This is a genomic window from Pseudomonas sp. CVAP#3 (assembly GCF_018986375.1).
GTDB classification, from domain to species: Bacteria; Pseudomonadota; Gammaproteobacteria; order Pseudomonadales; family Pseudomonadaceae; genus Aquipseudomonas; species Aquipseudomonas helvetica.
In genome coordinates this window covers 167,135-224,805 of sequence record NZ_JAHMSC010000010.1, presented here as the reverse complement: position 1 = coordinate 224,805, position 57,671 = coordinate 167,135, and the positions used below count along the sequence as shown (strand labels likewise).

42 protein-coding genes (2 of these 42 running past the window's edge) are annotated in these 57,671 nt (G+C 58.5%); 20 read left to right on the top strand and 22 right to left on the bottom strand.

What is annotated here, in order from left to right:
• From KRR23_RS18805 to KRR23_RS18795, 3 genes are all read right to left on the bottom strand, one after another.
• A protein-coding gene (locus KRR23_RS18805; RefSeq protein WP_216743718.1) for a filamentous hemagglutinin N-terminal domain-containing protein crosses the window boundary here: on the bottom strand, positions 1-9,320 show its 5' portion. 2,539 nt of this gene lie to the left of the window's left edge; the window shows 9,320 of its 11,859 coding nt (coding positions 1-9,320); the start codon lies at positions 9,318-9,320; the stop codon falls past the left edge of the window.
• 25 nt (positions 9,321-9,345) lie between these two features.
• Positions 9,346-11,064 (bottom strand): ShlB/FhaC/HecB family hemolysin secretion/activation protein, encoded by a 1,719-nt coding sequence (locus tag KRR23_RS18800; RefSeq protein ID WP_216743717.1) that lies wholly within the window; start codon positions 11,062-11,064, stop codon positions 9,346-9,348.
• Positions 11,065-11,292: 228 nt separating this feature from the next.
• Positions 11,293-12,639: a DEAD/DEAH box helicase gene (locus tag KRR23_RS18795; RefSeq protein WP_019692457.1), complete on the bottom strand. Its 1,347-nt coding sequence runs from the start codon at positions 12,637-12,639 to the stop codon at positions 11,293-11,295.
• A 193-nt stretch (positions 12,640-12,832) separates the two neighbouring features.
• Between KRR23_RS18795 and KRR23_RS18790 the strand changes: the two genes are divergently transcribed.
• Positions 12,833-14,131 carry a mechanosensitive ion channel family protein gene (locus KRR23_RS18790; RefSeq protein WP_216743716.1) on the top strand — a complete coding sequence of 433 codons (1,299 nt, stop codon included), beginning with the start codon at positions 12,833-12,835 and terminating at the stop codon, positions 14,129-14,131.
• A gap of 81 nt (positions 14,132-14,212) precedes the next feature.
• Here KRR23_RS18790 and KRR23_RS18785 read toward each other — a convergent pair whose 3' ends face one another.
• The 3 genes from KRR23_RS18785 to KRR23_RS18775 all read right to left on the bottom strand — a co-directional run bounded on the left by KRR23_RS18785 (position 14,213) and on the right by KRR23_RS18775 (position 16,373).
• Positions 14,213-15,079 (bottom strand): carboxylate/amino acid/amine transporter, encoded by an 867-nt coding sequence (locus KRR23_RS18785; protein ID WP_216743715.1) that lies wholly within the window; start codon positions 15,077-15,079, stop codon positions 14,213-14,215.
• A 230-nt stretch (positions 15,080-15,309) separates the two neighbouring features.
• The gene (locus tag KRR23_RS18780) at positions 15,310-15,909 is read right to left on the bottom strand and encodes an FMN-dependent NADH-azoreductase (protein ID WP_216743714.1); all 600 of its coding nucleotides are present in this window, start codon (positions 15,907-15,909) and stop codon (positions 15,310-15,312) included.
• 149 nt (positions 15,910-16,058) lie between these two features.
• Positions 16,059-16,373 (bottom strand): 3-phosphoglycerate kinase, encoded by a 315-nt coding sequence (locus tag KRR23_RS18775; RefSeq protein ID WP_145014948.1) that lies wholly within the window; start codon positions 16,371-16,373, stop codon positions 16,059-16,061.
• A gap of 49 nt (positions 16,374-16,422) precedes the next feature.
• Here KRR23_RS18775 and KRR23_RS18770 point away from each other — a divergent pair, with 49 nt between their 5' ends.
• The 4 genes from KRR23_RS18770 to KRR23_RS18755 all read left to right on the top strand — a co-directional run bounded on the left by KRR23_RS18770 (position 16,423) and on the right by KRR23_RS18755 (position 20,642).
• Entirely contained in the window at positions 16,423-17,346 is a 924-nt protein-coding gene (locus KRR23_RS18770) for a LysR family transcriptional regulator (RefSeq protein ID WP_123427910.1), read from the top strand.
• Positions 17,347-17,360: 14 nt separating this feature from the next.
• A complete protein-coding gene (locus KRR23_RS18765; protein ID WP_216743713.1) occupies positions 17,361-18,164 on the top strand; it encodes an alpha/beta fold hydrolase in 804 nt (267 codons plus the stop codon).
• A 3-nt stretch (positions 18,165-18,167) separates the two neighbouring features.
• Positions 18,168-18,722 carry a peptidylprolyl isomerase gene (locus tag KRR23_RS18760; RefSeq protein WP_216743712.1) on the top strand — a complete coding sequence of 185 codons (555 nt, stop codon included), beginning with the start codon at positions 18,168-18,170 and terminating at the stop codon, positions 18,720-18,722.
• Between the two features lie 87 nt (positions 18,723-18,809).
• On the top strand, positions 18,810-20,642 hold the full coding sequence (locus KRR23_RS18755; protein WP_216743711.1) for an ABC transporter ATP-binding protein: 1,833 nt from the start codon (positions 18,810-18,812) through the stop codon (positions 20,640-20,642).
• Positions 20,643-20,828: 186 nt separating this feature from the next.
• Here KRR23_RS18755 and KRR23_RS18750 read toward each other — a convergent pair whose 3' ends face one another.
• From KRR23_RS18750 to aceK, 6 genes are all read right to left on the bottom strand, one after another.
• Entirely contained in the window at positions 20,829-21,953 is a 1,125-nt protein-coding gene (locus KRR23_RS18750) for a GNAT family N-acetyltransferase (RefSeq protein WP_216743710.1), read from the bottom strand.
• Between the two features lie 122 nt (positions 21,954-22,075).
• Entirely contained in the window at positions 22,076-22,312 is a 237-nt protein-coding gene (locus tag KRR23_RS18745; protein WP_216743709.1) for an anti-sigma factor, read from the bottom strand.
• Positions 22,306-22,914 (bottom strand): RNA polymerase sigma factor, encoded by a 609-nt coding sequence (locus tag KRR23_RS18740; RefSeq protein ID WP_216743708.1) that lies wholly within the window; start codon positions 22,912-22,914, stop codon positions 22,306-22,308. The genes KRR23_RS18745 and KRR23_RS18740 overlap by 7 nt, the downstream gene beginning before the upstream one ends.
• Before the next feature lie 202 nt (positions 22,915-23,116).
• Positions 23,117-24,238: a beta-ketoacyl-ACP synthase III gene (locus KRR23_RS18735; RefSeq protein WP_216743707.1), complete on the bottom strand. Its 1,122-nt coding sequence runs from the start codon at positions 24,236-24,238 to the stop codon at positions 23,117-23,119.
• A 217-nt stretch (positions 24,239-24,455) separates the two neighbouring features.
• On the bottom strand, positions 24,456-28,367 hold the full coding sequence (gene hrpA, locus KRR23_RS18730; RefSeq protein WP_216743706.1) for an ATP-dependent RNA helicase HrpA: 3,912 nt from the start codon (positions 28,365-28,367) through the stop codon (positions 24,456-24,458).
• A gap of 191 nt (positions 28,368-28,558) precedes the next feature.
• On the bottom strand, positions 28,559-30,280 hold the full coding sequence (gene aceK / locus KRR23_RS18725; RefSeq protein ID WP_216743705.1) for a bifunctional isocitrate dehydrogenase kinase/phosphatase: 1,722 nt from the start codon (positions 30,278-30,280) through the stop codon (positions 28,559-28,561).
• A gap of 129 nt (positions 30,281-30,409) precedes the next feature.
• Between aceK and KRR23_RS18720 the strand changes: the two genes are divergently transcribed.
• On the top strand, positions 30,410-31,318 hold the full coding sequence (locus KRR23_RS18720) for a DMT family transporter (protein WP_216743704.1): 909 nt from the start codon (positions 30,410-30,412) through the stop codon (positions 31,316-31,318).
• Positions 31,319-31,442: 124 nt separating this feature from the next.
• Here KRR23_RS18720 and KRR23_RS18715 read toward each other — a convergent pair whose 3' ends face one another.
• On the bottom strand, positions 31,443-31,874 hold the full coding sequence (locus KRR23_RS18715) for a chemotaxis protein CheY (protein ID WP_216743703.1): 432 nt from the start codon (positions 31,872-31,874) through the stop codon (positions 31,443-31,445).
• Between the two features lie 213 nt (positions 31,875-32,087).
• Entirely contained in the window at positions 32,088-32,465 is a 378-nt protein-coding gene (locus KRR23_RS18710; RefSeq protein WP_216743702.1) for a type 1 fimbrial protein, read from the bottom strand.
• A 259-nt stretch (positions 32,466-32,724) separates the two neighbouring features.
• Between KRR23_RS18710 and KRR23_RS18705 the strand changes: the two genes are divergently transcribed.
• The 9 genes from KRR23_RS18705 to KRR23_RS18665 all read left to right on the top strand — a co-directional run bounded on the left by KRR23_RS18705 (position 32,725) and on the right by KRR23_RS18665 (position 46,916).
• Positions 32,725-33,462, top strand: a complete 738-nt coding sequence (locus KRR23_RS18705; protein ID WP_216743701.1) for a molecular chaperone — start codon at positions 32,725-32,727, stop codon at positions 33,460-33,462.
• Between the two features lie 38 nt (positions 33,463-33,500).
• Positions 33,501-34,487 (top strand): fimbrial protein, encoded by a 987-nt coding sequence (locus tag KRR23_RS18700; RefSeq protein WP_216743700.1) that lies wholly within the window; start codon positions 33,501-33,503, stop codon positions 34,485-34,487.
• Between the two features lie 69 nt (positions 34,488-34,556).
• Entirely contained in the window at positions 34,557-37,388 is a 2,832-nt protein-coding gene (locus tag KRR23_RS18695; protein ID WP_216743699.1) for an ATP-binding protein, read from the top strand.
• On the top strand, positions 37,375-38,568 hold the full coding sequence (locus KRR23_RS18690) for an EAL domain-containing protein (protein WP_216743698.1): 1,194 nt from the start codon (positions 37,375-37,377) through the stop codon (positions 38,566-38,568). The genes KRR23_RS18695 and KRR23_RS18690 overlap by 14 nt, the downstream gene beginning before the upstream one ends.
• Positions 38,569-38,652: 84 nt before the next feature.
• The gene (locus KRR23_RS18685; protein WP_216743697.1) at positions 38,653-41,877 is read left to right on the top strand and encodes a hybrid sensor histidine kinase/response regulator; all 3,225 of its coding nucleotides are present in this window, start codon (positions 38,653-38,655) and stop codon (positions 41,875-41,877) included.
• 72 nt (positions 41,878-41,949) lie between these two features.
• Positions 41,950-42,597, top strand: a complete 648-nt coding sequence (locus KRR23_RS18680; RefSeq protein ID WP_216743696.1) for a response regulator — start codon at positions 41,950-41,952, stop codon at positions 42,595-42,597.
• A gap of 208 nt (positions 42,598-42,805) precedes the next feature.
• On the top strand, positions 42,806-43,420 hold the full coding sequence (locus KRR23_RS18675) for a fimbrial protein (protein ID WP_216743695.1): 615 nt from the start codon (positions 42,806-42,808) through the stop codon (positions 43,418-43,420).
• 73 nt (positions 43,421-43,493) lie between these two features.
• Positions 43,494-44,246, top strand: a complete 753-nt coding sequence (locus KRR23_RS18670; protein WP_216743694.1) for a molecular chaperone — start codon at positions 43,494-43,496, stop codon at positions 44,244-44,246.
• Positions 44,247-44,465: 219 nt separating this feature from the next.
• Entirely contained in the window at positions 44,466-46,916 is a 2,451-nt protein-coding gene (locus KRR23_RS18665) for a fimbria/pilus outer membrane usher protein (RefSeq protein ID WP_367880659.1), read from the top strand.
• 39 nt (positions 46,917-46,955) lie between these two features.
• Here KRR23_RS18665 and KRR23_RS18660 read toward each other — a convergent pair whose 3' ends face one another.
• Together KRR23_RS18660 and KRR23_RS18655 are read right to left on the bottom strand one after the other, a co-directional pair.
• Positions 46,956-47,819 carry a DMT family transporter gene (locus KRR23_RS18660; RefSeq protein ID WP_216743692.1) on the bottom strand — a complete coding sequence of 288 codons (864 nt, stop codon included), beginning with the start codon at positions 47,817-47,819 and terminating at the stop codon, positions 46,956-46,958.
• 96 nt (positions 47,820-47,915) lie between these two features.
• Positions 47,916-48,080: a hypothetical protein gene (locus KRR23_RS18655; RefSeq protein ID WP_167360482.1), complete on the bottom strand. Its 165-nt coding sequence runs from the start codon at positions 48,078-48,080 to the stop codon at positions 47,916-47,918.
• A 187-nt stretch (positions 48,081-48,267) separates the two neighbouring features.
• Between KRR23_RS18655 and KRR23_RS18650 the strand changes: the two genes are divergently transcribed.
• Positions 48,268-48,807, top strand: coding sequence for a hypothetical protein (locus tag KRR23_RS18650; RefSeq protein ID WP_216743691.1), 540 nt, complete (start codon positions 48,268-48,270; stop codon positions 48,805-48,807).
• 258 nt (positions 48,808-49,065) lie between these two features.
• On the opposite strand, the gene KRR23_RS18645 is transcribed toward KRR23_RS18650, so the two are convergent.
• Positions 49,066-50,004, bottom strand: a complete 939-nt coding sequence (locus KRR23_RS18645) for an aspartyl/asparaginyl beta-hydroxylase domain-containing protein (RefSeq protein ID WP_216743690.1) — start codon at positions 50,002-50,004, stop codon at positions 49,066-49,068.
• A 315-nt stretch (positions 50,005-50,319) separates the two neighbouring features.
• Complete coding sequence (gene cysK / locus KRR23_RS18640; protein ID WP_216743689.1) at positions 50,320-51,294, bottom strand: cysteine synthase A; 975 nt, start codon at positions 51,292-51,294, stop codon at positions 50,320-50,322.
• A 257-nt stretch (positions 51,295-51,551) separates the two neighbouring features.
• Here cysK and KRR23_RS18635 point away from each other — a divergent pair, with 257 nt between their 5' ends.
• Positions 51,552-52,397 (top strand): MoxR family ATPase, encoded by an 846-nt coding sequence (locus KRR23_RS18635; RefSeq protein WP_216743688.1) that lies wholly within the window; start codon positions 51,552-51,554, stop codon positions 52,395-52,397.
• 32 nt (positions 52,398-52,429) lie between these two features.
• A complete protein-coding gene (locus tag KRR23_RS18630) occupies positions 52,430-53,608 on the top strand; it encodes a VWA domain-containing protein (RefSeq protein ID WP_145014963.1) in 1,179 nt (392 codons plus the stop codon).
• 171 nt (positions 53,609-53,779) lie between these two features.
• Here KRR23_RS18630 and KRR23_RS18625 read toward each other — a convergent pair whose 3' ends face one another.
• The 4 genes from KRR23_RS18625 to KRR23_RS18610 all read right to left on the bottom strand — a co-directional run bounded on the left by KRR23_RS18625 (position 53,780) and on the right by KRR23_RS18610 (position 57,505).
• Positions 53,780-54,697 carry a biotin-dependent carboxyltransferase family protein gene (locus KRR23_RS18625; protein WP_216743687.1) on the bottom strand — a complete coding sequence of 306 codons (918 nt, stop codon included), beginning with the start codon at positions 54,695-54,697 and terminating at the stop codon, positions 53,780-53,782.
• Entirely contained in the window at positions 54,694-55,398 is a 705-nt protein-coding gene (locus KRR23_RS18620) for an allophanate hydrolase subunit 1 (RefSeq protein WP_216743686.1), read from the bottom strand. Before KRR23_RS18620 ends, KRR23_RS18625 begins: the two co-directional genes overlap by 4 nt.
• Positions 55,395-56,147 carry a 5-oxoprolinase subunit PxpA gene (locus tag KRR23_RS18615; protein ID WP_216743685.1) on the bottom strand — a complete coding sequence of 251 codons (753 nt, stop codon included), beginning with the start codon at positions 56,145-56,147 and terminating at the stop codon, positions 55,395-55,397. The genes KRR23_RS18620 and KRR23_RS18615 overlap by 4 nt, the downstream gene beginning before the upstream one ends.
• A 65-nt stretch (positions 56,148-56,212) precedes the next feature.
• Positions 56,213-57,505: an MFS transporter gene (locus tag KRR23_RS18610; RefSeq protein WP_216743684.1), complete on the bottom strand. Its 1,293-nt coding sequence runs from the start codon at positions 57,503-57,505 to the stop codon at positions 56,213-56,215.
• On the opposite strand from KRR23_RS18610, the gene KRR23_RS18605 reads away from it, so the two are divergent.
• Positions 57,504-57,650 carry a hypothetical protein gene (locus tag KRR23_RS18605; RefSeq protein WP_185019810.1) on the top strand — a complete coding sequence of 49 codons (147 nt, stop codon included), beginning with the start codon at positions 57,504-57,506 and terminating at the stop codon, positions 57,648-57,650. The genes KRR23_RS18610 and KRR23_RS18605 overlap by 2 nt on opposite strands.
• Positions 57,647-57,671, top strand: the beginning of a protein-coding gene (locus tag KRR23_RS18600; RefSeq protein WP_216743683.1) for a LysR family transcriptional regulator. Its footprint extends 893 nt past the window's final position; the window shows 25 of its 918 coding nt (coding positions 1-25); it begins with the start codon at positions 57,647-57,649; its stop codon lies beyond the right edge, outside the window. The genes KRR23_RS18605 and KRR23_RS18600 overlap by 4 nt, the downstream gene beginning before the upstream one ends.

The window sequence follows — 57,671 nt, the reverse complement described above, 5'->3', positions numbered from 1 at the left end:
TTGGCGGCTTCCACACGGGCGGCGCTGTCGACGAAGTCAGTCCGCTCTCCGCGGTAACCGCCGGCACTTTCATGGGTGGTGACGGTGCGTTCGTTGATCACATCGCCCCGGATCGCCGTCAGGCTGACGTCACGCCCGGCAATGATGCCGCCGGCCTTGTTGACGAGGTTGTTGCCCGCCAACAGGTCCAGACGGTTGCCGGCTTCCACCAGACCGCTGTTGACCAAATCATTGCCGGCAGCCGCCGACAGGTTGTTGCTGGCGCGCAAGGTGCCGGCGTTGTTCAGGTCCTTGCCGGCGATCAGGCTGACGTCTTTACCTTGGATCAGCGCGCCATTGGCGGCCAGCCGGTTGTTGGTGTTGGCCAGGTACAGCACCGGCACCAACACCTGCTCGCCGTTCACCTCGGCGTTTTCCATCCAGACAATATCGTGGGTCAGGGCCGCGACTTGTTCGGAGGTCAGGCTCACGCCCAGTGACAGGTTGAGTGCCTGCTTGCTGGTGAGGGCGTTGTTCATCAGGTACTTGAACAGTGCTTCGTCCGAGGTCTGGCCATCGATGAAGCGCTGGCCGGTGCGGGCGACCACGGCTTGTTGAATCAGCTTCTGTTCGTAAAGGCCATCGCCCAGACGCTTGGCGCTTTTGTCCGGGTCGTAGCCGAGGTTCGCCAACAAGTAGTCCGAACTCATGAACTGCTTGAGGTCGGTGAGCACCGGGTTGGTTTCGATCAGGTATTTCTGCGGGTTGGACGGAACGGTGCTGGCCGGTAAGCCCTGGACACGGTTGACCGTGAAGGCACCTGGCTGAGTCGATTGGCCGGCGACCGGAGCCGCTTGGCTGATGGCAACGCTGGTCGCAGAACGGCCTGGCAACACTGCCCCCGAGGCCGGGTTCGCGCCCGGAACCGCCGCGTTGATCGCGCTGGCGCTGGTATCGATATTGGCCGCCTGGCGGGCCGCCGCTATCAGGTCAACCGAGGTGGCGGAAGCCTGGGCGATGTTGCCAATCTGGATCTCCCGCGCCTGACTGGCCGGCAGCGCCTGTTGACGTTGTGCCGCGCCAAGGCTGGCGCCGCCCATGGTCCAGCTTTGCGGACCGCTGGCGGCCGGAGTGCTGGTGCCTTGTCCGCTCAGGCGGAACAGACCGTTCTGGCCGGTGGGCAGGCTGAAGCCGGGAAGTGCTATCGGGTTGACTTGTTGTTGGGCCAGATCAGGTCGGAGTTGCGCGTTGATGTATATCGGCGTCGAGTAGCCACCGCCCGCACCCGTGTCAGTCTTGGTACGACCCGCCGCAACATAGGCATAGTACGGGCGAACCACGCTGTTGTTGATGTTCTGAGCAGCATTGAGGGTGACATTTGCGCCAGCCTGGATAATGGCATCCAGAGACTCACCGTTAATGACGCGGGTGTTGGCAGGCAGTTTTTCTCCCATCCAGGCCAGAAAGTTGCTCATGTCCGCTTCGACCGTGGCCGAAGGTGTCGGGTTGTTTCGTTTGGTGAAGACGTCAGCCAATCTAATGGCCGTGGCGGTTTCGTTGACCCAGCTCACGTACCTTCGAGTGGATTCGATTTCCTGCTCTTGCAAACCTTTGTTGTTGATCGTCGAAGCAGTAGCAGTTAAATCGCCAGCAGCTGTAAGACTGCTGCTGATGTTATTCACTTCTCCTGCGTTGATCGTCAGGTTCGCGCCGCTGTTGATCGAGGCGGCTTCAGAATGAAGCGTTATCTTCAAACGATCGGTTTCTGCAATTTCCCAAAGGCCGTTTCTGCGGCCACCGCCACGGTAGTCACATGCAGGACCCGCGATCAATGCACACGGCAATTCAGTGATGGTCGCGACACTTTTCTCATGCTCGGTGTATTGCAACACATCCATGACGTTATTAACCGTCGTGGCTGCGATAGTCAGATTACCCGTGCTATCAATCCCTCCGGACCTGTTGTCCAGCAGATCCGCCTTGGTCCCATTTTTGTCCCTGGCAATGAGCGTGTTACCCAGGCTATAGACCTGTCCGTAGCTGTTGGTGAAGCTTGGGCTCAAGAGCTGCATGTCGCCGCCACTGAAGATCAGCCCGTGATCGTTGACCAATGCTCCGGTGGTGACGGTCAGTTGCTGTCCGCTGCCCAGCGTCCCGAGGTTATTGATCCCACCTGCGGTCAGGTTCAGATTGGTAGCGGAAGTCAGCCGCCCCGAGTTGGTCAGTGGTCCGCCCACGGAGATCGATGTATCGCCACCGCCAGCGATACTGGCGGAACTGCTCAGACCAATCTGCGCCGCACTCAACCCCAGTGTGCCCAACGTGCTGAGACGACCATTGCCCCAGTAAGTACCGCCCAGGCTGAGGCTCATGCTGCCGTCACTGGCAATCAGCCCATCGTTGAACCAAGTGCCGCCAGTCCCCACGAAGCTGTCAGAGGCCAGTAGTTGACCGCTGGCGGTCTGAGTGAAGTTGTTAACGTTGACATTCAGACGCCCGGCCTGGATGACGCTGCTGTTGGTCCAACTGTCGGCGTTGAGGGTCAGGCCGCCGCGGGTGACCAGGGTGCCACCGGCCCCCATGACGTTCGCGGTGGAAATGTCGAAGGTGCCGGTGCCGACGTGCAACAGGCTGCCGCCGGTGTTGAGGAAGCTGCCGGCGCCGAGGGTCAGGTCGGTGTTGGCGGTTTCCAGGGTGCCGTTGCGGTTGTCGAACAGGCCACCAATCTGGAAGTCGGTTTTGCCGCTGGTGCCCAATGCACGCAACTGGCCGGTCTGGTTGTCGAGGCTGGCGGCTTTGATCGCCAGGGTCGTGTCGCTCTCGATGATGCCCAAGCGGTTGTTCAGGGCGCCGTTGAGGTTCAGGGTGATCTGGTTGCCGGCGATCTGGCCGTCGTTGTCGCCGCTATTGTCGAAGTTGTTGCCAGTGACGTTGACCTGGCCCTTGGCATAGAGGCCGCCGTTGCGGTTGTCGAAGTTGCCCGCGCCCGTGGCGATGACCGCATCGCCGGTTTGCGCCGAGATGCGCCCGCCGTAGTTATCGATACCGCCCAAGGCCGTCAGGTTCAAACGCTGTGCCTGGGTGATGCCACCCTGACGGTTGTTGTTCAGGTCGTAGCCGTTTTTCAAGACCCCCGTCAGGTGCGCAGTGAAGGCACCTTGCAGGCTGGCAAGCACACCGCCGCGGTTGTCGAGGTTGCCGGCGCTGATGGACAGGTCACCGGTCTTGGCCAGAATCCGACCGCTCTGGTTGTCAATATCGCCGCCCACGGTGAGGTTCAGGGCGCCCTGGCTTTGCAGCGTGCCCTTGGCGTTGTCGAGGCTGGCAGCCTGTACTTGCAGGCCTCCGTTCTGGCTGTAGATCAGGCCGTCGGCGCTGTTCTGCAGCGCTCCGCCCGTGGTCAAGGTCAACTGATCGTTGGCCGCGACGGTCCCGCGATTGCGGTTGTCGAGGCCGCCGGTGAGCAGCGTCATCAAGCCTTGGCTGGCGAGTTGGCCGCCCTGGTTGTTGATTTGCGATGAGCGCTGAACCCGTAGCGGCCCGGCGCTGGCAATCTTGCCGTTGGTGTTGGTCAGGGCACCGAGCAGGTCCAGCGTCACTGCGCCATTACCCACCAGGCTGCCGCTGCTGTTGTCCAGCGCGGTACCGGTGAAACTCAGGGCTTGTTGCGCATTGACGGTGCCGCCGGCGTTCCCCAGGGTCATCGCCTGCATCGCCAGGGTTGTACCGCTGTCGATCAAACCGCCCTGGGCGTTGTTCAGCAGACCGCTGACGGTCAGGGTCTGGCCGCTGCCGCTGGAAAGGATCCCGCCGTTGCTGTTATCCAGGCTCGCCGCACTGACAGCCAAGGCTTTCTGGCTGACCAGCGCACCGGCACCGCTGTTGAGAATCGCGCCGCTGACGGTCACACCGACATCGCCGCTACGACTCGACAATGTGCCGTTGTTGCGGTTGTCCAGGCTTGACGCATTAAGGCTCAGCCCTTGCCAGCCGGATACCAGACCACCCTGGTTGAGTACGTTGGCTGCGTTGACCGTCAGCAGGTTGTTGCTGATCAGTTTGCCGGCGCTGTTGTCCAGCGCGCGGGCGCTGAGGTTGACGCTCTGGCTGCTGGAAATTTCACCGTTCTGGTTAGTCAGGTCCCGCAGGTGATTGATGCTCAACGTGCCGGCGGTGGTGATCAGGCCGGCGCTGTTGTTCAGGTCGCCGGTGGCCGCACCAAGGTCGATGGCAATGGCGCTACCCAGTAACGAACCGCCCTGGTTGTTCAGTCCGGTGCTAGTGATGTTCAGGTCGGTGGTAGCGTTGATCAGGCCCTGGTTCTGGTTAGTGAGCTGGCCATCGACGTTCAGATTGAGATCGGCGCGGCTGGTCAGGGTGCCGCCGCTATTGTCCAGGCTGGCAGCCCGCACATCGAGGGCCGCGGCAGCGATCATGCCTTTGACACTGGCCAGTGCCTGGTTGATACGCAGGGTCAGGCCCTGGTTGCTCAGCAGTTTGCCGTTGCTGTTATCGAGGCTGTCGGCGGCCACGGTAAACGCCTGGGCACTGGAGATCTCGCCCCCCTGGTTGCTGACATTCTTGAGATTCTTGAGCATCAGCAACGGTGCGTTGATCAAACCGTTCTGGTTGTTCAGTTGACCGTGGTTCAGGTCCAGATCCAGCGACGTATTGCTGAACAGTTGCCCCCCTTGCTGATCCAGACCGGTAACGTTGGCGGTCAGGGCGGCGGTACTGGCGATGCGACCGCCGTCCTGATTGGTCAGTTGAGTGGTGGTCAGCTTCAGGCTGTCGCCGCTGCTCAGACGCCCGGCGTGGCTGTTGTCGAATGCCCCGGTGTTGACGAGTACCGCGCCTTTGCCGCTGATGCTGCCTTTATTGCGGTTGTCGAGGCTGGCGCTATTGAGTGTGAGGCCGGCGTCGGTGACGATCTCGCCGCCCTGGTTGGTCACGGCGCCAGTGGTGGTGAGCTTCAGCGCCCCCGCGCTGGAAATGCTGCCCGAGGTGTTGGTCAGGTTGGCGGCCTTGACCCCAAGGGTGCCTTCGGCACTCAGCAAGCCCAGGCTGTTATCCAGATCGTCCGCAAGATTGACCGCGAGGTTCTGCTGAGTCGTCAGCGAACCACCGTTGCTGTCCAGGCTGTTGCCCGTCAGGTTCAGTCCGGCCTTGCCCGACAGCAGACCTTTGGCGCGGTTGATCACCCGATCGACCGTCAACGCCAGTGCACCGTCGGCGAGCACCTGACCGCCATCGCTGTTATCCAGTGTGCTGCCGGTCAAGCTCACATCCGCCTTGCTCGACAATTCACCGCCACGGTTGTCGACCGCACCCACCGTCAGTTGCAACGCGTTGGTCGCGCCAACCAGACCGCCCTGGCGATTGTCGAGGGTTGCGCCTGTCAGCTGGAGCCCGCCGGTGGCGATCAGTTGACCACCCTGGTTGTTCAGGGTGGCGATGTTGGCCGTGACCTGCGATTTACCGGCGATTTGACCGTTGGTGTTGTCGAGGTTGTCGGCGTTCAGTTGCATGTCACCGTCGGCAATCAGCGTTCCGCCCTGATTGACCCACTGGTTTTGCACCGTCATTCCCAGCGTGCCATGGCTGCTGATGATCCCGTTGCTGTTATCCAGGCTGGCGCTGTGGAGGTCGAGGGTCTGGGCGGAGATCAGGCCTTTGACGCTGGCCAGTGCCTGATCGATGCGCAAGGTCAGCCCTTGGTTGCTGATTAACTTGCCGCTGCTGTTGTCGAGGTTTTGCGCGGTCAGTGTGAAGGCCTGTGCGCTGGAGATTTCACCGCCCTGGTTGTTGACGTCCTTGAGGTTTTTCAACATCAGCAACGGCGCATTGATCAGGCCGTTTCGGTTGTTCAACTGGCCCTGATTCAGGTCCAGGCTCAATGAGGTCTTGCTGAACAGCTCACCGCCTTGCTGATCGAAACCGGTCACGCTGGCGGTCAGTGCCTTGTCGCTGGCGATGCGGCTGGCAACACCATTGCTGACCTGGGTTGCGGTCAGGTCGAGGGTGTCGCCGCTGATCAAGCGACCGCCCTGGGTGTTGTCGAAGGTACCGGTGGTGACACGGGTCGCGCTTTTGCCACTGAGCAAGCCACTCTGGCTGTTGTTCAGGCTCTGACTGCCGAGGGTCAGATCACCATCAGTGGTGATCGAGCCATTCTGGTTGATCAGCGCTCCGGTCGTCGTCACCGTCAGCGCCCCGGCGCTCGACAGGCTACCGTTGCTGCTGTCGAGGCTGGCCGCGCTGAGATTCAGGGTGCCTTCGCTGCTGATCAGGCCTTTGATGTTGCTCAAGGCCTGGTCCAGGCGGATGTCCAACCCTTGCTGAGTGACGAGGCTGCCACCGCTGTTATCCAGGCTCTTACCCACGACAGTGGTCGCGCCCTTGCTGAACAACAGGCCCTTGGTCTGGTTGATGATCTGCGCCACTTTCAGGCCCAGATCCGTCCCGGCCAGCACCTTGCCGTTGTCGCTGTTGTTCAGGCTCTGGCCTTCGATGCTCACGTCAACGGCACTGGAGATTTCCCCGCCGCGGTTATCGACCTCATCGACGCTGAGTTTCAGCGCTTTTGTCGCGCCAACCAAACCGCCGTTACGGTTATCGAGCCCCTTGCCAGTGAGCGTCAGAATCCCCTGGGCGACCAGTTCACCCTTCTGGTTAGTCAATTGCCCGATGTTGGCCGTCAGGTCGCTTTTGCTGGAAACGCGGCCACCGCTGTTGTCAACGCTGACCGCGTCCAGCCGTACCGGGCCGACCGCACTGAGCAAGCCGCCACGGTTATCCAGATGATTACCGTTGAAGTTGATCGCGGTCTGGCTGTTGAGCAGGCCTTGCTCGCGGTTATCGAGTTGCCCGACGTTGAGTTGCAGGTCCTTGTCGGCGCGCACTTTGCCCGTGCGGTTGTCCAGCGAGTCGCTTTGCAGGGTCAAGCGATCCTTGCCAATCAAGCTGCCATTGCGGTTGTCGAGGCTGCCTGTCTGCAGATCGACCACGCCTTTGGCGCTTAGGTTGCCGTTCTGGTTATCGAACAGCCCAGCGATGCGCGCGGTCAGGCTGTCATCACTGACCAGGCTACCGTCGTGGCTGTTGTCCAGGCTGGCGGCGCTGATGCTGACGGTTTTCCCGGAACCGAGTACGCCGTTCCGGTTGTTCAGCGCACCGATCAAACCAATGTTCAGCGCCACATCGCCCGTGACCTGACCGTCGCTGTTATCCAGACTCGCAGCTTTGAGCGTGGTGCTGGTGGTACTGGAGACTTCGCCACTGTGATTGTTAAGGGCTCCATCGAGAATCAGGCTCAGGCCGGTTTTACTGGTAAACACACCATCGGTGTTATCCAGACTTCCAGCCCGGGCATCGAGCCCGGTGGCGGAAGTCAGCCCCTTAATGTTGCTCAGCGCCTGGTCGACACGCAGGGTCAGTCCTTGGTTACTGATCAGTTTGCCGTTGCTGTTGTCCAGGTTTCGGGCGGCCAGGGTGAAGGCCTGCGCACTGGAGATTTCGCCGTTCTGGTTGCCGACGTCCTTGAGGTTGTTCAACACCAGTAGCGGCGCATTGATCAGCCCGCCCTGGTTGTTCAGTTGCCCTTGGTTCAGGTCCAGGGTCAGCCCGCTGCTGCTGGTGAGTTGGCCGCCGTTGTGTTGGTCCAGACTGGTGACACTGGCGGTCAGCATCTGGTTACTGACAATCCGCCCGGCATTGCTGTTATCGACCTGTCCCGCATGCAGGTTCAGCGCATCGAGACTGCTCAGCTTGCCACCCTGGTTATTCACCCCGGCGCTGGCGGTAATGCTCAAGGCCTTGCCGGCCGAGACCAGACCGGCCACGTTGTCCAGCGAAGCGATTTGCAGGGTCAGGGTGTCGAGACTGGAAAGCTCGCCGCTGTTGTTATTCAGATAGCCCGCATGAGTGTCCAGGCTGCCGGCGCTGTTGATCAGCCCACCTTGGGCGTTGAGCAGTTGATTCGCTGTAACGCTCAGGCTGCCGGAGCTCAGCACCCGCCCTTTGTTTTGGTTATCCAGTGTGCCGACCGTCACTTGAGCGCGATTTTGCGCGCTCAACGTCCCGCCCTGGTTAGTCAGGGTTTGCGCGGTGTTGACCGTCAGGTTGCGGCTGGCGATCACGCTTTTACCGCTGTTGTTGAGGTTCTGTGCGCTGAGGTTGACGTCGCCGCTGGCGTTGCGACTGGTGTCGGCGTTGACCCCGGCCTCGATCACGCCATTGTTGGTCAGTTGGCCGCCGGCACTCAGGTTGATGCTGTCGCGAGCGGCGAGGGATTGCTGGTTGCTCAGGTCGCCCTGGGTTTGCACGGTGAGGGTGCTGCCGGCGTAAATCGGTCCCTGGGCATTGAGGCTGGCGGCTTTGATGTTCACCGCGCCATTGGCCGCCGAGGTGTCGGCCAGGCTTAGCTGGCCGTTGGCATCGAGCTGGATATCCCCGCCACTGGCGATCAGTTTGCCGTCGAGTTTCACCCCGACCCCGGCTTCGGTGCCGACCAGTTTGATCGCGCCGGCGTACATGCCGCCGAGGGCCGAGGAGTCGATCGCCAGTTCCGGCTGGGCGCTGCCGTCATTGGCCCGCGCCGTGGCGTTGAGAGTGTCGGCGTTGACGTCGTTGCGGCCGGCAACGATGGTCAGGTTGTTCGCCTGGATCTGGGCGTTGATCTTCGCGCTGCGGGTGATGATTTCGAAACGGTCGACGTTGCTTGCATTGATCCCCGCACCGTCGATGGAGACGCTGCCCTGGTCGACCTGGAAGCGGTCCAGACGACCGTTGTCGAGCACCGGTTTGCCGGTGGTCAAGGTCACCCGTGGGGTGTTGATAAACCCGCAACCATTGCAGCTGATGCCGTAGGGGTTGGCGACGATCACCCGCGCCGACTGCCCCGCCACTTCGGTGTAACCGTTCAGCTGGCTTGGGCTGCCGCCGTTGACTTCGTTGAGGATGGTTTGTGCCGACCCGCTGTTCTTCAGGTTCGGGTTGCCGACGATGTACCCGCCCAGTTGGGTGGCCGAGGTCTGGGTGGCGGCGTTGTTGAGGATCAAGCCCTGCAGGGTGACGTTGTAGTCGTGGAACTGGTTGTGCGAGAGACCCGTGGCATTGGGCGTGGCGATGTTGACGATCGGTACGCCATTGCCGGCGCGATCCAGGCTGGTGCCCGGCGCGCTGACCACGATGCCGTCCGCCTGCGCCCACATCGGTTGCCAGAACATCACGTTGGCGAGGAGGAACGCCAGGCCGCGTTTCGGCATACCCATGAAACGTTCACGGGGAATCACGGCAGCAGAAGGCTGTCCGGCCAGAATGGCCAGTTGGCGAACGTCCATATTCAGGTCTCGACAAAGCGGAAAGTTAGAGGAAGAAATCCACGCGGAAATAGATCGGGGCTTCGCGCTCGGTCAACGCATCCGGGCGTTCCAGCGAATGGGCGAAGGTCAACCTGACGCCAAGATGCGGACCCGTCGCTGAAAACTCGACCGCGTTGCCCGACAGTCGCCCGTGCTGCTCGCCGTTGTAGCGATCATTGCGGATCACGCCCACGTCGTAACCCAGGCCGGTGCTGTATTCGGTGAAGAATGGGTGCATCCAGTCCTGGGTCACCGGGCGGGTCCAGCTCAGGTCGTTGCGCCAGTAACCACCGCTGTCACCGGACAACGACTGATCCTTGTAACCACGGATCGACGACTGCCCGCCAAGGCTGGTGCGTTGTGAACTGAACAGCACATCTTCACTGCGCTGGCCGGTGAGCATGTTGCCGAACAGGAACGATTCGCCCCACAACTTGAACGGGTGCAGATAGCTGAGGGTCGCGGTGTATTTTCGGTAGCGCGCATCCGGCTCGCCCGGGCCGGGATGGCCGTTATCTTGAGCGCCGAAAGCGCCGATACCCTGCTGTATGCCCAGGTCGACGTTAGCGTATGCCCCGCCAATACGCCGACCGTGGTTGATACCTAACTGCGCCTCACTGAGGCGGTTACTGCTCAAGTCGAGCTTGCTGTCTTCGATGAAGTTATTGGTGCCCAGATAAGAAAAACCGGAAGTCAGCGACGTCTTGCTCTGTGCGTCACGGTAAATCACCCGCTCGGCGTGCAACTGATGGTTTTCACTGTCGCCAGTCTGCTTGAAGTTGTAGCCATTGGCCGCGATCTGCGAGCGGTACTCGTTGTGGTTGTAGACATAACTGAAGTTCCACCAGCCCCACGGCAGGGTGTAATTGAGCATTGCGCTGCTGGAGGTATGCTGGTGATCGCTCATCGCATCGTGGCGTCCTTGCAATGACAACTGATCGGCCAGCCCCAGAGGGCTGTCCCAGCCAAAACTGGTGCCCCACTGTTGCTCGCCGGTGCTGCGCTGGCCTTCGTTGCTGCGTGACAACCCTACACGCCAAGGCTTTTTCGAAGGGTTCTTGACCAGCACTTCGCTACCGCCGACGTTCTTGCCTGGGGCCAGCTCCATCTCCGCCTTATACGAGGGCAAACGGTTCAGTTGATCAATCAGTTGCTCAAGCTCACGCAGATTGAGCAACTCGCCAGCCTTGCCCGGAAAGGCCATGGCCAACTCACGGTCTGACAGCTTGCTGCCCTCTGCGCCTTTGATTCCTTCGAGCTTGCCCTCGACCATCAGCACCTTCAAATGACCGGCAGACAAATCCTGCTGCGGCAAGTAGGCACGGCTGGTGACCAGGCCTTTTTCGAGGTAGTGATCGGTGATGACTTTCAGCAACTCGTTGAGCTGAGTGACGCCCAGGCACCGGCCGATGTAAGGCTTGAGCAAGCGCTCCCGCTCACCGGCCCAGAGATGGTCGGCACCTTTGAGTTCGATGTCTTTGATCGGGAAACAACGGGTATCGGCAGGCGCTGTCGGGGCCGTCGGTTTGGCTGCTTTACCGGGCAGTTCCTTGAGTTCTTCCAGACGTCGGCGCTGCTCTTCGAGCAGGCGATCCTGACGGTCGCGGATCAGATCCTGTTCGCCGGGGGTGGACGCGGCATGGGCGAGGCTTACGACAGCGAAACACAGCAACAGACACGGCAAAGCCGCACACAACCTCTTCCCGAGGGTGGGCAGGTACATGTTCGATCCTTCGAGACGACGAGTGATATCAATATGATGGCTCAATACTAAAGTGACATCATTCTGACGTCAATAAACTTGTTGCGCATTTATTTCAGAGCGTGTCTTGATTGATACATACGAAACTCCTGACGGCGCTGACGTCAGTCTCAATCTCAAGATCGCCATAGGCCAAAAATGAAAAAACCCGGACACTGTCCGGGTTTTTTATGGGATCGCTAAGGCGCGTTATTCAGCGGCCGGTGCTTGCGGCTTGCGGCGCTTGAGCGGCGCCATGCCGTCCTTGCTGACCAGCGACAGGGCGTCGGTCTTCGGGCGGTTGGCGATCTTGCGTTTGGTCGGAGCCTTGGCGCCGGTCTTTTTCTTGTCGCCTTTGGCGTCGACCTTTTTCTTCTTCACGCCAACGGCTTTGCCCGAGGCCTTGACCTTTTTCGGTCCGCCGTAGGTGCCTTTGACTTCCTTGATGGTGCGGCGCTCGAAGCTCTGCTTGAGGTAGCGCTCGATGCTCGACATCAGGTTCCAGTCGCCGTGGCAGATCAGCGAGATGGCCAGGCCATCGTTGCCGGCACGACCGGTACGACCGATACGGTGAACGTATTCGTCGCCGCTGCGCGGCATGTCGAAGTTGATCACCAGGTCCAGGCCTTCCACGTCCAGGCCGCGGGCGGCAACGTCGGTGGCAACCAGGATCTTGACCCCGCCCTGCTTCAGGCGGTCGATCGCCAGCTTGCGATCCTTCTGGTCTTTCTCACCGTGCAAGACGAACGCCTTGTACTCCTGCGCCACCAGACGGCCGTAGATACGGTCGGCCATGGCCCGGGTGTTGGTGAAGACGATGGCCTTCTGGTAGGTCTCGTTGGCCAGCAACCAGTTAACGATCTGTTCTTTGTGCTGGTTGTGGTCAGCGGTGATGATTTGCTGACGGGTGGTGTCGTTCAACTGGCTGACGGCATTGAGCTGCAAGTGCTCAGGGTTGTTCAGGACCTTGGCGATCATCTCGCGCAGGCCCGAACCGCCGGTGGTCGCGGAGAACAGCATGGTCTGCTGACGGTTGGTGCACTCGTCGACCAGACGCTGTACGTCTTCGGCAAAACCCATGTCGAGCATGCGGTCGGCTTCGTCGAGTACCAGCACTTCAACTTCTTTCAAGTCGAGGTTGCCGGCGTTCAGTTGCTCGATCATCCGGCCCGGAGTACCGATCAGGATGTCCGGCACCTTGCGCAGCATGGCGGCCTGGACCTTGAAGTCTTCACCGCCGGTGATCAGGCCGGACTTGATGAAGGTGAACTGCGCGAAGCGTTCAACTTCCTTGATGGTCTGCTGGGCCAGCTCGCGAGTCGGCAGCAGGATCAGGGTTTTGATGCTGACGCGGACTTTGGCCGGACCGATCAAACGGTTGAGGATCGGCAATACGAATGCAGCGGTTTTGCCGCTACCGGTTTGCGCAGTCACCCGCAGGTCACGCCCTTGGAGCGCGAGCGGGATAGCCGCTGCTTGCACTGGCGTTGGCTCGACAAATTTAAGCTCGGCCACGGCTTTGAGCAGGCGTTCGTGCAGGGCGAATTGGGAAAACACGGGTGCTACCTCGAAGAAATACAAAAAATCAGCTGCATAGGGTAACGGTTTCGAGCGCGAAGGCCGAGTTTCTTTATGCAAACGGACGCAAACAATGGTGATTTTGTTAGCGGATTTGTCCCTGAACGTAACTCGATGCGTCTTAAATGCTCTAATCGCCCCTTCTCGTCCTACAGAAGAATCGTTTTAACCCATGGATCTCAAACAGCTCTGGCTCAATACCCAAGACCTCTGGGGCGCTCTCGACCAGCACCCGCTCGTACATTCCAGCCTGGCGCTGATGGTGCTGTTGGTGATCGCCTTGCTGCTCGGACGAGTGGCGCGCTATGTGGTGCTGCACGCCGTCAAATTGCTTGGCCGGCAACCGGCGATGCAGTGGTTCAACGATTTGTTCCAGAACAAGGTGTTCCATCGCCTGGCGCAAATGACCCCGTCGCTGGTGATCCAGTTCGGTTTGAACCTGGTGCCGGAACTGAGCAAAACCATTCAGAATTTCCTCGGCAACGTCGCCCTGTCCTTCACCATCCTGTTTTTGGTGCTGGCCCTGAGCGCCCTGCTCAACGCCTTGCTGGACATCTACGCACGCACCGAACATGCCCGCACGCGCTCGATCAAAGGCTACGTGCAGTTGGCGAAAATGGTGCTGTTCGTGTTTGGCGCGATCATCATCGTCGCGACCCTGATCGACCGTTCGCCGCTGTTGCTACTGTCGGGGCTGGGCGCCATGTCGGCAGTGATTCTGTTGGTCTACAAGGACACCCTGCTGTCGTTCGTCGCTAGCGTGCAACTGACCAGCAACGACATGCTGCGGGTTGGCGACTGGATCGAAATGCCGCAAGTGGGCGCCGATGGCGACGTGGTGGACATCACCCTGCATACGGTCAAGGTGCAGAACTTCGACAAAACCATCGTCTCGATCCCGACCTGGCGCTTGATGTCCGAGTCGTTCAAGAACTGGCGCGGCATGCAGCAGTCAGGCGGCCGACGGATCAAGCGCAGCCTGTTCATCGACGCCAGTGGCGTGCGCTTCATCCATGACGACGAAGAACATAAATTGACCCAGGTACGCTTGCTCACCGACTACATCAGCCGCAAGCAGGCCGAACTCAAGAGCTGGAACGAGGCCCAGGGCAACGTTTCGGCGATGTCGGCCAACCGCCGGCGGATGACTAACATTGGAACCTTTCGCGCCTATGCGTTGGCGTATTTGAAGAGTCATCCGGAGATTCAACCGAACATGACCTGCATGGTCCGCCAGATGCAAACCACTGCTCAGGGCGTGCCGCTGGAAATCTATTGCTTCACCCGCACCACGGCGTGGGCCGATTACGAGCGGATCCAGGGTGATATCTTCGATTATCTGTTGGCGGTGCTGCCGGAGTTTGGCTTGAGCCTGTATCAGCAACCGAGCGGCAATGATTTGCGTGCTGGGTTGTTGCCGGCGGTGCTCGGCGCAAGCCATATCCCCGAGCCAGAAAAACGCTCGATGTAGCTGCACAGTCTTTCGTAGGAGCTGCCGCAGGCTGCGATCTTTTGACCCTGAAAATCAAAAGATCGCAGCCTGCGGCAGCTCCTACGCGAGTTTTGTTTCGCGTCTGAGACCCAACCGGCTAATCCACACCGCCGCCAGTATCACCGAGCCCCCCAGGAACAACCGCCCCAGTTCTTCATGCTGATTCCAGATCAGCAAGTTGATCAACAGCCCCACCGGCACGTGCAAATTGTTCATCACTGCCAGCGTCCCGCCGTTGACCAGGCAGGCGCCCTTGTTCCACCAGTACAGGCCCAACGCGGTGGACACCAGTCCGAGGAACACCAGCACGCCCCATTGCAGTGGCGCTTCCGGCAGGAAGTTCTGTTTGCCGAACAACAGAAACGCCGGCAAGGCGACCGCCAGCGCGCCGAGGTAGAAGTAACCAAAGCGTCGATAATGCGGCAGGTCGCTCGGATGGCGTGCCACCAGATGTTTGTACAGCACCTGGCCTGCGGCGTAGGTGAAGTTGGCCAGTTGCAGCAGCAGGAACCCCATGAAGAAGTCCGGGTTGATCCGGTCATAGCGGATTACCGCCGCGCCGAGTACCGCGACCAATGCCGCCACCAGTGCCCAGGGATTGAAGCGGCGGTTCAGTGCATCTTCGATCAAGGTCACGTGCAACGGCGTGAGGATGGTGAACAGCAAGACTTCCGGCACCGTCAGCACGCGGAAGCTCAGGTACAGGCAGACGTAGGTCACGCCAAACTGTAACGCGCCGATCAACAGCATCCCGCGCATGAACGCCGGTTCCACCTGGCGCCAGCGGGTCAACGGGATAAACACCAGTCCTGCCAGCAACACCCGCACCAGTACCGCGAAATAGCTGTCGACATGCCCGGCCAGGTACTCGCCGATCAAACTGAAGGAAAACGCCTGAATCAGCGTGACAAAAAGTAGATAGCCCATGCTCGCCTCGTTTCGAATGGCGGCGACGATAGCGGGTTTTGCCGGTTATCGCGAACAGTCAGCCACTACACAAAATCGCAGGCAAAAAAAAGCCCGATCTCGCTAAAGCGTTCAATCGGGCTAGAGCACTCATGAGCAACAAGTGCAAAGGGAGGTTCGATGCGCGAACCGGCTTGAAGGGGTGTACGAGCGCTACTTAACCATCAGGTGATTATCTGGCGATTAACGGCTCAGGCGACCTGGGCCAGTTTGGCGTTGGCCTGGTTCAGACCCTTTTCGTGGAAGTCACCGCCCAGATTCATGCCTTCGGCGTGAATGAAAGTGACGTCGTGGATACCGATGAACGCCATGACCTGACGCAGGTACGGTTCCTGGTGATCGGAAGTGCTACCGGCGTAGATGCCACCGCGAGCTGTCAATACATAAGCACGCTTGCCGCTGAGCAGACCTTGCGGGCCGGTTTCGGTGTACTTGAAGGTCACTCCGGCACGCAGCACGTGGTCGAGCCAGGCTTTGAGGGTGCTGGGGATCGCAAAGTTGTACATCGGTGCGGCCATGACCAAAACGTCGGCAGCCAGCAATTCATCGGTCAACTGGTTGGAGCGCTCCAGCGACGACTGCTCGGTGTCGTTGCGTTGCTCGGCAGGTTTCATCCAGCCGCCCAGCAGGTTGGCATCCAGGTGTGGAACCGGATGGGTCGCCAGGTCACGAACGGTGATCTGGTCGGCCGGGTGTGCGGCTTTCCATTGACTGATGAAGGTTTGGGTCAGTTGACGCGATACCGAGTCTTGCTGGCGGGCACTGCTTTCGATGATCAGAACGCGGGACATGGGATGTAGCCTCCATCGGTGAATGCTGTAAGTCGATGGAGTGGAGATTAAACAGTGTCGCATCGATGAAAAAGCACAAATAACTGCTATAAACCATCAATAAATTCGTTTATAAGCGGAGCGTATCTGCCCCGCCTGTGCAACAGCCCTTATTTGGGTTTGCAGGTCAGGGTGATGTACAGCTTGATGATTTCGCGGTTGAACTTGGCCGAAAGGTCAGCGCTTTTGTCGGCCCCCAGGCTCACGCGGCGAGTACGCGGCGCTTCCGGGCCGTTGCGAAACACCACTGAGCATTCGGCGTCTTTATTGCCGTAATTGTTCAGCGTAATGGCGCCCATGTCGTAAGTCGTGGCGTAGGTGGCGTAGTTGATCTTCAGGCCATTGAGGTTTCTCTCCACATCAATGGGGTAGGCAAACGCGGTCAGCGGCAACATCGCCAGCACCACACAACAGATTTTTTTCATTCGGCAGCCTCCAATGGAAGCTGCCAGCTTAGGACAAGAGGAGCTCCTCATGAAAGCGCCCCGCGTAACCCTTGATCAATGGCGAACACTCCAGGCCGTGGTCGACCACGGTGGTTTCGCCCAGGCCGCCGAAGCGCTGCACCGTTCGCAGTCCTCCGTCAGCTATACCGTAGCGCGCATGCAGGACCAGCTCGGTGTGCCGCTGTTGCGCATCGACGGCCGTAAAGCCGTGCTGACCGAAGCCGGCGGCGTGCTGCTGCGCCGCTCGCGGCAACTGGTCAAACAGGCCAGTCAGCTAGAAGACCTGGCGCACCACATGGAGCAAGGCTGGGAGGCGGAAGTGCGGCTGGTGGTCGACGCCGCTTATCCGAGCGCCCGCCTCGTCCGCGCCTTGACCGCGTTCATGCCGCAAAGCCGCGGCTGCCGGGTGCGTCTGCGTGAAGAAGTATTGTCCGGGGTCGAGGAAGTCTTGCTCGAAGGCGTCGCCGACCTGGCCATCACCGGTCTCAGCATTCCCGGTTACCTTGGCGCGGAATTGAGCGACGTAGAATTTGTGGCCGTGGCCCACCCCGAACACCCGCTGCATCGTCTGAACCGCGAACTGAATTTCCAGGATCTGGAAACCCAGATGCAAGTGGTGATCCGCGATTCCGGTCGGCAGCAGCCACGAGACGTCGGCTGGCTCGGCGCTGAACAGCGCTGGACCGTCGGCAGCCTTGCCACCGCCGCGACCTTTGTCAGCAGCGGTCTGGGTTTCGCCTGGTTGCCCCGGCACATGATTGAACGGGAACTGAAGGAAGGTACGCTCAAGCTGCTACCGTTGGATCAGGGCGGCAGTCGAAACCCGAGCTTCTATCTGTATTCGAACAAGGACAAACCCTTGGGCCCGGCGACGCAGATCCTCATCGAACTGCTGCGCACCTTCGACACCGCGCCGCTGGATGCGCCTTTCGCTGCACCAGAACAAGCCTGACAAGGAGTTGCGCCATGGCCTATTTCGAACACGAAGGTTGCACCTTGCACTACGAGGAATATGGCCACGGCACACCCCTGCTGCTGGTTCACGGGCTGGGCTCGAGTACGCTGGACTGGGAAAAACAGGTCCCGGAGCTCTCGACCCGTTACCGGGTGATCGTCCCGGATGTACGCGGCCACGGTCGCTCCGACAAACCCCACGAGCGCTACAGCATTGCCGGTTTCAGCGCCGACCTGGTCGCGTTGATCGAACACCTGAAGCTCGGCCCGGCGCATCTGGTCGGGTTGTCCATGGGCGGGATGATCGGTTTTCAGCTGGCGGTGGACCAACCATCGCTGCTTAAAAGCCTGTGCATCGTCAACAGTGCCCCCGAGGTCAAAGTCCGTACGGCGGATGATTACTGGCAGTGGTTCAAGCGCTGGAGCCTGATGCACCTTCTCAGTATGCGCACCATCGGCACGGCCCTGGGCGGCAAGCTGTTTCCAAAACCCGAACAGGCAGAGTTGCGGCATAAAATGGCCGAGCGCTGGGCAAAAAACGACAAACGTGCTTATCTCGCCAGCTTCAATGCCATTGTTGGTTGGGGAGTTCAGGAACGACTGGCGAAAGTCACCTGTCCAACCCTGATCGTCAGTGCCGACCGCGACTACACGCCGGTGGCACTGAAAGAAGCCTATGTAAAACTGCTGCCCGATGCGCAGTTGGTGGTGATCGAAGATTCGCGCCACGCAACGCCATTGGACCAGCCACACCGTTTCAACCAAACCCTGCTTGAATTTCTAACCGCAGTCGACACCACTACTCAGGATCACTGACCCATGCTGAAAAAAATCGCCCTAGTCACAGGCTCCGTATTGTTCGCCGCCAACCTGATGGCCGCCCCGGCACCGCACGTGCTGCTGGAAACGACCAACGGCCAGATTGAAATCGAACTGGACCCGGTCAAGGCGCCGATCAGTACCAAAAACTTTCTCGCTTACGTCGACAAAGGTTTCTACAACAACACTATTTTCCACCGCGTGATTCCGGGTTTCATGGCTCAGGGCGGCGGCTTCACGACGTCGATGCAACAGAAGCCTACCGATGCACCGATCAAGAACGAAGCCAGCAACGGCCTGCATAACGTGCGTGGCACCCTGTCGATGGCGCGCACTTCCGATCCGGATTCGGCCACCAGCCAGTTCTTCATCAACGTCAAGGACAACGACTTCCTCGACCCGGGCCGCGATGCCGGTTACGCAGTGTTCGCCAAAGTCGTGAAAGGCATGGACGTCGTCGACATCATCGTCAACTCGCCAACCACCACCAAACAAGGCATGCAGAATGTGCCCATCGACCCGGTGCTGATCAAGTCGGCCAAGCGCATCGACTAAACTGCATAAGGCGTCCTGAGCGGCAGCGGTGTATCACCGCGCCGCTCGCATCGAAAAAAGGAGAGCCCGTACGCGGGCGTTTATCTGATGCTCTATCGTCGTTTCGAAAAACTGATCGATATTTTCCGTGACGCCCCGACGGCGGCTCCGCCGAGCCGGGTTCTCCCCTTCTATACCTATTATTTACGTCAGGTCTGGCCAAGTTTTGCCGCGCTGTTGGTCGTCGGTTTGATCGGCGCGCTGATCGAAGTGGCGCTGTTCAGTTACCTGAGTCGAATCATCGATCTGGCCCAAGGCACGCCAAATACGGACTTCTTCAAAATCCATGGCGTCGAGCTGGCCTGGATGGCGGTGGTCGCACTTTTTCTACGACCGATATTCGTCGGCCTGCATGACCTGCTGGTGCATCAAACCCTGAGCCCCGGCATGACCAGCATGATTCGCTGGCAAAACCACAGTTACGTGCTCAAACAGAGCCTGAATTTTTTCCAGAACGATTTCGCCGGACGCATCGCCCAACGGATCATGCAGACCGGCAACTCCCTGCGCGATTCGGCGGTGCAAGCCGTCGACGCGTTATGGCATGTGCTGATCTACGCGATCAGCTCGCTGGTGCTGTTCGCCGAAGCCGACTGGCGCCTGATGATCCCGCTGCTGAGCTGGATCGCCTGTTACATCGGCGCGCTGTGCTACTTCGTGCCACGGGTCAAGGAACGCTCGGTGGTGTCCTCCGATGCGCGCTCCAAACTCATGGGCCGGATCGTCGACGGCTACACCAACATCACCACGCTGAAGCTCTTCGCCCACACCAACTTCGAACAGCAATACGCCCGCGAAGCCATCGCCGAGCAGACCGAAAAATCCCAACTGGCCGGCCGCGTCGTCACCAGCATGGACGTGGTCATCACCAGCATGAACGGCCTGCTGATCGTCGGCACTACCGGTCTGGCGCTATGGCTGTGGACCCAGTCGCTGATCTCGGTGGGGGCCATTGCCCTGGCCACCGGCCTGGTGATCCGCATCGTCAACATGTCGGGCTGGATCATGTGGGTGGTCAACGGCATCTTCGAAAACATCGGGATGGTCCAGGACGGCCTGCAAACCATCGCCCAACCGATCAGCGTCACCGACCGTGTACCGGCACCGCGTCTGGAAGTGGGCCGTGGCGAAGTGCGTTTCGAACACGTGGCGTTTCACTATGGCAAGAAAAGCGGAATCATCGGCGACCTCAACCTGACCATCAAACCCGGCGAAAAAATCGGTTTGATCGGTCCTTCAGGCGCCGGCAAATCGACCCTGGTCAACCTGCTGCTGCGCCTCTACGACTTGCAGAGCGGACAGATTCTGGTCGACGGCCAGAACATCGCCAACGTGGCGCAGGAAAGCCTGCGCGAGCGGATCGGCATGATCACTCAGGACACCTCGCTGCTGCACCGTTCGATCCGTGACAATCTGCTTTACGGCAAACCCGACGCCACCGACGAAGAACTCTGGGAAGCAGTCCGCAAGGCCCGCGCCGACGAGTTCATCCCGTTGCTGTCGGATGCTGAAGGCCGCACCGGCTTCGATGCTCATGTCGGTGAACGCGGGGTGAAACTCTCTGGCGGCCAGCGCCAACGGATCGCCATCGCCCGAGTGCTGCTCAAGGACGCGCCGATCCTGATCATGGACGAAGCGACCTCGGCGCTGGACTCGGAAGTCGAAGCGGCGATTCAGGAAAGCCTGGAAACCCTGATGCAGGGCAAGACTGTGATTGCCATCGCTCACCGACTTTCGACCATCGCGCGGATGGATCGCCTGGTGGTGCTGGAAAAAGGCCACATCGCCGAAACCGGCAGCCATGCCGAACTGCTGGCCCATGGCGGGTTGTATGCACGGTTGTGGCAGCACCAGACCGGTGGGTTTGTCGGCATCGATTGAGGATTGCGTCTGTGGCGAGGGAGCTTGCTCCCGCTCGGGCGCGAAGCGGCCGCAGATTCAGGTTGTCGGGTTTACCTGGCACAACGCAGTCTCGTGCATTGGGACAGCTTCGCTGCCCAGCGGGAGCAAGCTCCCTCGCCACAAGTGCCTCCGTCAGCTCAAAAAATCCGCCACAGCGCTCTAACCTCAGCCCTGTCGGTAGGGCAAGGCGCTCTTCGCCTCTTCTGCATACCCCATGACGCCGACGCGTTCGCGCTCAAGAAAATCCTTCACCGCCGACTTCAATCCCGGGTGACGCAAGTAGTGCCAGGAATGGGTGATCACCGGTTCAAAACCACGAATCAATTTGTGCTCGCCTTGTGCACCGGCATCGAAACGCTGAAAACCGTTGGCGATTGCGTAGTCCATGCCTTGATAGAAACAGGTCTCGAAATGCAAGCGGTCGAACTCCGCCAGGCAACCCCAGTACCGTCCATAAAAACTATCGCCACCGACCAGACTGAAAGCCATGGCCACCGGCCGTGATCCTTGTTTGGCCAGCACCACCCGGATGGCTTCGGGCATGCGTTCGGCCAACAGGCTGAAAAACTCCCGCGTCAGGTACGGCGACTGTCGACGCACTGCATAGGTGTTGGCGTAGCAGGCATAGACGAAATCCCACTGTGCCTGGTCGAGTTGATGCCCCTCAAGCCATTCAAACTCGATGCCCTGCCCCGCCACTTGCTCACGCTCCTTGCGCATCTGTTTGCGCTTGCGTGAGCTCAGCGCATCAAGGAAGTCCTGAAAATCCCGATAACCGCGATTCTGCCAGTGGTACTGGCAACCGATGCGTTGCAACCAGCCCGGTTGCTCGGCCAATGCCGCATCGGTAAAGGCGTCGGTAAAGTTGATATGGGCGCTGGAGAGCCCTTCAATTTCCAGATAACCCGGCACGCTGTTCAGCAGTTCGAAACCATCCTGCACATTCGCCGCCAGTAACCGTGGCCCGCTGACCGGACTGAACGGCACAGCCGTCAACAGTTTGGGGTAGTAATCGATCCCGGCGCGTTCGCAAGCATCAGCCCAGGCATGGTCGAACACGTATTCGCCGTAGGAATGCCATTTGCGGTAACTCGGCAATGCCGCGAGCAGCCGACCGTCTTCGATGTGCAGCAGATGCTCCGGCTGCCAGCCGGACTGCGGCCCCAGGCTGCCACTGTCTTCCAGCGCCCCGAGAAAAGCGTGCCGCAGAAACGGCTGAGTCTCGGGCACCAGCGCGTCCCACTCTTGAGGCGCGATGGCGGACAGACTGTCCAAAACGTGTAACGGCATCCTGTTCCCCAGCGGTTATTGCCTACAGACCCGCCGAGTATCCCCCATCTCCGGCCCTTGCCGAAATAAAAACCCCGCCGAAGCGGGGTCAATACGAAGTCTGAGGGAGGTGTGACCTGAAATTACTGTTTACCCTTTTGCCGTTCGGCGGCCAGGCGTTCGGCGAGTTCGTCGACACCGGGAAGCGGTTTTTCGGGCATGGCGCGCAAGGTCGCCTGCATCAGGCGCATTTGTCGGATGAACCGTCGGCAATTGGGGCAAAACATCAAATGATGACGCATCATCAGCCGCTCACGAAAGCTCAACTGGCCATCGAGATAATCGCTGGACCGCGCTACTTGTTCCTTACAGGTCAACATTCGCCGGTTTCCTCAAAATGCTCCACGGTTGCAAACACCTTCAACCGTGCGCGGTGCAGCAGCACCCGAACATTGGAGAGCGAGATCTCCAGAAGATTACAAATCTCCTCCAGCTCCAGGCCCTGGCGCTCACGCAAGAGCAGCACGCTGCTTTGCAGTTCCGACAGACTGAGCAAGGTATGTTCCAGGCATTCACGCAGTTCGTTTTCGGTGAGCAGCGCTTCCGGGGTGTCCTGATGCCAGCTGAACGGCGCCACCAGCCAGTGGCCATCAGCGGCGGAGAAACGATCATCATCGATGGTGCCGTGGGGTGACGGCAGGTCATCGAGCAAGACTTCCCGGCGGTTTTGTTTGTATCGGCCTTTTGCCGCGTTGGCGGTGATGGTCAACAGCCAGGTCTTGAGACTGGAACGCCCCTCGAACCCGTTCAGATTACGCACCACCGACAGCCAGGCATCCTGCACCACTTCGTCGGTATGCCGGTTACCGACGATGGCATACGCCACCGCCCGCATGGCGCTCTGGTAGGTGCTGACCAACTCCTTGAAAGCCTTTTGCTCGCCCGCCAACAGGCGGGCGAGCAGTTGCGTGTCGTCAGTCATCAATACTGATTCCTGTGGCGAGGGGGCTTGTCGGAACGCCGCACCGCCCCGTTCGGCTGCGAAGCAGTCGTAAACTCAGCTCACCCATTACATCTGACACAACTCAGTTTCCAGTATTGGGACAGCTTCGCTGTCCAGCGGGGGCAAGCCCCCTCGCCACAGAGTGGGTGCATGACTCAAGCTTGTCACTACCCTTCACAACTCAGCGCTTGCGCAGAATCACGCTGCCAATCGAATAACCGGCACCAAACGAGCTGAGTACCGCCAGCGAACCGGCTGGCAAATCGTCCTGGTTCTTGTGAAAGGCAATCACCGAACCTGCAGAGCTGGTGTTGGCATACGTGTCGAGAATCACCGGGGCTTCTTCTTCGGTGGCTTCGCGGCCGAGCAGCTTCTTGACGATCAGGTGGTTCATGCTGAGGTTGGCCTGGTGCAGCCAGAAGCGCTTCACGTCGCTGATGTTCAGCTTGTTCTCGTCCAGGTGGGTGGCGATCAGCTCCGCGACCATCGGGCAGACATCACGGAACACCTTGCGACCTTCCTGGACGAACAGTTTGTCACGGGCACCGATGCCCTCTTCCGCCGCGCGGTTGAGGAAGCCGAAGTTGTTGCGAATGTTGTTGGAGAACTTGGTCAGCAGTTTGGTGCTGACGATGTCGAACTGATGCTTGGACGTGGCCAGATCGGCACGTTCGATGATCACCGCAGTGGCGGCGTCGCCGAAGATGAAGTGGCTGTCGCGGTCGCGGAAGTTCAGGTGACCGGTGCAGACTTCCGGGTTGACCATCAGGATCGCCCGGGCCTGGCCCAGCTGTACGCTGTTGGTGGCGGCCTGAATACCGAACGTCGCCGAGGAACAGGCCACGTTCATGTCAAAACCGAAACCTTCGATACCCAGCGCTTCCTGGACTTCAATGGCAATGGCCGGATAGGCGCGTTGCAGGTTAGAGCAGGCAACGATCACCCCGTCGATGTCCGCCGCCGTCTTGCCGGCGCGTTGCAGGGCCTGCTCGGCAGCGCCAATGGCCATCTGGCAAAGCACCGACCATTCGTCATTGGAGCGCTCGGGCAAACGAGGTGCCATGCGCTTTGGATCGAGAATACCTTCCTTGTCCATGACAAAGCGGCTTTTGATCCCCGAGGCTTTTTCGATAAACGCGGCGCTGGATTCGGTCAGTGCCTGCACTTCACCGCGCTCGATGGCGTCGGCGTTTTCAGCGTTGAACTGAGCGACATAAGTATTGAAAGACTGCACCAGCTCTTCGTTGGAGATGCTGTTGGCCGGTGTGTACAGGCCGGTGCCGCTGATGACGACATTATGCATGGTCGTTTCTCTAATCTGTTCAGGCAGAAAGTATTGGCACCGACGTACCAACACATAAAGGGTTTATCCCGTCGAAGGGCATCAACCTGGCATCTCTTGATTCCGATCCGCCCGGGTTGCGAGACTCAAATATGCGGCGGCGGTGTTTATAACGGCGAAGTTTGCCATAAACATTGGCGTTTGGCCCCTTTTGCTGGATCAAACGCTCCCACAGTGTTCAGGGTTCGACTTGAGCCCATTGCTTGCTCAAACGCTTGTCGGAGATCGGCACCTTGGTCCCCAATTGCTGGGCAAACAGCGAAACCCGGTATTCCTCCAGCCACCAGCGATAGAGTTCAAGCTGCGGATCGCGCTTGCCTTCCTGCGCGTGCTTGTTGGCGCGGGTCTGGTATTGAGTCCAGAGACCGGACAACTCGCCGCTCCAGACCCGATCCTTTTGCACCTGAGCCCCAAGTTTCTCGAAGCGCTGCTCGATGGCTTTCAAGTAACGCGGCAACTCCTTGAGCCACTGCATCGGGGTTTCACGGACAAAGCCCGGATACACCAAGTGACTGAGCTGCTGCTTGATGTCGTTCAGGGCGACCGCTTGCGCCAGGTCGATCTTGCCTTTGAAGCGTTTCTGCAAAGCGTGCCAGAGCTTGAGCGTTTCCAGTGTCAGTTTCGCCAGACGCTCGGCATGCTCGGTCCACGCACCGCGCTTGCGCTCGGCCAGCGAGGCCAAACCCGCGCCGTCACGCGGCAAACTCGCTTCGCCGTCAAGAATGCAGCTGTCGAGGCTCGCCAGCAGGATGTCTTCCACCAGACTGTCGATACGCCCCAGCTCGCGGTACATCAGGCCCAGCTCGGTGAGCCCCGGCAGCTTGCCGCGCAAGAACTTGGCCGGCTCGGCCAGTTGCTGCATGAGCAACCGCTGCAACGCCCGACGATGCTGGAACTCGGCCTCGGCCGGGGTCGAAAAACGCCCTTCCTTAACGGTGCCCGCCTCTTCCACCAGCGCCGGGTAGACCGTCATCGACAGCCCGGCGATCTTCTGCTGGGTTTTCTCGGCCACCGCAGCGAAGACCTTGGCCTCCACCGGCTGTTGGCTTTTCGCCGTCTGCGGTACAGCCAAAGCAGCCTGGCTGGCCTCGGCGAAACGTGCGGTCAGCTCAGGCAGATCACGGCCCTCGCCGAGGAATTTGCCCTGGCCATCGACGATTTCCAGGTTCATCCGCAGATGACTTTCAACCTGCTGCGCTGCCTCCGCCCAGGCCTCGTCGCTGACCCGTGCACCAGTCATGCGCAACAGTTCACGGCCCAGCGCAAGCGGCAGCGAACCTTCAGCGAAGGTGATGCGCTGCAACGCCGCTTTGACAAAATCCGGCACCGGCACGAAGTTCTTGCGCAAGGCCTTGGGCAAGTTACGCACCAGGGCAATGCTCTTGGCTTCGATCACCCCCGGCACCAGCCACTCCAGGCGTTCCGGCGGCAGCGCTGGCAACAGCGGTGCCGGTACGCGCAGGGTCACGCCGTCGCGGGGATGGTTGGGCTCGAAGTGGTAGCTCAACGGCAGGGTCAAATCGCCCAGGTGCAGGGTGTCCGGATAATGCGCAGCAGTGACTTCGCTGGCTTCGCGGGCCAGCACGTCTTCTTCGCGCATGATCAGCAATTGCGGGTCTTTCTGGCTGTTGATCCGATACCAGCTGTCGAAGGTCGCGGTCTGATGGATCTCTGCCGGCAAGCGCGCGTCGTAGAAGGCAAACAGGGTTTCCTCGTCCGCCAGAATGTCGCGACGACGGGCCTTGGCCTCCAGTTCGTCGAGCTGTTCCAACAATTGCTCATTGGCAGACAGACACTTGGCTTTCGACTGAATCTCACCCCGCACCAGCGCTTCGCGGATAAACAGTTCACGCGAGGTGACAGGATCGATCGGCCCGTAATGCACGGGGCGGCGACCGACCACGATCAGCCCGAACAGAGTGATCTGCTCGAAGGCCACGACCTGTCCGCGCTTCTTCTCCCAATGCGGTTCGAAGTGGTTCTTCTTGATCAGGTGCCCGGCCAGCGGTTCGATCCAGTCCGGCTCGATCTTCGCCACCATGCGCGCATAAAGCTTGGTGGTTTCCACCAGTTCGGCGGTCATCAGCCATTGCGGACGTTTCTTGCCCAGGCCCGATGACGGGTGAATCCAGAAGCGCCGCTGACGCGCACCGAGGTAGTCGCCGTCTTCGGTTTTCTGGCCGATCTGGCTGAGCAATCCGGACAACACCGCTTTGTGCAGTTTCGGGTAGTCCGCCGGCTCTTTGTTCAGGCTCAACTGCATGTCGCGGCAGATCAGGCTCAACTGACGATGGGAATCACGCCACTCGCGCAGGCGCAGGTAATTCAGGAAATTCTTGCGACACCAGTTGCGCAGCGGGCTGGCGGTCAGGGCCTGGCGCTGCTCTTCAAATCCACGCCACAGATTGACCAGTCCGGCGAAATCCGAGTCCACGTCTTTCCATTGTGCGTGGGCCTGATCGGCCGCCTGCTGACGCTCCGGCGGCCGCTCGCGCGGGTCCTGGATCGACATCGCACTGGCGACGATCAGCACTTCCTGCAAGCTGCCGAGTTTCGCTGCTTCGAGCAACATCCGGCCCATGCGCGGGTCCACCGGTAAACGCGCCAGTTGCCGGCCGAGCGGCGTCAGTTGGCTGTTGCGATCGACTGCCGAGAGTTCTTGCAGCAGGTTGAAACCGTCGCTGATGGCCTTGCCATCCGGCGGCTCGATAAACGGGAAATCGGTGATTTCACCGAGGCGCAGATGGAGCATCTGCAAAATCACCGCCGCGAGGTTGGTACGGAGAATTTCCGGATCGGTAAATTCCGGCCGACCGATGAAATCTTCTTCGCTGTACAGACGGATGCAAATACCCGGCTCGACCCGTCCGCAACGGCCTTTACGCTGGTTGGCGCTGGCCTGGGAAATCGCCTCGATCGGCAAGCGCTGGACCTTGGCCCGGTAGCTGTAGCGACTGATGCGCGCCGTACCGCTGTCGATCACGTAACGAATGCCCGGCACGGTCAGCGAGGTTTCCGCGACGTTGGTCGCCAGCACCACGCGACGGCCCGGATGGGACTGGAAAATCCGCTGCTGCTCGGCCGGCGACAGCCGTGCGTACAGCGGCAGAATTTCGGTGTGTTTGAGCTGGGCCTTGCGCAGCATGTCCGCCGCGTCACGAATCTCTCGTTCGCCGGGCAGGAACACCAATACGTCGCCGGGACTGCGGCGCTCGCTGCGTTCGAATGCAGCAATTTCATCGAGGGTGGCGAGGATCGCCTGGTCCACGGTCAGGTCGTCTTCGACCCGGTTGCCCTCTTCGTCCTGCTCCAGCGTCAACGGCCGATACCAGGTGTCCACCGGGAAAGTGCGGCCCGAGACTTCGACAATCGGCGCATCGTCGAAATGCTTGGAGAAGCGCTCAAGATCGATGGTCGCCGAGGTGATGATGACTTTCAGGTCCGGGCGACGCGGCAGCAGGGTTTTCAGGTAACCAAGCAGGAAGTCGATGTTCAGGCTGCGTTCGTGGGCTTCGTCGACGATGATCGTGTCATAGCGTTCGAGGTAGCGGTCGTTCTGGGTTTCCGCCAGCAGGATGCCGTCGGTCATCAGTTTGATCAGGGTGTTGGAATCGCTCTGATCCTCGAACCGCACCTGATAGCCGACCAAGGCACCGAGCGGCGTCGCCAGCTCTTCGGCCACCCGGCTCGCCACGCTGCGCGCAGCAATTCGGCGAGGCTGGGTGTGGCCGATCAGGCCGTGCTGGCCGCGCCCGATTTCCAGGCAGATCTTCGGCAACTGGGTGGTTTTACCCGAACCGGTTTCACCAGCGATGATCAGCACCTGATGCTTGAGCAGCGCTTCCTTGATTTCGTCGCGCTTGGCGGCAATCGGCAAGCTGTCGTCGTAACGAATCAGCGGCAGGCTGGCACGTCGCGCCAACACCTGGTCGCAGGACGCTTGCATGCGCGTCACCCACAAGGCCTGCTTGGCCTCGTCGGGTTTCTTGCGCAGCTCGAGCAACTGCCGCCGCAGCCGGTGGCGGTCGGCGAGCATGGCGTGATCGAGGTTTTTCAGCAGTTTGTCGATGGAAGGCGATTCGTCAGTCATCAGGTACGCAAAGGTCGTCTAGTGGCGCAGGGGGCGGATTGTCGCAGATTTGAGTCCATAGCGACGAATCCAACCTGCTTTTGTGGCGAGGGAGCTTGCTCCCGCTGGGTTGCGAAGCGGCCCAAAAAGGGGACTGCTGCGCAGTCCAACGGGAGCAAGCTCCCTCGCCACAAGGTGTTCACTCAGTCGGGTTATTCGTTATCCAGGCCTTTTCGTCGATACGGGAACACATCGATCACCTTGCCGGCGCGAATCGCCGCTTGCAGGCTTTTCCAGTAATCGGCGTTGTACAGCTCGCCATGCAGTTGATCGAACAACCGTCGCTGCGCGGAGTCGGCGAACAGGAACGGTGGGAACTCCTCGGGGAACACGTCCAGCGGCCCGATCGAATACCACGGTTCGGAGGCCATTTCATCTTCCGGCGTGCGCGGTTGCGGAATGTGGCGGAAGTTGGCTTCGGTGAGAAAACAGATCTCGTCGTAGTCATAAAACACCACGCGCCCGTGTCGGGTGACGCCAAAGTTTTTCAGCAGCATGTCGCCGGGAAAAATGTTCGCCGCCGCCAGTTGCTTGATCGCCAGGCCGTAATCTTCCAGCGCTTCGCGCACCTGCGCGTCGTTGGCGTTTTCCAGGTAGAGGTTCAACGGGGTCATGCGCCGTTCGGTCCAGCAGTGGCGGATCAGCACGGTGTCGCCTTCCACCTGGACCGTCGACGCGGCGACTTCCAGCAACTCGGCCAGGCACGCCGGGTCAAACTTGCTCAACGGAAAACGGAAGTCGGCGAACTCCTGGGTATCGGCCATGCGCCCAACCCGGTCGACGCTTTTCACCAGGCGATACTTCTCGATCACCGTGGCGCGGTCGACGTTTTTCGACGGCGAGAAACGGTCCTTGATGATTTTGAATACGGTGTTGAACCCCGGCAGGGTAAACACGCTCATGACCATGCCGCGCACGCCCGGGGCCATGATGAACTGGTCGTCGGTGTTGGCCAGGTGGTTAATCAACGCCCGATAGAACTCCGACTTGCCGTGTTTGTAGAAACCGATCGAGGTGTACAGCTCGGCGATGTGCTTGCCCGGCAGGATGCGCTTGAGGAAACCGATGAACTCCGCCGGCACCGGCACATCGACCATGAAGTACGAGCGGGTGAACGAAAAGATGATCGACACTTCGGCTTCATCGGTGATCAACGCGTCGATCTGAATCCCCCGGCCTTCGCGGTGCAGAAACGGAATCACCAGCGGCCATTGCTCGTCCGTGGTGTAGATGCGTCCAACCAGGTAGGCGCCCTTGTTGCGGTAGAGCACCGAGGAAAACAGCTCGACGCTCAGTTCCGGGTCCTTGCAGACCCAATCCGGCAAATTCTCGCGCAGTTGCGCTTCGAGCCGGCGCAGGTCGCGGTCGAGGTCGCCGTAGTCTTCGCTGAAGCGGTAATCGGCAAAAATGCTCGCGAGCATGCCGGACAGCTGACCATGCGGCTTATAGATCCGGGTCTGCGCGGCCCGGGCCCGGTGCAAGCTGGGCCGGGTGGTGTGGATGAACATGCAGCCATCGCTGATCAGGTCATGACTGAACAGCCCGCAGAAAATCGAGTTGTACCAGGTCTCGGACAGTTCATCGTCGAAACGCAGGTCGATCAGGTTGATGTAGGCGCTTTTGACCAGCGGCCAGCAGCTGACATCCATCAGCACCTCAGCCTCGAAGGCAGCATGCAGGCGCCCCACCACTTCGCTGACCTTGGCTTCGTAGAGGTTGATCCGCGCCGCCGATGCGACTTGCGTTTCCTGCCACTGCGCCCGTTCGAAACGCTCCCGGGCGCCGTCAGTGATCTGGCGGAAATGCTCGCGGTAATCGTCAAAGCCGTCGAGGATCATCTGGGCGATATCGGCGGCGGGCCATGGCTGCGGCATGTGAAGACCTCTGCGGGATGGTTCTTATCGTTGGGGCTGAGCTTAGAGGTCAATTGTTACGCAACGCAACCATTGCCTTGGCTCCGGGAGACAGCGACACTTGCGCCCTGATAAAGGAAGGAACGAGCCGTGAACCCCGTCGATATTCTGCGTATGTTGTCACTTGCTGCCATTTGGGGGGCGAGCTTTCTGTTCATGCGCATCATTGCCCCAGTGATTGGCACAATCCCCACTGCTTTTTTCCGCGTATCGATCGCCGCCACCGGGTTGCTGGTGATTCTGGCGCTGATGCGGATCAGTTGGGATTTCCGTGGCAAGTTCAAAACCGTACTGCTGCTCGGGATGATCAACTCCGGTCTTCCAGCGACCCTGTACTCAGTGGCGGCTCAAGTGCTGCCGGCCGGCTACTCGGCGATTTTCAACGCCACCACGCCGCTGATGGGCGTATTGATCGGCGGCCTGTTCTTCAGCGAAAGACTCACCCTGTCAAAAATTGCCGGGGTTGCCCTCGGGTTGTTTGGCGTCGCCATCCTGACCCGCGCAGGTCCAGTGGCTTTTGACATGGAATTGCTGATGGGCGCCCTGGCCTGCCTGTTGGCAACCACCTGCTACGGTTTCGCCGGGTTCCTGGCACGACGTTGGCTCGACCATCAAGGCGGCCTCGACAGCCGTCTCTCGGCACTGGGCAGCATGCTCGGGGCAACGCTGTTCGTGTTGCCGTTGTTCGGCTACAGCGTCATCACTCAGCCGCCCGTTAGCTGGGGTGGCTGGAGCGTCTGGTTGTCACTGCTGGGCTTGGGACTGGGCTGCACGGCGTTTGCCTACATCCTGTATTTCCGCCTGCTGAGCTCGATCGGCCCGGTCAAATCGATGACCGTGACCTTCATGATCCCGCCGTTCGGGGTGTTGTGGGGCGCGTTGTTTCTGGGTGAACCGCTGTCGATGGCGCATCTGTATGGCGGGCTGTTGATTGCAGGGGCGTTGTGGCTGGTGTTGAAGCCTGCAGCGGTGAAGGTGCCTGAACTGGCGGAGCAGTAACCCAAGGCCAAGCCCGGGATCAGGCCGAAACCGCAGGGACATGAGGCGATCCTTAATAGCTATGGGTGGATCACGATAAAAGTGACTTTGGGTATTGCCGGCCAACGACCGTGTATCGAGAACCTCAAATCGCCGCCAATAACCCGGAAGTCCTCTCCAATGAAGAGTTGCGAGGCGCTGGATCAACTACATCCATGCAACGTTTGAGGGAGTCGAAATCTGGCGTCTGGGACAGGCAAACCTGTATGGCCTGACTCACGGATACCGACACCAGCGAGCATTCCGTGCGCCACCCCTCATAGATAAGCGTATGGCGAATCTGAGGGTTTTCATGGCAGTACTTCAACAAATTGAATTCCGTTGAGCGCACCAGGGCGGTGTTAATTATCAACAGATCAAAAGGCTGACCTTGAGTGCGGGTCACCGACTGCACCTCTTGAAATGAACTCAAGGGAGCAATTCGGCAATAGCCCAGCTGATTGAGCATTTTTTCTATTTTGATTCTCTGAAAATGCTGCCCGTCAGCGATCAATATGCGCAGCGCTTTGTTTGACATGCGGTAAACCTGACAGGTTGGCCCCGTGAGCGCTTATCAACATCTGCAACTCACTGAAGAGCAACCAAGGCTACCTTTCACCACTAAAAATGAATCTAAGACAATTCTGAAACAGCCGTCCTCCTTCCTCGGTTTAGGTCAGGAGGAACGTGGAACAGTTAACGACTCGGCCTAAAACTAAAACAAGCTCGAATACACTCTAAAAACACGCGCTTATGGAGAGGTCAACGTAATCAGGTAAGCGCCCGAATTCACCGGTTTGCCTGAGCCATCCACCAGCGCGTATTGCTGATTGTAATAACGGCCCTCCTTACCGCTGTCAGCGACCAGTTTCACGCCCACATTGTAATGATCGAGTGCACTGACCGAGCGGACCGGCTCAACACTGCGCACACTGATGACACTGCCTCGCGCCAGCGCTGGGCAGTCGTCCAGTCTCAACCCGCCCACCTGGGCAGAAGACGCGCACGACGACTCGACAATGCTGCCGTGAAATGAAATGACACCCTGCGCCACCGGTGTCGCCGCGAAACACATTCCGGTCAGACTGAAAAACAGCCCCATACCGACAGAGAAAAACTTCCCGTTCATGCTGACACTCCTGATGTAAAGGCTTACGTCTTGAGTATCGACCAAGATCGGTTTTTTTTAAGGATTGTCTGATGGTTTCAGACCTGCTTTACCAGACAGGTCTCAGATCGGAAGAAATGCCCCCCTGATACCGGACTGCAAGTCAGGATTGACGACGCCCCTGCTTTTAAGAAATGCCTGAGAGCCGTTCCACTCACCCAACTCTTACCATGGGGCCGATATCACGTCTCAAACTCTCTCAGGGAAACACCATCCGTTAATGTTCAAAGACAATCGATTACTGACTTCTCGGACTTACCCGACAACGCGTCTGGGCAGGGTGCTACTGCTGCTCCTGCTTTGGGTCGTCACACAGGCACAGGCCTCGCTCAAGATTGAAGGCACACGCTTGATCTACTTCGGCAAGGATAAAGAGGCCAGCATCAGCGTCATTAACCAGACCGCCCAGGACACAGTGCTGCAAAGCTGGATTAGCCATGAGGACGACAACGACACCAGCGCTCTACCTTTCGCCATCGTCCAACCGCTAGTGCAATTGCACAGCCAGGAGCGCCACCTGCTGCGAATTCTTTATGTCGGTGAAGGCCTGCCCGACGATCGCGAGTCGCAGCTTTGGCTGAACATCATGGAAATCCCCCTCAAGCCGGAAAACCCGGACAGCGTGCAGTTTGCAATCCGTCAGCGCTTGAAACTCTTTTATCGCCCCCCCGGCCTTCAAGGCTCCGCGTCCGAAGCCGTGCAAAAACTAATCTGGAAAAAGCCGGACGGGCAACGAATTGAAATAAGAAATCCGACTCAGTTTCACCTTTCCCTGATTGATGTAGGGATCGGCTCGGGCAGCCATACACAGAAGCTTTCCGAGTATGTATTTCTGAAACCCGGAGAAGACCGGCTTATCGAAACGCCAACAATCGCTATCAGCGCTGACACAAAAATAACCTTTACCGAAATCACCGACATTGGTTTGCAAACCCGCCATAGCGCAAACCTTCAGTAATGCATCACCGCGTGCCCTCACCGCAGGATATTCATTCCATGTCACCCGTTAAAAAGCTTCTACTGACCTCACTGCTTGCCTTCGCTGCGAGCCCCGCCACCAGCTTCGCACTGTCCTGCAAAGAAGATGGCACTGGATCTGCCATCATCAAGGAAGCACTGGGAACGGCACTTGCCGTCCCCGCCGATGCTCCAGACGGAACGATTATCTGGGAGTCAGCCCCCAGGTCAATCAATGTCATATGCGCCGATGACTATGAAAGAGGTCCTGAAGAGATCTACTTCCACATTAATCCGGCAAAAGTAAATATTGGTAAAGGTATTCGCTTAGGCATACGTTACAAATCTGCGCCTATCACCCAGAGCAGCGGTAAAGTCAGCACCGGCATATCCTCCCACCTCGGCTGCAACTGGGCAAACTGCACAGGCTGGAACAAAGCAAAATTCACCCTGAACTTCAGTGTTTTCATCGAAAAATACGGCCCTACCCCACCTTCGGGACAAGCCAGCACACTCACTGAATACCGGGTCTTTCAATTGGACGGCGTGGGCGACCTCAATCCAAGGCCCAACAGTAACCTCAACTATGTCGTGACGGGCATGAACAACATTCGCTTCGTACCTTGTACCCCGGAGCTGACGATTACCCCCAGTGTGGTCAATTTCCGCCGCGCTCTTTCCGGCACAGCACAAATCGGACAGGTCGCCAGCACCGCCAATTTCAGTCTGAGCCTGCTCAGAAGCTGCGATACGCCCTATACGGTCAACGCCCGATTCGCCACCACGCCTGGTGGGGGGAGCGTGATCAGCAACTTGCTGGTTCCGTCCAATAACAGTTCCGTTGGCATTTCATTGGTACGCCAGGAAACCAACGAAAAAATCCCGTTCAACACCTGGTTCAAGCTGGCCGCACTGACCGAGGCCGGTCAGATAAGAAATGACTTCAGAGCCGACTTGATCTGGCGTACCGCGCCTGTACCCGGAACCTTTGAGGCCGCCGTGATCGTCGATATGTTTTACAAATAGCTCACGTCCAGCCAGGCGTTTAAGAATCGCCTGATGCCCCTTCGACAGATCGCCCTTTAGAGTCCGGGGATGAAACTAAAAAGTTACCTGCTCCAGATCAGCCCGGTGTTATCCAGCCCCGAAGCAGCCAGAAAACTGCTTCGTCTTTTTGCCCTCGTTTTATTGATCGGCATTCTGAGCGGTGTTTACAACTTTCTGCTATTCACCTTCAACAATGACATTTCCCAGCGTCGCGGCTACATGAGCAGTGCGATTGCCGAGGCGTACACTTTCTTCACCAATCGCGAGGCCTTGCTCGAAAGCCTCAGTCTGTCGGCAGTGCGCAAATCCAAACAGGCCAAACCGCTTGTTTACCTACCCTCCACCGAAGAAGTCCATCTGCAATTGGGTAATACCCCCGGCAATCTGTGGAGTATCTGGCTGACCCAGCGCATGCGCGACTACATGAAAGGCAAGCAGGTCAATCTGCTTTACGTGAACACCGGCCCGAACGCGCAAGTAACACGTCTTTATGACTCAACATCGGTGGTGCCCGACTTTTCGTCCAGCATGCTGAGTCAGTTGGAAGTGCTAAAGGACAGTGACACATCGACCATCGACGAACTGTGGCTGACGGATCAGTCCGAGCAACGCTCGCATCTGTATATTTTCATTCGTCTGGATGACCGTGATTCAGACTCCGGCTGGTTGGGCCTGGAGATGGACAGCCGGGAAATCTCCACGACCCTGAACGATCAGAGCGCGGGTGAGTTCATGATGCTCAACTCCCAGGGCATGCTGGTGTTCACCAACAGCCACACCGCGCAATTGAGCCAGATGCTGCTCGAACCTCAAGGTCAAAACTTTTTCGGGTTTGTCGGCAGGGGGCTGGTGCCGGACCATCTGGTGATCCGCAAACAACTGAAGTCTTCGGACTGGCAACTGGTGTATTCGATCGACCTGCTGGCGGTGATGTCCGGATTGTGGCTGCAACTGTTGGGCTCGCTGGTGTTCTGCCTGCTCAGCGTGACACTGATCCTGTTGCTGATGCGGCGTGTCGAATGCCGCTTCATTACGCCTGCGATGAACCGCATTCAGGCGCTGATCGAGAGCGAGGCATTCAGCCGTGATGTAATCCAGACAGCTCCCGTGGCCCTATGCGTACTGCGCCGTACCGACGCTCAAGTGGTACTGGAAAATACCCTGGCCCAGCAATGGCTGGGTAACGGTCTGGAACGCGAGGTGTTGTGCGCCGGCTGGATCAGGCAGGCATTCGACACCGAACAGCCCAACCGCTCCGATTACTTTGAAACCATCGAAGGTCGGCACCTGTACCTCAGTAGCGCGCCAACCCGTTACAAAGGTGAGGACGTGCTGTTTTGCGCCTTCAGCGATATCAGCGCACGCAAACAGGTGGAAGCGGCGCTGGAGGAAGCCCGGCAGTCGGCAGATGCGGCCAACGAGGCAAAAACCCTGTTCCTGGCCACCATGAGCCATGAAATTCGTACGCCGCTCTATGGCGTGCTGGGCACCCTGGAATTATTGGCCCGGACCCAACTCGATGCGCAGCAAAAGGACTATTTGCACGCCATAGAAGGTTCCTCCGCGACCCTGCTCCAATTGATTTGTGATGTGCTCGATGTCTCAAAAATCGAAGCCGGGCAACTTGCACTGGAATTGAGCGAGTTCTCCCCTTTGGATCTGGTTCACGAAGTCATTCAGGGTTACGCCGCAGCCGCCATGGGCAAAGGACTGCAGCTTTACGCCTGCTTCGATCCGCAACTGCCCGAACGGCTGATCGGCGACGTTACCCGGATCCGGCAAATCCTCAATAACTTGCTCAGTAACGCGGTGAAGTTCACGGACTGCGGTCGGGTGGTATTGCGCGTCAAGTTGCTGAACCGCGATGGCGAACGTTCGAGTCTGTTGTGGCAAGTGTCTGACACAGGCAACGGTATTGCTCAGGAAGACCAGAGCTTCATTTTCGAGCCGTTCTATCAAACCGAAGGCAATACCAATGTTGTTGCCGGCACCGGACTCGGGTTGCCCATTTGCCAACGTCTGACTCAACTGATGAATGGCCATATTCGCATGGTCAGCGAACTCGGACTGGGCAGCAGTTTCACCCTGACCCTACCGCTCGAAGAAGCCTCAGCCGCTGTCGAGGCGAGCACCATGAGCAGCCTGTTGCCAGAGACTATTTACGTAGTCTCGCCGATTCGCGAGCTGGCGGAGTCAATCAGCGGCTGGTTGCGCCGTTGGGGTGCCCGGGCACAGATCGGCCGCCCGTCCCAGGCGGACGCCGCCAGCGGCCACCTGTTGCTCGAACTGCATCCAGGCACCGTCGAGCAACCGCTGGTACCCGACTGGTCAGGTCCGTTGATTATTGTCAGTGGTAACGGTTGCAGTGAACCGCAAATCGAAGCGGGTAGCTGGCACGTCAACCTTAACCATTTGAGCGCCATTCACCAGGCGGTTAGCCAGGCACAGGGAATCTGGGTCGCCAGAATCGATGAATATGCACAAAAGCGCGAGCTGAAGAAGCTCAACCTGCACATCCTGGTGGCCGAAGACAACATCATCAATCAGTTGATTCTCAGGGATCAGCTTGAGGAACTTGGCTGCACCGTGGAGATGGCTTGCGATGGGCACGAAGCACTGCTGCTCTGGAAAGCCGGGGACTTCGACGTGGTCCTGACCGATGTGAACATGCCCAACGTCAACGGCTATGAGTTAGCCAAAGAACTGCGCCGTCAGGGCTGCTCGCTCCCGATCATCGGAGCAACGGCCAATGCCATGCGCGGAGAAGCAGAACTGTGTCTTGCAGCCGGAATGACCCATTGCCTGGTCAAACCCTTTGCGTTGCGGGCCCTATTCAATTACCTGGCGCCTTATGAAGGGACCTCCCATGAAGCCCTGTAACATTTTGATCGTTGAGGACCACCCTTTCCAGCACATGTATCTGCAGCATTTGTTCAGTGAACTGGGTGAGTTCAATCTCGAAGCCGCACGTGATGGTAAAGAGGCGCTGGAACGCTTGCAGCAGTGCGATTTCGACCTGGTGCTGACGGACCTGTTGATGCCGGGTATGGACGGCGTTCAGTTTATCCAGAGCCTGGCCGGTCTACGCCACAAGCCAACCCTGGCGATCATGAGTGCTGCGTCCAGGCGCATGTTGATGGCCGCCAGTCTAGTGGCTAAAAACCTGGGCGTGGAAGTGATCGGACTGATTTCCAAGCCCGTCTCCTCAGCCTCGCTGCGCAGCCTGACGGAACAACTCGACGGCAAGAACCGCAGTGCTTCACAGGTCATTCCTGCGCCCCTGGAGTTTGACCGGAATTCGATTATCCGGGCGATGAGTGATGGACAGTTTCAGGCCTGGTTTCAGCCCAAGAAGTCTCTGGCCAACGGCCGCATCGTCGCCGCCGAAGCCTTGGTGCGCTGGATGCACCCGGAGCAAGGCGTCATGCTTCCTGGCTCGTTCCTGCCGGCGCTCAAGGCGTTCGGACTAGAGGAACGTTTGTTATGGCTGGTGTTGAAGCAGGCCATTTATGCCCAGGCGCGATGGCGCCAGCAGGGCTATGACATTCCCGTGTCGATCAACTTGCCGACGCACCTGCTCAACAGCCATGACCTGGCGGACCGTCTGCTGGAATTTGTCCTGCACCACCAGGGCATACCAGGCAAGATCTGTTTCGAATTGATGGAGTGCTCCATTCCGCAGGACATCAGCAACTTCTACGCGGGTGCCTGCCGTCTGCGCATCAAGGGTTTCGGCCTATCGCAAGACGATTTCGGCAAGGGCTACAGCTCTTACATGAACCTGGTTTCGACCCCCTTTACCGAACTCAAGATCGACCGGGCGCTAGTCCAGGGCTGCCACGAAAACGAAGGAATGACCTCGGCCTTGACCAGCATTGTCGCGCTGGGTCGCAAGCTGGGCCTGACAGTGGTGGCCGAAGGTGTGGAAACGCCACAGGAGCTTGCGCTGCTGCGAAAAATCGACTGCACGCAAGTTCAGGGGTTTCTGATTTCCCATGCAGTCTCATCGGACCAGTTCCAGCAGTTGCTGAGCAATGATGGTCCGGCGACATTTTATTAATTTTCCGGCCTGACCGACGCTCATCAAACATCAGAGGTATTATCCATCCTGCACCGACTCTTCACTATCCTGCGGATATCCTTAATGAAACACGACAACGCCCTCCTGGAGAAACTCACCCGTAGTTCATTGCGACTGAACAAAGGGTTGATGGTGTTGCTCGGGGTGGCGTTATTGTTCGTCGGAACCAGCTATTGGTTGTATCAGCGGGTGGTCAAAGAGCAGTACCACGATGTGCGCTTTCACTTTTCGCGTTTGATGGAGAACATTCAGGAGCAGGAGTCCTTCTTAAAGACTTTGTCGCAACTCAGTCATCAGGACGAACTGCTCAATGACGAAAACGTCGAGGTGCACCTGCAAAAAATGCCATTGCAAGAGGGCGTTTATAAAGGGCAAGAGTTTCCGTTCTCGATGCCCTTCAGCATCAAACTCAATCAACAGAAAATCGCCGCCACCGAGCATCCAAAAGTCTTCGCGTTGGGCGTACATCTGACCAACTTCTACGGTGGTTTCTGGTCGGCCTCACACTACCAGTCGCCGCAGGTCTTCCTGTTCAATCATCAGGATAATTTCGACATTGCCGTTCCGGCCGCCGGACACCTGCATGGCAATACGGCAAACTTCGACGACACCTTCAGCGAGGTGATAAAAACGGTTCAGGGGCGTTTGAACCAAAGCAGTCAGCCCTTGGCTGATGGCGAGGTCTACTGGGAGCATTACGGTGAAACCATCAACGGCTCGACACCCGCCCGCTTACTGGCCTACATCAATATCCAGCTCAATCCTGAAATGTTGCACATCAATGGCGCCGATCCCCGAGTGGTCGTCGCAACGTTGCTGGACATGTCCCAGGTAAACGATGTCGAACGCACCATGGAATGGTCGATCTATGACCACTTCACCTTGGTCGCACCATCGGGCGAGGTACTGACCGGTTCGCTCAGACCGCAGTCGCCCTTGAATGAGGGAGTGAACTTCAAGCCTGACGGCCTGGTGTTCAAAATCACCAATAGCGAAGGCCCCCAATGGGTCGCCATCTATGCGATCAGCTTCAAGAGCTTTTTCCGCTATGCGCTATGGCCGCTGACCAGCCTGGCAATACTGCTGACGAGCGTCATCATCATGGGTTGGCTCGCCAGCCGCTGGTACAAGAAGCAAGTCATTCTCCCCGCCCGCCGCGCCCATGAAAGCATCGCGGAAAGCGAGGCATTCAGCCGGGTAGTGATCGATACCGCGCCAACGGGGCTGTGCGTGGTGCGCCGTTCGGATGACAAGGTCCTGGTGGAAAACCAGCGCGCCCAGCAATGGCAGGGAACCGCCAAACTGATGACGGTTCTTGACCCGCGCCATAACAGCACCGACGTCGGTGAGACCTACCTGGAAGTTGAAGGCCGCCACCTGCAAGTCGGTTTCGTTTCGACCCGCTATCAGGGTCAGGATGTACGGCTTTATGCCTTCAATGACGTCACCCGGCATATCGAGGATGCGGCCGCGCTGGAAGAAGCCAGACGCGCTGCCGATGCCGCCAATGAAGCCAAGACGTTGTTCCTGGCCACCATGAGTCATGAAATCCGTACGCCGCTGTACGGGGTACTGGGCACCCTCGAACTGCTCGGAATGACTCGCCTCGACTCCCGTCAGCAAGAATACCTGCAAACCATCCAGCGCTCGTCAGCCACCCTGTTCCAACTGATCAGTGATGTGCTGGACGTCTCGAAAATAGAATCCGGGCAAATGGCAATTGAATCCATCGAGTTCTGCCCGCTGGACATGCTCGAAGACACGTTACACACGTATGCCGCCTTCGCCCAGAGCAAGGGTCTGCAACTCTATGCGTGCATCGATCCTGCACTGCCGAACCGGCTGCTGGGGGACCCGATGCGGATCCGCCAGATCCTCAACAATCTGTTGAGTAACGCGATCAAGTTCACTGACACCGGCCGTGTGGTACTGCGGGCCCGAGTACTGGAGCACAGTGACGATCAGGTCAGCCTGGAGTGGCAAGTCACCGACTCCGGTATTGGTATCTCCGAGCCACAACAGGCCAAGCTGTTCGAACTGTTTTATCAGGTCCGGGATGCGTCCTGCGAAGGGGGCGCGGGTTTGGGGCTGCCGATTTGCGGGTGGTTGAGCGAAATGATGGGCGGCCAGATGAAAGTGGTCAGCGAACCGGGGCTGGGCAGCAGCTTCGCCCTGCTCATGAGCTTGCCGGTGCTGGCCGGTGAACTCCCGGATTGCCCGACCATCGAGCCCGTCCCATTACCGGTGTATGTCCAGGCTCCGGTCCGCGAGTTGGCACAGACGCTGTGCGACTGGCTTAATCGCCTGGGGATTCATGCCACGCTGGCAACGTCGCCGCTGGAACAGAAACACCCACAAGCGGTGCTGGTGGACATTTTGCCCTCTGATCCGGAGCAGCCCTGGGATGGCCCGCGTGTTCGTTGTACGTCAGGTGGACGTAACCCGCCCGAGTACACCAATAATGGCTGGGAAGTCGATATGCATGACGTACGAGCCATTGCTCTGGCGGTCTCGCTGGCACAGCAAGGCAAACGCGAACAGCCCCGGCAAGCTGAACCGCAAAGAGCCGGCAACCTCCATCTGCACATTCTGGTGGCAGAGGACAACCCGATCAACCAGGCGATCATCAAGGAACAACTCGAGGCGCTCGGTTGCTCCGTCGTCGTCGCCGCCAACGGCGAACAAGCCATGCACCTGTGGCGACCTGAAGTCTTCGACGTGGTGCTGACCGACGTCAACATGCCACTCATGAACGGTTATGAGTTGGCTCAGACACTTCGAGAGCATGATCCCCTATTGCCAATCATTGGTGTGACCGCCAACGCCATGCGTGAGGAAGGCATGCGTTGCATCGCCGTCGGGATGAATGCCTGGATCGTCAAACCCCTGAGCCTGCAAACCCTGCGAGCCCACCTGGTCAAACTCTGCAAGCCGGCCCTGCAAGCGGTGCCGACTCGCGTCGAGTCTGAAACCATCACCGCCCTCCCCCGGACACCGGCCACCGATACCGTTCAGCTTTCCCCCAAAATGCGACCATTGTTCATCAGCACCCTGCAGCAAGACATGCAACGGATCAACGCTGCACTCGAACAAAGCGACTGCAGAATCCTCGGTGAAAGGCTACACAGCATCGCCGGCGCTCTGGGTGCCGTGCAAGCCATCGCTCTGGCTCAGGAATGTGTTGATCTGGAGTGTTCGCTCGCGGGGGCAATCCTCGACACTTCCCTTGCACTGAGGGTGAAGCAGATACTGGGCAGGCTTTCGAATGTTCTGGACGCTCTGGAGTAATAACAGCGGCCCATTGCGTGCAATCGTATGAAAACAACTCAATCACCTACACCGGCATTACGGGCGGTCTTTATGGAAAAACTCAAAGTCATCATCGCGGACGATCACCCGATTGTGCTTCTTGGAGTACGCGAACTGATCGAGCGTGACGCGCGTTTTTGCGTTGTCGGTGAGGCCGTCTGCTCACAGGGCCTGATCGAACTACTTGAGCAACAACCCGTGGACATTGTCATCACCGACTACAACATGCCGGCGGACTCGCCCTACGGTGACGGACTCAAGTTGGTCGAGTACCTGAAGCGGCATTTTCCGCACGTGCAGATCCTGATACTGACCATGATCTCCAACCATCTGATTCTCACTCGCCTTCACGAACTGGGGGTGGTCGGGGTGATTCAGAAGAACCAGTTGCACACTGAAATCGAGCTCGCGCTCAAGGCGATTGCCCAGCAAACTACCTATCGCAGCCTGGAGCCGGCGAAAACTTCCGTCGTGGAATCCTCCACCTCCATTGATGATCGATTCACGACATTGTCGCCCAAGGAGTTCGAGATACTGCGTCTGTTTATCTCGGGCAAGAGTGTGAGTGATATAGCTCGCAGCCAGAACAGAAGCTCAAAAACCATCAGCGCACAAAAAATTTCAGCCATGAGAAAACTTGAAGTCGACAGCGACCAGGACTTGTTGGCCTACTGCCTGGAACGCAGCATCTTCAACTAATAACCTTATAAAACAGGTCGCAAAGCCATTAGCCGATAATGGCTTTCCAGACACTAAAGCCTTTCCCGCCACGATCTTTTACGCCAACAACCTGCCCCCCCCATTAGTATTTATAAGAATCGTCTGATGTCCTCGAAAAGCCTCGTTCTCTATCGTGTACTGGCATTTCGATGTAGCCCTTTCCCAATCAATACTAATGGACATCACCATGAAAAAGTTTTCCCTGGCCCTTATCGCCATGACCGTTATCGCGGCCTCTGGCAGCGCATTTGCCGATGAAGTAGTAACCCCTCCAGTAAAGGTCCCTGTTACAGGTGGTAGTGGCAAGATCACTTTCACCGGTGTCATCAACAACGATGCCTGCTCCGTTGACGGTGCCAACGCCGATCGCGTGATCTCCGTGGATATGGGTGCTGTGTCCATCAAGGACATGGGTACTGCCGAAAGCCCGGCGTCGGGTCGTGTGACTGCGAAAGATTTCAACCTGAACGTCAACTGCAACCTGGGCACCAAAGTGGCCATGATCTTTGACGCGAACAGCGGTGGCTCAGGCCTGGTCACCGGCAAGAAAGTCCTGGCGCTGACCAAAGGCACCGGCACTGCCGCCAACGTCGGCATCGCCCTGCTCGATAGCAATGGCGCATTGATCGACCTGAGTTCCAAAACCACCGCAAAGATCCAGAGTGACATGCACGGTACGGGCACCGCCGGTGGCGACACTACGCTGAACTTCTCTGCCGCCTACGTCACCACCGGCGCGGCTGGCACCTCCACGGCCGGTCGCGGTGACGCAACACTGCCGTTCATCTTGCAATACGAATAAGCAGTAGAGCCAGACCGAATATGCGCGAGGCTTCCCAGCCTCGCCATTCACACAGAAACAAACGGTAAACACTATGTTGCTTCGTTCAATTCCCGCTTGCCTGGGTCTACTGGGCTTGCTCATGGCTACCCAGGCCATGGGCAGTATTTCACTGAGTGCCACCCGTATTGTCTTTGATGGCCAACACAAGGAAGCCAATGTCACCGTACGTAATGGCAATCAAGATGTATTGATTCAATCCTGGGTCGACGGTGGCGACTCGAAGCCAGGTGCCGCGCCTTTTGCTGTCTCACCTCCCCTGGCCCGGATATTCGCCAAGGAGCAGCAACTGCTGCGCGTTCTGTATGAAGGTGCCGGCATGCCGACGGACAAAGAGTCGGTAGTCTGGCTCAATGTCCAGGAAATACCGCAGACCGCCGTCGCCGACAATACCTTGCAGTTGGCTGTGCGCCAGCGCATCAAAATATTCTTCCGCCCTGCCGGCCTGCCGGGAGATGCCCTGCTGGCCCCCTCCGAACTTCAATGGCAACTCGCTCAGCGCTCTGGGAAAACCGTTTTAAGAGTAAAAAACCCGAGCCTGTATCACGTTTCCATGGCAGACATAAAACTTCAAGGTTCACAACAAGTTGAACTAGCAGCCGACTCGACAATGATTGCGCCCGGAGAAGAGAAAGAGTTTGCCATTACAAAGTTCTCAACAGACAGCACAGCACGCCTGACGTTCTCCAGCATTAATGACTATGGCGCACAAAACCAATACGCGACAAAGATTGCGAATGGCAGTTCAAACAATGCCAACAGCACAGAGGCATCGTCTACGCCATAACTGCCTATTTAAACTCCCCGGCATACCTTGAGTATGCTTTTCCTCGCCCCGCCCTGTAGTTACTCGCGGATGATATAGGTTCTTTGCATGTCTTTTTTTTCTGGCAACAGGCCCAATCATTGCGCAAAAAAATGTGCGGGGACGTTACGTCATACAACAACTTTTAGTTCGCTGAAGTTAAATGCATTATCGCTGGCTGTTTTTGCAGGTCTGCCTTCTTTGGCACTGGCAACACAAGCACCGGCAGACGCTGCCGAACAGCAGCAGATGGAAGCGTTCAACACCACGTTCCTGCAAGGTTCACCATCGCCGGTGGACCTGCAGTTGCTGCTGTCAGCCAACAGCGTACTGCCGGGCAACTACCGGGTCGACCTTTACAGCAATGAAGTATTGGTGGGCCGGCGCGATATCGATTTCAATCGCAATCCGCAAACGGGTCGCGTCGAGCCGTGCCTGACCTTTGACCTGCTCAAACAACTGGGTGTCGACATCGCCAGGCTGCAAGCCCTGGGCAAGCTCGACCCGGACAACCCGCAAAGTTGCTATGACCTGCCATCACTGATCGATCAGGCCACCCTGCGTTATGACTCAAACCGTCTGCGACTGGCTGCCAGCGTGCCGCAAGTGGCGATGCAACGTGGCATGCGCGGCTATGTCGATCCTGCGCTGTGGGACGATGGCGTGCCGGCAGCCTTTATCAACTATCAGTTCAACAGCAGCCGCAGCGCCGGTGACTTCGATACGCGTGTCGCCAATAACCTGGGTCTGCGCAATGGCATTAACCTGGGCGCCTGGCGCCTGCGCAACGAGTCCAACTTGAGCAGCGGCACCGGCCGCCCAAACACGTTCAAGAGCAACCGCAGCTATCTGCAACATGACGTAACTGCGCTCAAGGGGCAATTCAGTGCCGGTGACATTTTCTCCGATACTGATTTGTTCGACAGCGTGCGCTATCGCGGCCTGAAACTGGCTTCCGATGAGGGCATGCGCGCCGATAGCGAACGCGGTTATGCACCAATCATTCGGGGGGTGGCACAAACCAACGCCACCGTGGAGATTCGTCAGAACGACTACATTCTGTACACCACCAGCGTGCCGCCAGGTCCATTCGAAATCAGCGATATCTATCCCAGCGGTTCCAACGGTGACTTGCAGATCACCATCATCGAGGCCGACGGGCGCCGTCGGGTAACCCAGCAGGCGTTCTCCAGCCTGCCGATCATGGTGCGTGAAGGTCAGGTGAAATACAGCGTCTCTGCCGGTCAATACAGCAGCAACACCGATGGCATGGCGACGCCACAGTTTATCAGCAGCACCCTGGCCTATGGCATCAGCAGCAACCTGACCGGTATCGTCGGCGTACAAGCTAGCGACAACTACAAGGCCTTGTCGCTGGGGGCCGGCAAGAACACCTCGCTGGGCGCCGTCTCTTTCGACGTTACCCACTCATCCAGCAATGCACTTGGGAAAACAACCCAGGGTAATAGTGTGCGTGCGTTATATGCGAAAACCTTTACCGGCACCGACACCAACTTCACCCTGGCCGCTTATCGTTACTCGACCGAGGGCTACAGAACCCTGACCGACCACGTGGAAGACCTGAGTGAGGGAGCGCGCAAACGCACCGGCAATTCGAAAACCCGCACCGATCTGACCATCAACCAGAGCATGGGACGCAACCGGGAGTTTGGCAGCCTCTACGTCAATGCCAGTGACCAACGTTACTGGAACCGCGGCGGCTCTCAGAGCTTTTCGGCCGGCTATAGCAACAACTGGGGCGATGTCAGCTACAACCTTGGTGTGACACGGACCAAAGACCTGGGGACCTGGGGACCAGCAAGCAGCGACACCCAACTCAACCTATCGATCTCTTTCCCGCTGGGCAGTCAACCTCGTGCACCACGGGCGTTCGTCACCACCAGCACCCAGAAAAGCAGCAGCGACACTCAAGCAGGTATCAATGGTTACTTGTCCGATACCAGCGATACGTTCTATTCGGTTCAAGGTGGCAACAGCAGCACCAGCGGCAATTCGGCGTCAGCCAATATCAACAGTCGTACGTCGGTGGCAGACATCAGCCTGGGGTACAGCCAGGGACGTGGTTATGACTCGCAAAACCTCAACGTTGCCGGCTCCGTAGTGGCCCACGCGGGGGGAGTTAACCTGGGGCAGACCGTCAGTGAAACCTTCGCACTGGCCGAGGTTCCGGGAATCCCGGGGGCAAAAATCAGCAGCTACAGTGGCGTTGAAACTGGACGTAACGGCTACGCAGTCATTCCCAATGCGCAACCCTATCGGGTGAACTGGATCAGCCTGGACACCCGGGATCTGGGTGCGGACATCGAGATTGATAATGCAACCCAGCAAGTCGTACCGAGGCGAGGCGCCGTGGTGTTGGCGCGATATATTGGCAAGACAGGCCGACGGGTGCAGTTCGAGCTTTTAGATGCACAGAACAAGGCCATTCCCTTTGGCGCCTCGTTAGAAGACACAGCCGGTAAACAACTGGCAATCTCTGACCCGAGCGGCAAAGCCCTGGCGCTGGTGGAAGAGGACTCTGCCACTCTCACCATCAAATGGGATGGCAAACACTGCCAGGCGCCCTACACATTGCCCGAGCGCAACAAGGCCCTGAACTACGAGCGCGTGCGCCTGCAATGCCAGCCATGAAAAACGCGGCCTTCGTCAATCACGAAGGCCGCGTCCGCGTCAGCGGCTTTTACGGAACACAAACACCAACCCGACAATGATCAACAGCATCCCCAGCATGCTCAACATCGCCAGTGTGTTTCCGAAAATCAGGTAGTCCATCACCGCCGTCACGGCTGGCACCAGGTAGAACAAACTGGTGACATTCACCAGATTGCCTCGGGCGATCAGGCGATACAGCAGCAAGGTCGCCAGCAGTGACACCACCAGGCCCATCCACAACACCGGCACCAAAAACCCGGCGCTGTGTTCAAAGTGGAACGGCTGGAACGGCACGAAAATCCCGCACAGCAACAGTCCGGCCAGATACTGCACCGGCAGTGTGCCGAGGGGATTTTCGGTGATGCGTTTCTGCATGATCGAGCCTGCGGTCATGCTGACCAGCGCCAGCAAACCAAAGAGCATCCCGACCAGCGACATGCCGGCCAGGCCGATACCCTGATAAACCACCATGATCAACCCCGTCAGCCCCAGCATCAGGCCGAACATCCGGCTCCAGGAACGCTGACGTTCAATCAGCACCACGGTGAGGATCGGTTGAACCCCCATGATCGTGGCCATTACCCCAGGTGTGACCTTCAGGTCCAGCGCCAGCAGATAGAAGATCTGATAGGCACCCAGCAATATCAGGCCGGTGGCCGCGGCATACAGCATCGGCGTGCCGCGCCGGGGCAGTTTGAGCTTGAGCAGCGGGATCAACAACACCAGCCCGCAGAGGGCAATGGCAAAGCGGATCAACAGAAAGGCAAAGGGTGAGGCGTGAGCCAGCCCCCATTTGGAGAAAATCGCCCCGCTACTCCAGAGCAGAACGAACAGGCTCGTGGACGCCGCCGCGAGCGCGGTTTTTTTTGAAATGAGCAACATGAAAACCACCTGTCATCAGGCAAGAAGCCAACTCAGCCGAAGCTGAAATTCAGTCGTTGTGTTCAGGCGGGCGCAGGGAACAGCAGAAGCCGCTGATCAGCCCGAGAAGCCAACACCTGGCGGTGAAACCACCGCGCACACCGGCGTGCGACTGACAGGAGGGGGGTAGTGACTGATCTGCGCAGGCTGCACATTCCCGCACGGCACGACGCCAGCGTTGACCGCTGAATCGACTACCGCGTTGATGAGGGATGCAGGCATGGGCTGATCTTTTTTGAGGGAGAAATCGCCGGGTTGGAAACGCAGCGAGCGCTGACTATAACCAGCGCTCGACACAGATTGCAATGACTTGGTCAAAGGGCCAGTAAAGACAGGCAATCCGGCCCTGCCTACTCTTGAGATCAATAGAAACACCCAATATCGGGGGATATGGAACTCAAGAAATCACATGCCAAGAGAACGGACTCATCTTCGGTATCAACTGTACAGATCAAAAGCTAGAAAGCTCGCTAACACCATCACCACTCAATTGCACGCTCAGGGGCTGATTGACGGCACAGAAACTGATTTGTCCTGTATACGTTTCGAAGCAATTGATGTTAAAGCACTGATGGCGTACAGCTTTTGGGGGGAGGATTCACACTTTTCATGGGACGAGGTCGTCAATTGGAAAACCAAGGAACCCATGTCTTTCGACCTTTCCATCTGGTCGGATCTTGAGTTGTGTGGGCTTTGCTTCGCCAATCCAAACCAGAGCCGGCTTCGAGTCAAAATTGTTCGGCTGGAGGGGAAACCTGGCAAAACCCATCCTCTGAAAAACCGTATTGCCCCGCTGGCCCTGATCGCTGTCGAGCATTACGCCCGGATCATTGGCAGTAGATTTATCGAAATTCAGGAACCAACCCGGGGAGCACTCCCCATCTATAAACAGCTCGGTTTCGAATTCGATGCTAAAGGCCGACTTGTGATGGCCGTAGAGAGAGACTAGGATCGTGAAATCTGTTCAATTACTGATCAGCACAGGAGGTTCCATGAGAGCTCTCGTTGAAAAGAGAACCGCCGGGCACGGATCGTCCAAGGCAAAAAAAAAGTGCTCTACTGAGCTTTCTGCCAATCAGTTGCGCTTTATCAAAGCAGCTTTGGCCGGAACCCAGACAGAAGAACCAAGCCTCCTCGCTGGGCGCCCATAGCATTCGCCGGATCAAAAAAAACCGCTCACAAGGAGCGGTTTTTTATTAAAGAGACTTCAGCCAAACAACCAGTAACCCAGCGCCGTCAGCACCACAACCGCCAATATTGGCCGCAGGATGCGGTACAGCTTCGGATTACGGCGCTTCCACTTTTTGACCACGCCGCTGAATTTGTCGCTCGAGTTCTTGCTCCAGGCGTAGACCTTGTTGATCCCGCCGACGCGCTCGTCATCGAGGTTTTGTGGCGCCGTGGCACGGCCCAGCAAACCACTGACACAACGGTTGATACGCGTCATCAAGCGGTTGCTCAGCGGTCGCTCAATATCACAGAACAGAATCACCCGGGTCGTTTCAGTTTCGTTCTTGACCCAGTGCACATAGGTTTCATCGAACATCACGTCTTCGCCATCGCGCCAGGCGTAGACCTGACCGTCGACAAAAATGCGGCAGTCGTCGGAGTTGGGTGTCGACAAGCCCAAGTGATAACGCAGGGAACCGGCAAACGGGTCGCGGTGCGGGTTGAGGTGGCTACCGCCCGGCAACAGGGCAAACATCGCGCCTTTCACGTTGGGGATGCGGCTGACCAGCTCGACGGTTTTCGGGCAGAGCAATTCGGCCGATGGCAGCGGTTTGTCGTACCACTTGAGGTAGAAACGCTTCCAGCCCTTCTTGAAGAACGAACCGAAACCGGCGTCGTTGTTCTTCTCGGCGGCGCGAATGTAGCCTTCGTCGAACAGGTGCATGGCCTCGTCACGAATGACTTCCCAGTTTTCCTTGAGCACATCCAGTTCCGGGAACTTGCTACGGTCCAGGTACGGTTTGGACGGCACTCCCGAGAACAGGTACATCAAGGCGTTATAAGGAGCGAACAGCGCCGAGTGGTTGACGAACTGACGCAAGACCGGCAAACGCGCCTTGCCGCGCAAATGCACGTAGAGCGTGCTGCCGATGAACAGCAGCAACAGCGACGCCTTTGCGGCAAAGGAAAAGGTCATGGGGCAACTCCTTGGAAAAAGGTCTCTCTGCGCATCGTCATTTACCCGACATGGCAGCCGGCCATGATAAACACTACCGGCCTTGGGAAAAACCCACATAACTGAACAATCAGTGTTAAAGGTTGCGCAATAAAGCACTTATTAACATAAGGAACCTGAACCTTGACTGATTTGAGTCAACATAAGTCCCCTGTGGCGAGGGAGCTTGCTCCCGTCAGCTGACGCGATCAGTCTGACGAAACACCCTCGCAGGGTTAAGGAGTGCTTCGCACTCCAGCGCGAGCAAGCTCCCTCGCCACAACGTCAACACAGACGTTACTGCTGCAACTCCTGTTCGGTAAACAGATCGCTGAACAACATGCTCGACAGGTAACGCTCGCCGGAATCCGGCAGGATCACCACGATAGTCTTGCCCTGCATTTCCGGGGTTTCGGCCAGACGTACGGCAACCGCCATGGCCGCACCACAGGAGATCCCGGAGAGAATCCCCTCCTCCTGCATCAGACGCAGGGCCATGGCCTTGGATTCCTCATCGCTCACCAGTTCAACCCGATCAACCATCGACAGATCGAGGTTTTTCGGCACAAAACCAGCGCCGATACCCTGGATCTTGTGCGGGCTTGGCTTGATTTCTTCACCGGCCAAGGCCTGGGTAATCACTGGCGAGACCAGCGGTTCCACTGCCACCGAGAGAATCGGCTTGCCCTTGGTGTTCTTGATATAGCGCGAAACACCGGTGATGGTCCCGCCGGTGCCGACACCCGAGACCAGCACGTCTATCGCGCCATCGGTGTCGTTCCAGATTTCCGGACCGGTGGTTTTTTCATGGATCGCCGGGTTGGCCGGGTTCTCGAACTGCTGCGGCATGAAATAGCGGGCCGGATCACTGGCGAGAATCTCGGCAGCCTTTTCGATGGCCCCCTTCATGCCTTTGGCAGGCTCGGTCAGTACCAGTTCGGCGCCCAGAGCCTTGAGCACCTTGCGCCGTTCGATGCTCATGGACGCCGGCATGGTCAGCACCAGCTTGTAGCCGCGAGCCGCCGCGACGAACGCCAGACCGATGCCGGTGTTGCCCGAGGTCGGTTCGATAATGGTCATGCCTGGCTTGAGTTTGCCGCTGCTTTCGGCATCCCAGATCATGTTCGCGCCGATCCGGCATTTGACTGAATAGCCCGGATTGCGCCCTTCAATCTTCGCCAGAATGGTCACGCCGCGAGGCGCAATGCGGTTGATCTGAACCAATGGCGTATTGCCAATGGAATGCGCGTTATCAGCAAAAATGCGGCTCATGGCTGGGTCCTTGTACAGCGTTGAAGAAGCCTTCAAGGGTATGCCTCGCACCCCTCGTGCGTCCAGTCGCGACAAACGGGCAACCGACACTTGCGCCCAACCCTTGAGCTGACCGAGTCACCTTGTGACGCTCCATTCAGAGACTGAATAAGCCGTCTGCGTTCACAGTCGACCGGGCGCCGCGTTATAGTCGGGCATACTTTTATTTCGCCCACCCTGCCCGGCGCAGATCGGCGTTACCGTTCGAGGAATTACCGATGAAGTTCGAAGGCACCAGCGCATATGTCGCCACCGATGACCTGAAGCTGGCGGTCAACGCCGCCATCACCCTGGAGCGCCCCTTGCTGGTCAAGGGCGAACCCGGCACCGGCAAGACCATGCTCGCCGAGCAACTGGCCGAGTCCTTCGGTGCACGCCTGATCACCTGGCACATCAAGTCCACCACCAAGGCTCACCAGGGCCTGTACGAGTACGACGCGGTCAGCCGCCTGCGTGACTCGCAGTTGGGTGTGGACAAGGTCCATGACATCCGCAACTACCTGAAAAAGGGCAAGCTGTGGGAAGCCTTCGAGTCCGAAGAGCGGGTGATTCTGCTGATCGACGAAATCGACAAGGCCGACATCGAGTTCCCGAACGACCTGCTGCAAGAACTCGACAAGATGGAGTTCTACGTTTACGAGATCGACGAGACCATCAAGGCCAAGCAGCGTCCGATCATTATCATTACTTCCAACAACGAGAAAGAGCTGCCGGACGCCTTCCTGCGCCGTTGCTTCTTCCACTACATCGCCTTCCCGGACCGCGTCACCCTGCAAAAAATCGTCGACGTGCATTACCCGAACATCAAGAAAGACCTGGTCAGCGAAGCGCTGGACGTGTTCTTCGATGTGCGCAAGGTCCCGGGTTTGAAGAAGAAGCCATCGACGTCCGAACTGGTCGACTGGCTCAAATTGCTGATGGCCGACAACATCGGCGAAGCGGTACTGCGCGAACGCGATCCGACCAAGGCCATTCCGCCACTGGCCGGCGCCCTGGTGAAGAACGAACAAGACGTGCAGTTGCTCGAGCGCCTGGCATTTATGAGCCGTCGCGGCACCCGCTGATCCCTCTTTTCATGAAATCGTAGGCGATAGCCATGCTGCTCAACCTGTTCAATGAAATGCGCGCAGCCAAGGTGCCGGTCTCGGTGCGTGAGCTGCTCGACCTGATCAACGCGCTGAAACAGCGCGTGACCTTCGCTGACATGGACGAGTTTTATTACTTGTCGCGGGCGATTCTGGTGAAGGACGAACGGCATTTCGACAAGTTCGACCGGGCGTTCGGGGCCTACTTCAATGGCCTGGAAAAACTCGACGATCACCTTCAGGCACTGATTCCCGAAGACTGGTTGCGCAAGGAATTCGAACGTTCACTGACCGATGAAGAACGGGCGCAGATCCAGTCCCTCGGCGGCCTCGACAAGCTGATCGAAGAATTCAAGAAACGTCTCGAAGAACAGAAAGAACGCCATGCCGGCGGCAACAAGTGGATCGGCACCGGTGGCACCAGCCCGTTCGGCTCCGGCGGTTTCAACCCGGAAGGCATCCGGGTCGGCGATGCCGGCAAACGCCAGGGCAAAGCGGTCAAGGTCTGGGACCAGCGCGAGTACAAGAACCTCGACGATCAAGTTGAATTGGGCACACGCAATATCAAAGTGGCTCTGCGGCGGCTGCGCAAATTCGCCCGCCAGGGTGCGGCGGACGAGTTGGACATCGACGGCACCATCGACCACACCGCCCGTGACGCGGGGCTGCTGAATATTCAGATGCGCCCGGAACGCCGCAACAACATCAAGCTGTTGCTGCTGTTCGACATCGGCGGCTCGATGGACGCCCATGTGAAGATCTGCGAGGAGCTGTTTTCGGCCTGCAAGACCGAGTTCAAGCACCTGGAGTACTTCTACTTCCACAACTTCATTTATGAATCGGTGTGGAAGAACAACATGCGCCGTGGCTCGGAACGCACGGCGACCATGGACCTGCTGCACAAGTACGGTGCCGACTACAAAGTGATCTTCGTCGGCGATGCCGCCATGGCGCCTTACGAAATCACCCAGGCCGGCGGCAGCGTCGAACACTGGAACGAAGAAGCCGGTTACGTGTGGATGCAGCGCTTCATGGAGAAGTACAAGAAGCTCATCTGGATCAATCCATACCCGAAAGACACCTGGGGCTACACCTCCTCGACCAAGATCGTGCGCGATCTGATCGAAGACCAGATGTTCCCGCTGACCTTGCGCGGGCTGGAAGAAGGGATGCGGTTTCTCTCCAAATAACTGCGTTCTCTGTGGCGAGGGGGCTTGTCGGAACGCCGCAGCGCCCCGTTCGGCTGCGCAGCAGTCGCAAGTCGGCTGCATGCGTTTACCCGATAGAACCCCGCCACAGGTTTTAGGGTCGCTTCGCAACCCAACGGGGGCAAGCCCCCTCGCCACAATGCTCGGCTGTGCTTAAAGGAACCTGCGCAAATACTCAACCTGCTGCCGATGCGCCGTTTCCTGCACCATCGGTGCCAATCGAATCTGCTGCCCCGGCAAACACTGCGCCAGTCGTGCCAACGCCAACGGCGTCAACGCGCCTAACCGTGGATAACCGCCAATGGTCTGCCGATCATTGAGCAGCACGATCGGCTGTCCGTCCGGTGGCACTTGAACCGCGCCCAGCGGGATGCCTTCGGAGATCATCGGCTTGCCTTGATACTGCAACGCCGTCCCCAGCAAACGGATGCCCATGCGGTCAGCACGACTGTCGAGGGTCCAGACACGGTTGAAGGCGTCGAACAGGCTTTGCCCGCTGAACTCGCCATGTTGCGCACCGAGCACCAGGTCCAGCGGCTGATTCAGCGTGAAGTCCGGTCGCTGCTCGCGCGGCACCTCCCGCAGAGCCTGCGCCGGTCCCGAATATCCCAATTCGGCACCGCGTGCCAGGGGTCGGCCAAAACCGTCGAGACCACCGAGTTCCTCGCGCACCACCGTCGCACAACTGCCCAACACCTTGGGCGCGTTGAAACCGCCAGGCGCCGCCAGATAGGCGCGGGCACCGTGCACCGGTTGGGTAAATTGCAAACGCTGGCCTTTCTTCAGCTGAAAGCTGCGCCACGGCGCCAGCGGCTGGCCATCGAGCAGCACACCGAGGTCCGCCCCCGCCAGCGCCAGACAGCAATCGTCTTGCGCCTCCAGGGTCAAACCGCCGAGGGTGACTTCAATCACCGCGGCCTCCAGCGAGTTACCCAGCAGCCAGTTGGCCCAGGACATCGACAGCCAATCCGCCGCACCGCCCTGGGTCACGCCCAGATGCCGCACACCGAACCGGCCGGCATCCTGCAGCAAGCACAACGGCGTGCTGGCTTCGATCGTCAAACGGCTCATGCCAGCACCTCCAGCGGCGTATCGTCGCCGCCCAGAGTGACGAACTCGGCATGACTGACCGCTGCAAAACGCACCGTATCGCCCGGTTGCATCAGACTGTAGCCCTCACGTTCACGATCAAACAGTTTGGCGGGGGTGCGACCGATCAGGTTCCAACCACCCGGCGATACCACCGGATACGCCGCTGTCTGCCGCTCGGCAATCCCCACGCTGCCGGCCGCCACGCGCTTGCGCGGAGTATTCAAACGGGGCGCGGCCAGCACCTCCTCAACCAGTCCCATAAAAGCAAACCCCGGCGCAAAACCCAGCGCGAAGACTTGATACTCACGCTCGCTGTGGCGACGAATCACCTCATCCACGGCCAGCCCGCTGCGCTGCGAAAGCAGGCTCAGCTCCGGCCCGACACTGAGGTCATACCAGACCGGCAACACATGACATTGACCACTGGCCCGGGCGTTCGGGGTCAGATCGGTCAAGGCTTCGGCGATCAGCTCACGCGCCTGGACCGGACTCAAGGCGAGCAAATCGTAATGCACCATCAGGGTTGTATAAGACGGCACCAGATCGATCAAATGCCCGGCGAATCCTGCACGCAGTCGCTCGCTGGCGGCGAGCATCCATGGCATGTTGGCTTCGGCGATTTCATCGAACAGCCGCACCATCAGGCAATCGATGGCCACCACTTCAACCCGTGGCTTCATGGCGCGCTCTGCTGATTCAACGCTTCACGGATCCGCTGCACCGCCGCCACCGAACTGGCGTTATCGCCGTGTACGCACAGAGTGTTGGCCTGCAAATGCAAGGCGCTGCCATCACTGGCGACAAGGTTGTCACCGCGAGCGATGGTCAGTGCCTGTTGAATGATTGTCTCGGGATCGTGATGCACCGCACCCGGCAACTGCCGCGAAACCAGATGCCCGGCGCTGTCATAGGCACGGTCGGCGAACGCTTCGAACCACAGCGTCACACCGTACTCGTCGCCCATCAGTTGAGCCGCGTGGTTGTCACGGGTGGCCATCAGCATCAACGGCAGTTGAGGGTCATACGCCGCGACAGCCTGAATCACCGCCCGCAGTTGCGCCGGGTTGGCCATCATGTCGTTGTACATCGCACCGTGAGGTTTGACGTAACTGACGCGAGCGCCCTGCGCCCGGCAAATACCGTCCAGCGCGCCGATCTGGTAGTGCAGCAGATCCTGAAGTTCCTGCGCGGTGTAGGCCATGGAACGGCGGCCAAACCCCACCAGATCCTGATAGGCCGGATGCGCACCAATCTGCACGCCATGGCTCAGCGCCAGGCCGACGGTCTTGCGCATGATGCTCGGGTCGCCGGCATGGAACCCGCAGGCAATGTTGGCGCAATCAATGTACGGCATCACTTCGGCATCCAGCCCCATGGTCCAGTGACCAAAGCTTTCGCCGATATCGCAGTTCAATAGCAGGCGGCTCACGGTGAGTACTCCTGAGGTTTTTATCGTTTTAACCGGGGACGTTCGAGCGGTCTCCAGATTATCAGTTACTGCGCATCGAGTTGCTTGCCGCGGGTTTCCGGCAGGCTCAACGCCGCCAGGATCACTACACCGTAGGACACCGCCGCAAACGCGCCGATCCCGACGCTCAGCGGTACTTTCTGGCTGAGCAAACCGATTAGCAGCGGAAACAGCGCCGCCAGCGCGCGACCAACGTTGTAGCAAAAGCCCTGGCCCGAGCCGCGAATCCGCGTTGGAAACAGCTCGGTGAGAAACGCCCCCATGCCACTGAAAATCCCCGAGGCGAAGAACCCCAGCGGGAAGCCCAGCCAGAGCATCACACCATTGCTGACCGGCAGTTGGGTGTAGAGCAGCACAATGGTGAACGAGCCGGCCGCGAACAGAATGAAGTTTTTCTTGCGACCCAGAATGTCGGTCAGATAGGCACTGATCACATAGCCGGCGTAAGACCCGAGAATCACCATCGCCAGATAACCGCCAGTGCCGAGTACGCTCAGTCCGCGCTCGTTTTTCAGGAAGGTCGGCAGCCAGGAAGTGATCGCGTAGTAACCGCCCAGGGCGCCAGTGGTCAGCAAGGACGCGCGAAGTGTGGTGCTGAGCATGCCGGGGGCGAAGATCTCGTAGAACTTCGACGGGTTGCTCGGTTCCTGCCGGGCCTTGGCCTGGCGGTAGATTTCCGGGTCCTTGACCAACCGGCGGACGAAGATCACGAAAATTGCCGGCACGATGCCGAGGATGAACAGCGCACGCCAGGCATCCTCCGGCGGCAGGACCGAGAACAGCAGCGCATAGAGAATCGCCGTCAGGCCCCAACCCAGGGCCCAGCCGGATTGCACCATGCCCACCGCCTTCCCGCGGTCCTTGGCGCGGATGACCTCGCCCATCAGTACCGCGCCGGCAGTCCATTCACCACCGAAACCGAAGCCCATCAAGGTTCGGGCAATCAACAGTTGTTCGTAGTTTTGCGCGAACCCGCAGAGGAAGGTGAAGAAGGCAAACCACAGCACCGTCAGTTGCAAGGTGCGCACGCGACCGATGCGATCAGAGAGAATCCCGGCGACCCAACCGCCAATCGCCGAAGCGATCAGCGTGCTGGTGTGGATCAACCCAGCCTGGCCGGTGGTGATGCCCCACATGGCGATCAGTGTCGGCACCACAAAGCTCAGCATTTGGGTGTCCATGCCGTCCAGGCCATAGCCGATCTTGCAGCTCCAGAAGGTTCGGCGTTCCTGCTGATTGATGTTGCGGTACCAGTCGAAGGGGCCGGGGCGGCTCTCGATCTTGGGTTTGGCGACATCGAGCGTGTCGGGCGCACTCATGGCAATTCTCCAGCTGAATTTTATTGGTATTGTTCAGAACACCGACGACGCCTATCGTGGGTTTGGCGCATTTTTCGACGACGGCGCCCTGCCCGTCCAACTAATAAAAACCCTGCCAAGGCATAAGAAAAAGTTGATCGCATGAACCTCAAATTTCTCGAAACCT

What these genes read in the sequence shown, in the direction of transcription:
- KRR23_RS18605 (WP_185019810.1), top strand. Translation starts at nt 57,504, where the DNA reads ATGGCAATTCTCCAGCTGAATTTTATTGGTATTGTTCAGAACACCGAC.
- KRR23_RS18750 (WP_216743710.1), bottom strand. Translation starts at nt 21,953, where the DNA reads ATGCCGTTACACGTTTTGGACAGTCTGTCCGCCATCGCGCCTCAAGAG.
- KRR23_RS18690 (WP_216743698.1), top strand. Translation starts at nt 37,375, where the DNA reads ATGAAGCCCTGTAACATTTTGATCGTTGAGGACCACCCTTTCCAGCAC.
- KRR23_RS18635 (WP_216743688.1), top strand. Translation starts at nt 51,552, where the DNA reads ATGAAGTTCGAAGGCACCAGCGCATATGTCGCCACCGATGACCTGAAG.
- KRR23_RS18775 (WP_145014948.1), bottom strand. Translation starts at nt 16,373, where the DNA reads ATGAAAAAAATCTGTTGTGTGGTGCTGGCGATGTTGCCGCTGACCGCG.
- KRR23_RS18675 (WP_216743695.1), top strand. Translation starts at nt 42,806, where the DNA reads ATGAAAAAGTTTTCCCTGGCCCTTATCGCCATGACCGTTATCGCGGCC.
- KRR23_RS18630 (WP_145014963.1), top strand. Translation starts at nt 52,430, where the DNA reads ATGCTGCTCAACCTGTTCAATGAAATGCGCGCAGCCAAGGTGCCGGTC.
- KRR23_RS18740 (WP_216743708.1), bottom strand. Translation starts at nt 22,914, where the DNA reads ATGACTGACGACACGCAACTGCTCGCCCGCCTGTTGGCGGGCGAGCAA.
- KRR23_RS18685 (WP_216743697.1), top strand. Translation starts at nt 38,653, where the DNA reads ATGAAACACGACAACGCCCTCCTGGAGAAACTCACCCGTAGTTCATTG.
- KRR23_RS18645 (WP_216743690.1), bottom strand. Translation starts at nt 50,004, where the DNA reads ATGACCTTTTCCTTTGCCGCAAAGGCGTCGCTGTTGCTGCTGTTCATC.
- KRR23_RS18745 (WP_216743709.1), bottom strand. Translation starts at nt 22,312, where the DNA reads ATGTTGACCTGTAAGGAACAAGTAGCGCGGTCCAGCGATTATCTCGAT.
- hrpA (WP_216743706.1), bottom strand. Translation starts at nt 28,367, where the DNA reads ATGACTGACGAATCGCCTTCCATCGACAAACTGCTGAAAAACCTCGAT.
- KRR23_RS18770 (WP_123427910.1), top strand. Translation starts at nt 16,423, where the DNA reads ATGAAAGCGCCCCGCGTAACCCTTGATCAATGGCGAACACTCCAGGCC.
- KRR23_RS18680 (WP_216743696.1), top strand. Translation starts at nt 41,950, where the DNA reads ATGGAAAAACTCAAAGTCATCATCGCGGACGATCACCCGATTGTGCTT.
- cysK (WP_216743689.1), bottom strand. Translation starts at nt 51,294, where the DNA reads ATGAGCCGCATTTTTGCTGATAACGCGCATTCCATTGGCAATACGCCA.
- KRR23_RS18715 (WP_216743703.1), bottom strand. Translation starts at nt 31,874, where the DNA reads ATGTCAAACAAAGCGCTGCGCATATTGATCGCTGACGGGCAGCATTTT.
- KRR23_RS18765 (WP_216743713.1), top strand. Translation starts at nt 17,361, where the DNA reads ATGGCCTATTTCGAACACGAAGGTTGCACCTTGCACTACGAGGAATAT.
- KRR23_RS18620 (WP_216743686.1), bottom strand. Translation starts at nt 55,398, where the DNA reads ATGAAGCCACGGGTTGAAGTGGTGGCCATCGATTGCCTGATGGTGCGG.
- KRR23_RS18650 (WP_216743691.1), top strand. Translation starts at nt 48,268, where the DNA reads ATGCCAAGAGAACGGACTCATCTTCGGTATCAACTGTACAGATCAAAA.
- aceK (WP_216743705.1), bottom strand. Translation starts at nt 30,280, where the DNA reads ATGCCGCAGCCATGGCCCGCCGCCGATATCGCCCAGATGATCCTCGAC.
- KRR23_RS18695 (WP_216743699.1), top strand. Translation starts at nt 34,557, where the DNA reads ATGAAACTAAAAAGTTACCTGCTCCAGATCAGCCCGGTGTTATCCAGC.
- KRR23_RS18710 (WP_216743702.1), bottom strand. Translation starts at nt 32,465, where the DNA reads ATGAACGGGAAGTTTTTCTCTGTCGGTATGGGGCTGTTTTTCAGTCTG.
- KRR23_RS18660 (WP_216743692.1), bottom strand. Translation starts at nt 47,819, where the DNA reads ATGTTGCTCATTTCAAAAAAAACCGCGCTCGCGGCGGCGTCCACGAGC.
- KRR23_RS18790 (WP_216743716.1), top strand. Translation starts at nt 12,833, where the DNA reads ATGGATCTCAAACAGCTCTGGCTCAATACCCAAGACCTCTGGGGCGCT.
- KRR23_RS18755 (WP_216743711.1), top strand. Translation starts at nt 18,810, where the DNA reads ATGCTCTATCGTCGTTTCGAAAAACTGATCGATATTTTCCGTGACGCC.
- KRR23_RS18780 (WP_216743714.1), bottom strand. Translation starts at nt 15,909, where the DNA reads ATGTCCCGCGTTCTGATCATCGAAAGCAGTGCCCGCCAGCAAGACTCG.
- KRR23_RS18655 (WP_167360482.1), bottom strand. Translation starts at nt 48,080, where the DNA reads ATGCCTGCATCCCTCATCAACGCGGTAGTCGATTCAGCGGTCAACGCT.
- KRR23_RS18705 (WP_216743701.1), top strand. Translation starts at nt 32,725, where the DNA reads ATGTTCAAAGACAATCGATTACTGACTTCTCGGACTTACCCGACAACG.
- KRR23_RS18625 (WP_216743687.1), bottom strand. Translation starts at nt 54,697, where the DNA reads ATGAGCCGTTTGACGATCGAAGCCAGCACGCCGTTGTGCTTGCTGCAG.
- KRR23_RS18785 (WP_216743715.1), bottom strand. Translation starts at nt 15,079, where the DNA reads ATGGGCTATCTACTTTTTGTCACGCTGATTCAGGCGTTTTCCTTCAGT.
- KRR23_RS18670 (WP_216743694.1), top strand. Translation starts at nt 43,494, where the DNA reads ATGTTGCTTCGTTCAATTCCCGCTTGCCTGGGTCTACTGGGCTTGCTC.
- KRR23_RS18700 (WP_216743700.1), top strand. Translation starts at nt 33,501, where the DNA reads ATGTCACCCGTTAAAAAGCTTCTACTGACCTCACTGCTTGCCTTCGCT.
- KRR23_RS18760 (WP_216743712.1), top strand. Translation starts at nt 18,168, where the DNA reads ATGCTGAAAAAAATCGCCCTAGTCACAGGCTCCGTATTGTTCGCCGCC.
- KRR23_RS18735 (WP_216743707.1), bottom strand. Translation starts at nt 24,238, where the DNA reads ATGCATAATGTCGTCATCAGCGGCACCGGCCTGTACACACCGGCCAAC.
- KRR23_RS18800 (WP_216743717.1), bottom strand. Translation starts at nt 11,064, where the DNA reads ATGTACCTGCCCACCCTCGGGAAGAGGTTGTGTGCGGCTTTGCCGTGT.
- KRR23_RS18610 (WP_216743684.1), bottom strand. Translation starts at nt 57,505, where the DNA reads ATGAGTGCGCCCGACACGCTCGATGTCGCCAAACCCAAGATCGAGAGC.